Origin of the sequence: Variovorax glacialis (assembly GCF_051216375.1) — a bacterium.
In the GTDB taxonomy this organism is placed as follows: Bacteria; Pseudomonadota; Gammaproteobacteria; order Burkholderiales; family Burkholderiaceae_C; genus Variovorax.
The window spans coordinates 1-56,896 of record NZ_JBPJZT010000023.1 but is presented as its reverse complement, the minus strand read 5'-3'; the positions used below and the strand labels follow the sequence as shown (position 1 = coordinate 56,896).

At 66.5% G+C, this 56,896-nt stretch carries 53 protein-coding genes (1 of these 53 cut by a window edge); 33 read left to right on the top strand and 20 right to left on the bottom strand.

All coding sequences use genetic code 11. The features are described from left to right. Nucleotides 1-170 carry the beginning of a serine/threonine protein kinase gene (locus tag ACSFBL_RS32295; protein WP_435519902.1) on the bottom strand. It extends 247 nt beyond the left edge of the window, so only the first 170 of its 417 coding nucleotides appear in the window; the start codon lies at nt 168-170; its stop codon lies beyond the left edge, outside the window. Between the two features lie 272 nt (nt 171-442). Between ACSFBL_RS32295 and ACSFBL_RS32290 the strand changes: the two genes are divergently transcribed. The 6 genes from ACSFBL_RS32290 (at nt 443) to ACSFBL_RS32265 (ending at nt 7,987) form a co-directional block, all read left to right on the top strand. Beyond that, nucleotides 443-1,420 carry a ferritin-like domain-containing protein gene (locus ACSFBL_RS32290; protein WP_435519901.1) on the top strand — a complete coding sequence of 326 codons (978 nt, stop codon included), beginning with the start codon at nt 443-445 and terminating at the stop codon, nt 1,418-1,420. 169 nt (nt 1,421-1,589) lie between these two features. After that, the gene (locus ACSFBL_RS32285) at nt 1,590-1,985 is read left to right on the top strand and encodes a PXPV repeat protein (RefSeq protein WP_435519900.1); all 396 of its coding nucleotides are present in this window, start codon (nt 1,590-1,592) and stop codon (nt 1,983-1,985) included. Between the two features lie 202 nt (nt 1,986-2,187). Continuing rightward, nucleotides 2,188-4,656 carry an AI-2E family transporter gene (locus ACSFBL_RS32280; protein WP_435519899.1) on the top strand — a complete coding sequence of 823 codons (2,469 nt, stop codon included), beginning with the start codon at nt 2,188-2,190 and terminating at the stop codon, nt 4,654-4,656. A 100-nt stretch (nt 4,657-4,756) separates the two neighbouring features. Beyond that, a complete protein-coding gene (locus tag ACSFBL_RS32275) occupies nt 4,757-6,079 on the top strand; it encodes a C4-dicarboxylate transporter DctA (RefSeq protein WP_435519898.1) in 1,323 nt (440 codons plus the stop codon). Nucleotides 6,080-6,090: 11 nt separating this feature from the next. After that, nucleotides 6,091-6,789, top strand: a complete 699-nt coding sequence (locus tag ACSFBL_RS32270; protein WP_435519897.1) for a GntR family transcriptional regulator — start codon at nt 6,091-6,093, stop codon at nt 6,787-6,789. Nucleotides 6,790-6,913: 124 nt separating this feature from the next. Beyond that, the gene (locus tag ACSFBL_RS32265) at nt 6,914-7,987 is read left to right on the top strand and encodes an AI-2E family transporter (RefSeq protein WP_435519896.1); all 1,074 of its coding nucleotides are present in this window, start codon (nt 6,914-6,916) and stop codon (nt 7,985-7,987) included. On the opposite strand, the gene ACSFBL_RS32260 is transcribed toward ACSFBL_RS32265, so the two are convergent. Continuing rightward, nucleotides 7,979-8,890 (bottom strand): LysR family transcriptional regulator, encoded by a 912-nt coding sequence (locus tag ACSFBL_RS32260; RefSeq protein ID WP_435519895.1) that lies wholly within the window; start codon nt 8,888-8,890, stop codon nt 7,979-7,981. The genes ACSFBL_RS32265 and ACSFBL_RS32260 overlap by 9 nt on opposite strands. A 110-nt stretch (nt 8,891-9,000) precedes the next feature. Between ACSFBL_RS32260 and gcl the strand changes: the two genes are divergently transcribed. The 8 genes from gcl to ACSFBL_RS32220 all read left to right on the top strand — a co-directional run bounded on the left by gcl (nt 9,001) and on the right by ACSFBL_RS32220 (nt 18,296). Next, nucleotides 9,001-10,794 carry a glyoxylate carboligase gene (gene gcl, locus ACSFBL_RS32255; protein ID WP_435519894.1) on the top strand — a complete coding sequence of 598 codons (1,794 nt, stop codon included), beginning with the start codon at nt 9,001-9,003 and terminating at the stop codon, nt 10,792-10,794. A gap of 127 nt (nt 10,795-10,921) precedes the next feature. Further along, on the top strand, nt 10,922-11,701 hold the full coding sequence (gene hyi, locus ACSFBL_RS32250) for a hydroxypyruvate isomerase (protein ID WP_435519893.1): 780 nt from the start codon (nt 10,922-10,924) through the stop codon (nt 11,699-11,701). 31 nt (nt 11,702-11,732) lie between these two features. Then, nucleotides 11,733-12,635 carry a 2-hydroxy-3-oxopropionate reductase gene (locus ACSFBL_RS32245; RefSeq protein WP_435519892.1) on the top strand — a complete coding sequence of 301 codons (903 nt, stop codon included), beginning with the start codon at nt 11,733-11,735 and terminating at the stop codon, nt 12,633-12,635. 132 nt (nt 12,636-12,767) lie between these two features. Further along, complete coding sequence (locus tag ACSFBL_RS32240; protein ID WP_435519891.1) at nt 12,768-15,068, top strand: NADP-dependent malic enzyme; 2,301 nt, start codon at nt 12,768-12,770, stop codon at nt 15,066-15,068. Between the two features lie 191 nt (nt 15,069-15,259). Beyond that, nucleotides 15,260-16,288 (top strand): ABC transporter substrate-binding protein, encoded by a 1,029-nt coding sequence (locus ACSFBL_RS32235; protein ID WP_435519890.1) that lies wholly within the window; start codon nt 15,260-15,262, stop codon nt 16,286-16,288. Next, a complete protein-coding gene (locus ACSFBL_RS32230) occupies nt 16,288-17,133 on the top strand; it encodes an ABC transporter ATP-binding protein (RefSeq protein ID WP_435519889.1) in 846 nt (281 codons plus the stop codon). The genes ACSFBL_RS32235 and ACSFBL_RS32230 overlap by 1 nt, the downstream gene beginning before the upstream one ends. 6 nt (nt 17,134-17,139) lie before the next feature. After that, a complete protein-coding gene (locus tag ACSFBL_RS32225) occupies nt 17,140-17,910 on the top strand; it encodes an ABC transporter permease (protein ID WP_435519888.1) in 771 nt (256 codons plus the stop codon). A 71-nt stretch (nt 17,911-17,981) separates the two neighbouring features. Beyond that, a complete protein-coding gene (locus tag ACSFBL_RS32220; RefSeq protein WP_435519887.1) occupies nt 17,982-18,296 on the top strand; it encodes an EthD family reductase in 315 nt (104 codons plus the stop codon). Between the two features lie 16 nt (nt 18,297-18,312). On the opposite strand, the gene ACSFBL_RS32215 is transcribed toward ACSFBL_RS32220, so the two are convergent. After that, complete coding sequence (locus ACSFBL_RS32215) at nt 18,313-18,711, bottom strand: OsmC family protein (RefSeq protein ID WP_435519886.1); 399 nt, start codon at nt 18,709-18,711, stop codon at nt 18,313-18,315. A 140-nt stretch (nt 18,712-18,851) separates the two neighbouring features. Next, nucleotides 18,852-19,895: an aromatic ring-hydroxylating dioxygenase subunit alpha gene (locus tag ACSFBL_RS32210; protein WP_435519885.1), complete on the bottom strand. Its 1,044-nt coding sequence runs from the start codon at nt 19,893-19,895 to the stop codon at nt 18,852-18,854. A gap of 325 nt (nt 19,896-20,220) precedes the next feature. Here ACSFBL_RS32210 and ACSFBL_RS32205 point away from each other — a divergent pair, with 325 nt between their 5' ends. The 7 genes from ACSFBL_RS32205 to ACSFBL_RS32175 all read left to right on the top strand — a co-directional run bounded on the left by ACSFBL_RS32205 (nt 20,221) and on the right by ACSFBL_RS32175 (nt 24,995). Beyond that, on the top strand, nt 20,221-21,249 hold the full coding sequence (locus ACSFBL_RS32205; RefSeq protein WP_435519884.1) for an ABC transporter substrate-binding protein: 1,029 nt from the start codon (nt 20,221-20,223) through the stop codon (nt 21,247-21,249). Continuing rightward, nucleotides 21,246-21,767 (top strand): nucleoside deaminase, encoded by a 522-nt coding sequence (locus tag ACSFBL_RS32200; RefSeq protein ID WP_435519883.1) that lies wholly within the window; start codon nt 21,246-21,248, stop codon nt 21,765-21,767. The genes ACSFBL_RS32205 and ACSFBL_RS32200 overlap by 4 nt, the downstream gene beginning before the upstream one ends. A 72-nt stretch (nt 21,768-21,839) precedes the next feature. Beyond that, entirely contained in the window at nt 21,840-22,187 is a 348-nt protein-coding gene (locus tag ACSFBL_RS32195; RefSeq protein ID WP_435519882.1) for a winged helix-turn-helix domain-containing protein, read from the top strand. Beyond that, nucleotides 22,184-22,663 (top strand): tRNA (N6-threonylcarbamoyladenosine(37)-N6)-methyltransferase TrmO, encoded by a 480-nt coding sequence (gene tsaA / locus ACSFBL_RS32190; RefSeq protein ID WP_435519881.1) that lies wholly within the window; start codon nt 22,184-22,186, stop codon nt 22,661-22,663. The genes ACSFBL_RS32195 and tsaA overlap by 4 nt, the downstream gene beginning before the upstream one ends. A 104-nt stretch (nt 22,664-22,767) precedes the next feature. After that, nucleotides 22,768-23,451, top strand: a complete 684-nt coding sequence (modB, locus tag ACSFBL_RS32185; RefSeq protein WP_435519880.1) for a molybdate ABC transporter permease subunit — start codon at nt 22,768-22,770, stop codon at nt 23,449-23,451. 18 nt (nt 23,452-23,469) lie between these two features. Beyond that, the gene (gene modA, locus ACSFBL_RS32180) at nt 23,470-24,219 is read left to right on the top strand and encodes a molybdate ABC transporter substrate-binding protein (RefSeq protein ID WP_435519879.1); all 750 of its coding nucleotides are present in this window, start codon (nt 23,470-23,472) and stop codon (nt 24,217-24,219) included. Next, complete coding sequence (locus tag ACSFBL_RS32175; protein WP_435519878.1) at nt 24,216-24,995, top strand: ABC transporter ATP-binding protein; 780 nt, start codon at nt 24,216-24,218, stop codon at nt 24,993-24,995. The genes modA and ACSFBL_RS32175 overlap by 4 nt, the downstream gene beginning before the upstream one ends. 26 nt (nt 24,996-25,021) lie before the next feature. On the opposite strand, the gene ACSFBL_RS32170 is transcribed toward ACSFBL_RS32175, so the two are convergent. After that, entirely contained in the window at nt 25,022-25,231 is a 210-nt protein-coding gene (locus ACSFBL_RS32170) for a TOBE domain-containing protein (RefSeq protein WP_435519877.1), read from the bottom strand. Between the two features lie 54 nt (nt 25,232-25,285). Here ACSFBL_RS32170 and ACSFBL_RS32165 point away from each other — a divergent pair, with 54 nt between their 5' ends. After that, nucleotides 25,286-26,116: an urease accessory protein UreD gene (locus ACSFBL_RS32165; RefSeq protein WP_435519876.1), complete on the top strand. Its 831-nt coding sequence runs from the start codon at nt 25,286-25,288 to the stop codon at nt 26,114-26,116. A gap of 21 nt (nt 26,117-26,137) precedes the next feature. Continuing rightward, a complete protein-coding gene (locus ACSFBL_RS32160) occupies nt 26,138-27,583 on the top strand; it encodes an MFS transporter (RefSeq protein ID WP_435519875.1) in 1,446 nt (481 codons plus the stop codon). A gap of 4 nt (nt 27,584-27,587) precedes the next feature. Here the strand turns inward: ACSFBL_RS32160 and ACSFBL_RS32155 are convergent, their stop codons facing one another. Further along, nucleotides 27,588-28,532 carry a VTT domain-containing protein gene (locus ACSFBL_RS32155; RefSeq protein ID WP_435519874.1) on the bottom strand — a complete coding sequence of 315 codons (945 nt, stop codon included), beginning with the start codon at nt 28,530-28,532 and terminating at the stop codon, nt 27,588-27,590. 114 nt (nt 28,533-28,646) lie between these two features. After that, nucleotides 28,647-29,867, bottom strand: a complete 1,221-nt coding sequence (locus ACSFBL_RS32150) for a YVTN family beta-propeller repeat protein (protein WP_435519873.1) — start codon at nt 29,865-29,867, stop codon at nt 28,647-28,649. Nucleotides 29,868-30,013: 146 nt separating this feature from the next. On the opposite strand from ACSFBL_RS32150, the gene ACSFBL_RS32145 reads away from it, so the two are divergent. Together ACSFBL_RS32145 and ACSFBL_RS32140 are read left to right on the top strand one after the other, a co-directional pair. Further along, complete coding sequence (locus ACSFBL_RS32145; RefSeq protein WP_435519872.1) at nt 30,014-30,589, top strand: sigma-70 family RNA polymerase sigma factor; 576 nt, start codon at nt 30,014-30,016, stop codon at nt 30,587-30,589. After that, nucleotides 30,576-31,256 carry an anti-sigma factor family protein gene (locus ACSFBL_RS32140; RefSeq protein ID WP_435519871.1) on the top strand — a complete coding sequence of 227 codons (681 nt, stop codon included), beginning with the start codon at nt 30,576-30,578 and terminating at the stop codon, nt 31,254-31,256. The genes ACSFBL_RS32145 and ACSFBL_RS32140 overlap by 14 nt, the downstream gene beginning before the upstream one ends. A gap of 99 nt (nt 31,257-31,355) precedes the next feature. On the opposite strand, the gene urtE is transcribed toward ACSFBL_RS32140, so the two are convergent. The 8 genes from urtE to ppk2 form a co-directional block, all read right to left on the bottom strand. Further along, complete coding sequence (gene urtE, locus ACSFBL_RS32135; RefSeq protein ID WP_435519870.1) at nt 31,356-32,048, bottom strand: urea ABC transporter ATP-binding subunit UrtE; 693 nt, start codon at nt 32,046-32,048, stop codon at nt 31,356-31,358. A 453-nt stretch (nt 32,049-32,501) separates the two neighbouring features. Next, nucleotides 32,502-33,377, bottom strand: coding sequence for an urea ABC transporter ATP-binding protein UrtD (gene urtD, locus ACSFBL_RS32130; protein WP_435519869.1), 876 nt, complete (start codon nt 33,375-33,377; stop codon nt 32,502-32,504). Beyond that, nucleotides 33,374-34,591 (bottom strand): urea ABC transporter permease subunit UrtC, encoded by a 1,218-nt coding sequence (urtC, locus tag ACSFBL_RS32125; protein WP_435519868.1) that lies wholly within the window; start codon nt 34,589-34,591, stop codon nt 33,374-33,376. The genes urtD and urtC overlap by 4 nt, the downstream gene beginning before the upstream one ends. Next, on the bottom strand, nt 34,588-36,135 hold the full coding sequence (gene urtB / locus ACSFBL_RS32120; protein WP_435519867.1) for an urea ABC transporter permease subunit UrtB: 1,548 nt from the start codon (nt 36,133-36,135) through the stop codon (nt 34,588-34,590). Before urtB ends, urtC begins: the two co-directional genes overlap by 4 nt. Before the next feature lie 151 nt (nt 36,136-36,286). Continuing rightward, complete coding sequence (gene urtA, locus ACSFBL_RS32115; RefSeq protein ID WP_435519866.1) at nt 36,287-37,555, bottom strand: urea ABC transporter substrate-binding protein; 1,269 nt, start codon at nt 37,553-37,555, stop codon at nt 36,287-36,289. Nucleotides 37,556-37,797: 242 nt separating this feature from the next. Continuing rightward, a complete protein-coding gene (locus ACSFBL_RS32110; protein WP_435519865.1) occupies nt 37,798-38,649 on the bottom strand; it encodes a lipase family protein in 852 nt (283 codons plus the stop codon). Nucleotides 38,650-38,675: 26 nt separating this feature from the next. Beyond that, nucleotides 38,676-39,719, bottom strand: a complete 1,044-nt coding sequence (locus ACSFBL_RS32105; protein ID WP_435519864.1) for an extracellular catalytic domain type 1 short-chain-length polyhydroxyalkanoate depolymerase — start codon at nt 39,717-39,719, stop codon at nt 38,676-38,678. A gap of 92 nt (nt 39,720-39,811) precedes the next feature. Beyond that, nucleotides 39,812-40,729 carry a polyphosphate kinase 2 gene (ppk2, locus tag ACSFBL_RS32100; protein WP_435519863.1) on the bottom strand — a complete coding sequence of 306 codons (918 nt, stop codon included), beginning with the start codon at nt 40,727-40,729 and terminating at the stop codon, nt 39,812-39,814. Between the two features lie 148 nt (nt 40,730-40,877). Here ppk2 and ACSFBL_RS32095 point away from each other — a divergent pair, with 148 nt between their 5' ends. From ACSFBL_RS32095 to ACSFBL_RS32060, 8 genes are all read left to right on the top strand, one after another. After that, nucleotides 40,878-42,509 (top strand): inorganic phosphate transporter, encoded by a 1,632-nt coding sequence (locus ACSFBL_RS32095; protein ID WP_435519862.1) that lies wholly within the window; start codon nt 40,878-40,880, stop codon nt 42,507-42,509. A gap of 12 nt (nt 42,510-42,521) precedes the next feature. Beyond that, a complete protein-coding gene (locus tag ACSFBL_RS32090) occupies nt 42,522-43,562 on the top strand; it encodes a transporter (RefSeq protein ID WP_435519861.1) in 1,041 nt (346 codons plus the stop codon). Between the two features lie 114 nt (nt 43,563-43,676). Beyond that, nucleotides 43,677-44,531: a 3',5'-nucleoside bisphosphate phosphatase gene (locus ACSFBL_RS32085; protein ID WP_435519860.1), complete on the top strand. Its 855-nt coding sequence runs from the start codon at nt 43,677-43,679 to the stop codon at nt 44,529-44,531. Between the two features lie 5 nt (nt 44,532-44,536). Next, a complete protein-coding gene (locus tag ACSFBL_RS32080; RefSeq protein WP_435519915.1) occupies nt 44,537-45,469 on the top strand; it encodes a DMT family transporter in 933 nt (310 codons plus the stop codon). A gap of 36 nt (nt 45,470-45,505) precedes the next feature. Beyond that, nucleotides 45,506-46,141 carry an L-threonylcarbamoyladenylate synthase gene (locus ACSFBL_RS32075; RefSeq protein WP_435519859.1) on the top strand — a complete coding sequence of 212 codons (636 nt, stop codon included), beginning with the start codon at nt 45,506-45,508 and terminating at the stop codon, nt 46,139-46,141. A gap of 40 nt (nt 46,142-46,181) precedes the next feature. Next, nucleotides 46,182-46,853: a site-2 protease family protein gene (locus tag ACSFBL_RS32070; RefSeq protein ID WP_435519858.1), complete on the top strand. Its 672-nt coding sequence runs from the start codon at nt 46,182-46,184 to the stop codon at nt 46,851-46,853. Nucleotides 46,854-46,860: 7 nt separating this feature from the next. Next, entirely contained in the window at nt 46,861-48,180 is a 1,320-nt protein-coding gene (locus ACSFBL_RS32065) for a tryptophan--tRNA ligase (protein WP_435519857.1), read from the top strand. A gap of 64 nt (nt 48,181-48,244) precedes the next feature. Then, nucleotides 48,245-48,841: a response regulator transcription factor gene (locus ACSFBL_RS32060; protein ID WP_435519856.1), complete on the top strand. Its 597-nt coding sequence runs from the start codon at nt 48,245-48,247 to the stop codon at nt 48,839-48,841. Between the two features lie 123 nt (nt 48,842-48,964). On the opposite strand, the gene shkS is transcribed toward ACSFBL_RS32060, so the two are convergent. The 5 genes from shkS to ACSFBL_RS32035 all read right to left on the bottom strand — a co-directional run. Further along, nucleotides 48,965-50,401 (bottom strand): surface-behavior sensor histidine kinase ShkS, encoded by a 1,437-nt coding sequence (gene shkS, locus ACSFBL_RS32055; protein ID WP_435519855.1) that lies wholly within the window; start codon nt 50,399-50,401, stop codon nt 48,965-48,967. A gap of 285 nt (nt 50,402-50,686) precedes the next feature. After that, nucleotides 50,687-52,120 (bottom strand): S1C family serine protease, encoded by a 1,434-nt coding sequence (locus tag ACSFBL_RS32050; RefSeq protein ID WP_435519854.1) that lies wholly within the window; start codon nt 52,118-52,120, stop codon nt 50,687-50,689. A gap of 133 nt (nt 52,121-52,253) precedes the next feature. After that, the gene (locus tag ACSFBL_RS32045; RefSeq protein ID WP_435519853.1) at nt 52,254-54,620 is read right to left on the bottom strand and encodes an arylsulfatase; all 2,367 of its coding nucleotides are present in this window, start codon (nt 54,618-54,620) and stop codon (nt 52,254-52,256) included. A gap of 8 nt (nt 54,621-54,628) precedes the next feature. Next, complete coding sequence (locus ACSFBL_RS32040; protein WP_435519852.1) at nt 54,629-56,269, bottom strand: 3-(methylthio)propionyl-CoA ligase; 1,641 nt, start codon at nt 56,267-56,269, stop codon at nt 54,629-54,631. 14 nt (nt 56,270-56,283) lie between these two features. Then, nucleotides 56,284-56,896: MMPL family transporter (locus ACSFBL_RS32035; RefSeq protein ID WP_435519851.1), on the bottom strand; the 613-nt coding region annotated here is incomplete at its 5' end.

Sequence of the window (56,896 nt, the reverse complement as noted above, 5' to 3'; positions counted from 1 at the left end):
GGTTTGCTTCCGTCCGGACGCTGCGTGGGATTGGCGACGCCGGCGGGCGTCTTCGTGGTGGCCTGGCCGCCGACCGCAGGATCGGGTGCTGCCGGGACGGCGGTCGTTTGCGCAAGCGCTGCGCCGCTGATCATTGCGGCAACCGAAAGGGCGATGAGTCTGTATTTCACGGAGGGTCTCCTTGTGGATGAAGCCCTCGTGGATGAGGACTGAGCGATGAAGCTAGCCCTTCGATGCCACCGGCCTTGTGCGGTGTGGCGCGGACTCCGCGTAGGCGCGTCTCCCACCTGTCGAAGTTGATTTCACGAGCGGTGGGACATTGCCCTACACGGGCTGAACGATGCCGATGACTCCGCCGGGCTGTCTGGCTACCTACGCTGGCAGCGGTCCTCTTCCACGAAGAGATTTCAATCGCCCCGTTGGTGGGCACCAAGGAGACAGCATGGCAACAGACGATGGCCAACTCGGCAATGGCGTACCGAATCGAGACCCGATCACGGGTGCGCCGGGGGCTCATCCCGTCGGCACGGGATTGGGCGCAACCGGCGGAGCGCTTGCGGGCGCTGCAGCGGGATCCCTCGCCGGGCCCATCGGAACGGTCGTGGGCCTGGTCGCAGGTGCAGTGGCGGGCGGACTGGGCGGCAAGGCAGCGGCCGAGAGCGTGAACCCGACGGCCGAAGAGACTTATTGGCGCGAGAACTTCAGCAAGGAAACGTACTACGACGCGGGGCGCCCCTACGAAGACTACGCGCCGGCCTACGAAGCGGGTTGGTCGGCGCGCGGCACGCGCGACACCGATTTCGAAACGGCGGAGCCGGTGCTCGCATCCGAATGGGAGAGCCGTCGCGGTGCGTCGAGTCTCGCGTGGTCCGATGCGCGTCCGGCAGCCCAGGCGGCATGGGATCGCGCAGACGAAACCTACTACGCGACGCAAGCGAACGGCAGCGACATCGTGAGCCACGAGGATCTGTCGAACGACGATGTGGTGGACGTGCTCAATGACTTGCTGGAAAACACGCGGGATGGCGAATATGGATTCCGCACGTGCGCCGAGCAGGTGGAAACCGCCGCTGCCAAGCAGCTCTTTGCAAGTCGAGCAGAGGGATGCCGTCAGGCCGGGGAAGAACTGATCCGGCTCATCGAGGCCTACGGCGGCGAGCCGGCTTCAGGCGGCACCGCCGCTGGCGCGATGCATCGCGGATGGGTCCAGGTCAAGGGCACCGTGGGTGCCGACAGCGAACTGTCCATGCTGGAATCGTGCGAACGGGGCGAGGACTCGGCGATCGCCCGTTATCGGAAGGCGCTGAAGCAGAGCCTGCCGTCGGATGTCCGTGCGGTGGTCCAAAGCCAGGCCGACGGCGCGCAGCGGAATCACGACCAGATTCGCGACCTGCGGAATGCCGCTCGCGCGCGTTCCTAGGCGCGCAATTGCCGAACAGCGGGCGCTCAGGCGCCCGCTCTTCTTTGCGCGGATGCTCGACCTTCCGGTGCTCCTGTTTACCTCATCTTTGCATTGCTTCCGTGCACGCGGAGCGCCGCAGCGACGTTGGATTGAAACGGGGCAACAGTTGCCTCGCAGGAGATCCCGAATGAATGCAAGCCGCTCGAAGTTGATCAAGTTGGCAGCCGCCGGAGCCGTGGCAGTCGCAGCACTTTCCGGTGCTGCTTCGGCAAGCGCTGGCACGAACTGGTCCCTCGGTATCTCGGTGCCAGGCGTGGTCGTAGGCGTTGCGCAGCCTGAACCCGTCTACTACGAGCCGGCCCCCGTCTATTCACGCCCGGCGCCCGTGTACTACCAACCGGCACCGGTGTACCGCGCGCCGCCGCCTGCCTACGCTCCAGCGCCTGTGTACTACGAGCAGGGGTATCGCGGAGAAGGACGCCGGTCGTATCGCACGGAGTGGGACGGTGGTCGCCACTGGGATCGGCGTGACTGGGGACGCGAGCACCACGAGCACCGTCGCGATTGGGGCGACCGGGACTGATCGACACAGACGCCTCAACGGTTGAGGGCTTCTGTTCCCGCTGCTCTCCTACGCATTGGCGGCTTTGCCACGTACGGGCAGCTCGAACCATGAGCGCAGCATATCGGGCGGGTCGGCCGCGTCCATAGAGCGTCTCGGACTGAGGTCTGGAACGCTCTCATCGCGCTGTTCATGCATCGAAGCTTTGCTGGAGGGATCAGGTTTGAACAAGGAACTGCTTCGCGACGCTGTCGAGACGCGGTCGCCCCTGCTGCGGGGTTCATCGGATCCGGTGTCACCGCTTGCAAGCCTGGTGCCCGAACTCAAACTGATGGTCGGGCTTGTCACGGCGGCCCTGATCGTTACTGCGCTCTATTTCGGCCGCGACATCCTCATGCCGCTGGCGCTGGCCTTCTTCCTCGGCTTCGTGCTCGATCCGCTGGTCATGCGGCTCAAGCGCTGGGGGCTGCCGCGCGCGCCTGCCGTGTTGATCGTCGTCGTCTTCGCGCTCGCGATGATCGGATTGGCAGGTTTCTTTCTCGCCAACCAGGTCAGCAGCCTCAGCGCTGAGTTGCCCACTTACCAGAGCAACATCAGGAACAAGCTGCGCAATCTTCGCGAGGACACGGGCAAGCCCGGCATGTTCGATGGCGCGTTGAAGACTTTCGACCTGTTCAAGACAGAGGTGGACAAGGCGCCATCTGAAGCCCACCAGGGACCGAGGGGCACCGTCGCGCCGCCCATCCAGCGCGTCGAGTTGCAGGAGCAGCCGCCGTCGGCATTCCAGCAGGCGGTCGGCTGGCTCGAGGCCGCCAGTGGCCCGCTCGCGAAGGCCGGCATCGTGCTGGTCTTCGTGGTGCTGATCCTGCTCGACACCCTCGATCTCCGCGATCGACTGCTGCGCTTGTGGGGCGGCACGCTTCACCGCTCCACCGACGCGATGGACGAAGCCGGCCGACGCATCGGGAAATACCTGACGATGCAGCTGGTGGTCAACCTGAGCTACGGCGTGCCGATGGCCGCGGGCCTGTGGCTCATCGGCGTGCCGGGCGCCATTCTCTGGGGCGCCGTGGCCGCCGTGATGCGTTTCGTCCCCTACGTGGGGCCGCTGATCTCGGCGGTCTTTCCGATCGCGCTGGCATTCGCCGTCGATCCTGGCTGGAGCATGGTGCTCTGGACCGTCAGCGTGATCGTCGCGCTCGAGATGCTCGTCAACAACGTGGTCGAGCCTTGGCTCTATGGGGCGAGCACCGGCTTGTCGGCCATGTCGTTGATGGTGGCGGCAACCTTCTGGACGGCCTTGTGGGGCCCCGTCGGTCTCGTCATGTCGACACCGCTCACCGTCTGCCTTCTGGTCATCGGACGCCACCTTCCGCGACTCAGGTTCCTCGACGTGCTCCTGGGCAGCCAACCCGCGCTCGACGCTCCCACACGCATCTATCAACGCCTGCTCGCCGACAACGTCGAGGAGGCGATCGAGATTGCATCCGAGCAGACCGAAAGCGGCAACCTGACCGGTTTCTACAACGAAGTCGGACTGCCCGTCTTGCGAATGGCCAGCAGCGACCACGCATTGGTGGCCACGGCCGAGCACCGTCATCGGGTGGTGAACGGGATGGATGCGCTGATCGACGACCTGCTCGATCAGCATCCCGCCCTTGCGCAAGACACGCGGATCGGCACCGTCTGCATCGGCGGCAAATGGGAAGTCGACACCCTTGCCGCGAAGATGCTGGCGCATGCCTTGTCCCATGAGGGCTATGGCGCCGACCACAGGGCGGCCAACGTCGTGAGCGCGGATTACATTGCCGGGCTCGACCTCGGCAGCGCGCGGATCGTGTGCCTCTCGTATTTCAGTCCCGAGCCGCAGGCCCAGGCAAAGCACTTCTGTCGCCGTCTCCGGCGCCGCTGGCCCGAAGTCCGGATCGTCCTGGCGCTCTGGAACGCGCCGCCCGAACTGCTCGAGGAAGATGCCTTCAAGGCGCTCGGCGCGGACGCCGTCGTGACGTCGATCAGCGAGGCCGTCGTCCGCGTGGCAGAGCTCGCGGGCGTGGACTTGAGCGAAGGTTTCATGCCTGCTGCCATTCCGGAGGCCGATGCCGAACGGCTCGACGCGTTGCATGCCAGCGGTGCCCTCGATCCTCGCGCGCGCCTGCTTTTCGATGCTGCGGCAAAACGGGCGGCGGACATCTTCGACGTGGCATTGGCGATGGTTTCGCTGATCGACGAACACGAGCAGGACGTCCGCGGCGCCTTCGGCGCGTTGCCCGCCGCGCCGGGCGAGTCCTCCGGCGATGCGCGGCCGGTGCTCGCCGAAGAGCTGAACATCCCGCGCTCCCTGTCGCTCTGCGGACACGTCGTGGCGAACGCAAACACCCTCGTGATTCCGGACATCGAGCGTGACCTGCGCTTTGCCAGCAATCCCGTGCTTCGGGAGAAGGGCCTTCGCTTCTACGCCGGCGCACCGATGCGGGACGCTGCCGGCCACGTCTTGGGCACCCTGTGCCTGCTGGACGTGGTGCCGCACTCGTTGAACCAGCGCGAGGTACGGCTGCTCGAGGTGATGGCGAACGAGCTGATGGACGCCCTGCGCGACGCGGTGGCTCAGTGGGCCGAAGCGACGGCGACGCCACTGGCCGAGAGCGCATCGCCTTCGGCCATCGTCGGGCAGCTGCTGCCAACCGCCAACTAGAGCCTCGGGAAAACCCTCGCGGAGAAATCCCAAGTCTTGCCTACATTGCTTGTATGCAAGAACCAAGTTGACTTGCATGCAACTCAACACGGAGATCTCCATGCCCCGTTTCGCCAAATCGCTCTTCGGTCAGGTGGTCATCGCGCTGGTGCTCGGCGTGTTGGCAGGACTCTTCATCCCTGACTTCGCCGTCAAGCTCAAGCCGCTGGGTGACGGCTTCATCAAGCTGATCAAGATGATCATCCCGGTGCTGGTGTTCTGCGTCGTGGTGCACGGCATCGCGGGCGCCGGGGACCTCAAGCGCGTGGGACGCGTCGGCGTGAAGGCGCTGATCTACTTCGAGGTGCTGACGACCGTCGCGCTGGCACTGGGCTTGGTCCTGGCCTTCGTGTTCAAGCCCGGCGTCGGCATGAACGTGGACCCGTCGAAGCTCGACCCCGCGGCGATGAGCGCCTACACATCGACCGCGGACAAGCTCACGAGCGGCGGCACGGTCGAATTCCTGATGAAGCTGATCCCGACGACGGTGGTCAACGCCTTCGCGACCGGCGACGTGCTGCAGGTGCTGCTGTTCGCCGTGCTCTTCGGCTGCGCGCTCTCGCTGCTCGGCGATCGCGGCCGGCCGGTCGGGCTGGTCGTCGACGCGCTTTCCCTGGTGCTGTTCAAGATCATGGGCATCATCATCAAGCTGGCGCCGCTGGGCGTGCTGGGCGCCATCGCCTTCACCGTGGGGCAGTACGGCATCGGCTCGCTCAAGCAGCTCGGCATGCTGGTGGCGCTGTTCTATGTGGCGGTGCTGCTCTTCGTCTTCGTGGTCCTCGGCCTGGTGATGCGGATCTCGGGCTTCAGCCTCGTCAAGCTGCTTCGCTACCTGCGCGAAGAACTCACCATCGTCTTTGCCACCACGTCGTCCGACAGCGTGCTGCCGCAGATCATGGCCAAGCTGCGCCATATGGGCATCCGCGACTCGACCGTCGGCCTGGTAATCCCGACCGGCTACTCGTTCAACCTCGACGCCTTCTCGATCTACATCACGCTGGCCGCGGTGTTCATCGCGCAGGCCACCAACACGCCGATCTCGATGGCCGACCTGCTGACCATCCTCGCGATCGCGCTGGTCACCTCGAAGGGTGCGCACGGTGTGCCAGGCTCCGCCATCGTGGTGCTGGCCGCGACCCTGCATGCCATCCCCGCGATCCCGGCGATCGGCCTGGTGCTGGTGCTTTCGGTCGACTGGTTCATGGGCATCGCCCGCGCGCTGGGCAACCTGATCGGCAATTGCGTCGCCACCGTCGCCATCGCCGCCTGGGAAGGTGACATCGACCGCGAGCGCGCCCATGCGGTGCTCAACGGCACGCATTCGCCCGAAGACGAACCGCTGGCCGAGCCCGACTCGCCCGTCGTCCCGCAGCCGGCCCACTGAGCACCGCGACCATGACCGAAGTCTCGCCCACCACCATCGCCGAGCGCGTCGTCGAAGCCATCCTGGCGCAGAAGCTCGCACCCGGCGAGCGCCTCGGCGAGCAGGCCCTGGCCGAGAACTTCGGCGTCAGCCGCACGATGGTGCGCGAGGCGCTGATGCAACTGCAGGCGCGCGGCTTCGTGGAAGTGCAGTCGCGCCGCGGCTGGTACGTGGTGGAGCCCTCCGCCGAAGAAGCACGCGACGCCTTCGCCGCCCGCCGCATCGTCGAGTCCGGCATCCTGGCCGAAGCCGGCCGGCCGCTCTCCAAGGTGATCCGCAAGCTGCGCGAACACATCGCCGACGAGAAGCGCGCCATCGCCGGCGCCGATGCGGCGACACGCGCCTTCCTGCTCGCCGACTTCCACGTCTGCCTCGCCGACCAGATGGGCCATCGCCTGCTCTGCGACGTGCTGCGCGACCTCACCGCCCGCACCACCCTCGCGGCCACGCTCTTCCAGTCGAAGCACGAAGCCGCCCAGTCCTGCGCCGAACACGCCGCCATCGTCGCCGCCCTCGAAGCCGGCGACACGCCCCGCGCCCGCCAGCTCATGCTCGACCACATCGGCAACGTCGAAGAGGCCCTGCAGGTCGACGTCACCGCGGACCCCACCGCCGACGAACGCCTCCGCGCCACCCTCTCTCCCGTCGCCCTCCCCCGCGCCCTGCGGTAGCAAGAGCGCACCCGAATTCGGGAAACACCACGGATCCGGCTCCGCCGGTCGGCCGTGTCGCCCCCGGCAGGGGGTGGAGAGCGACACGAAGTGCGCGAGCCTGGGCGCGAGCTAACATGTTTTTATGAACACACCGGCCCTACAGCGCGGCACCTTCCTCCTGCTGCTCGCGCTCGTCACCATCGCCTTCGGCTGGATCCTCCTCCCCTTCTCCGGCGCCGTCATGTGGAGCATCGCGCTCGCGATCCTCTTCACGCCGATCTATCGCAGGCTGGTCAAGAAGATGAAGGGCCGGCGCAACCTCGCCGCCTTCACGACGCTGCTGCTCGCCACGATCATCGTGGTCATTCCACTCGTGGCCATTACCGTGTCGCTGGTCGAGGAGGTGTCCGTCGTGCAGCAGTTGGTCCGCTCGGGCGACATCAGCTTCACCAAGTACTTCCAGCAGATCGTGAATGCCTTGCCGAAATGGGCGCTCGACCTGTTGAACCGATTTGGCCTCGGCAACGTCGAGGGCTTCGTCGGCCGCGTCTCCGAATCGGCCCTGAAGAGCAGCCAGCTGATCGCGACGCACGCCGTGTCCATCGGCCAGAACACCTTCGAGTTCCTGATCAGCTTCGGCATCATGCTGTACCTGCTCTTCTTCCTGTTGCGTGATGGCGGCGACCTGTCGAAGACCGTCCGGGAAGCGCTGCCGCTCGCGAGGCCGCACACGCACTACCTCCTGAACAAGTTCACGACCGTCATTCGCGCCACCATCAAGGGGAACATTGCCGTCGCGGCGGCGCAGGGCATCATCGGTGGCGTCACCTTTTCCTTCCTCGGCGTGCAGGGCGCGCTGCTCTGGGGCGTGCTGATGGCCTTCCTGTCGCTCCTGCCCGCCGTCGGCGCCGCCTTGATCTGGGGACCGGTGGCCATCTACTTCCTGGCGGTCGGCGCCATCGGCAAGGCGCTGACGCTGATCTTCATCGGCGTCTTCGTGGTCGGGCTGGTCGACAACATCCTCCGCCCATTGCTGGTGGGCAAGGACACGCAGATGCCGGACTACATCGTGCTGATGTCGACCATCGGCGGCATCGCGCTCTTCGGCATCAACGGCTTCGTGATCGGACCGGTGATCGCCGCACTCTTTATGGCGGCCTGGGACCTGTTCGCCTCGTCGGGCGAGGGCGAGCAGAACGTGCCGCCCCTACCCTGAGCGGGCGCTCCACCAGTTCTCGCCGAAGCGTCCCTGCAGGAAGGCGACGAAGCTCGACACCTTGCCGGGCACCAGCTTGGGCGAGGGGAACACGGCATGGATCTCCTGTTCCGCGAGTCCGTGGTCGGCCAGGACTTCCACCACCTGCCCTGACGCGAGCGAATCGCTGGCCACGTAGCGCGGCATCAACGCGACCCCCAGGCCGGCACGCGCCGCGGCGAGCACCGCCGATACGTTGTTCGAGCGAAGCCGCCCCGACACCGGTACGGTGACCGGCTCCCCTTTAGGCGTGTGGAGATGCCAGACATCGTCGCCGACGACGCTGCTGTAGATCAGCGCCACGTGCGCGCTCAGGTCCTGCGCCTTCTTCGGCGTGCCGTGACTCTTCAGGTAGGCGGGCGCGGCCACCATCATCCAGGGGTTCATGCCGAGAAAGCGTGCCCCCAGCGAAGAGTCCGCAAGCTTCCCCATGCGGATCGCCACGTCGATCCCCTGCGCCACGAGGTCGACGTAGCGGTCCTCGAAGCTGAGGTCGACCTGCACCTGCGGATGGCGCGCCATGAACTCGAGCGCCAGCGGCACCATGACACGGCGGCCGAATGCGGTGGACGTGCCGATGCGCAGCAGGCCCTGCGCCTGCGACTGCCGCAGCTTGACGATGCTCTCTGCCTCCTCCGCATCGCGGACGATGGCCTTGCACTTGTCGTAGTAGAGCGCGCCCGATTCCGTCAGGCTCACACCGCGCGTGTTGCGGTTGAGCAGCCGCACCTTCAGGCGCGCCTCGGTCGCCGCGACCTGCTTGGTCACGGTCGGCTGGGTGGTGTTGAATTCGCGCGCCGCCTTGGAGAAGCTGCCGGTCTCCACCACGCGCACGAACATCTCCATCGCTTGCAGTCTGTCCATCGCGACATCCTAGCCACTTATTCCGCCACGGAATAGGCTTTATGGCGGTTCGCCGTCTTCTGCCCGCTGCCGCTAATTCCTACAGTCGAGCCATCCCAAGGAGACTCAACATGGCAAAGATGACCGCGGCCCAGGCCGCCGTGCTCGTGATGGAAAAAGAAGGCGTGACGCAGGCCTTCGGCGTGCCGGGCGCCGCCATCAATCCGCTCTATTCCGCGTTGCGCAAGCAAGGCAGCATCGCCCACATCCTGGCGCGCCACGTCGAGGGCGCCTCGCACATGGCCGAGGGCTACACGCGCGCTGTCGCGGGCAACATCGGCGTGTGCATCGGCACCTCCGGGCCGGCGGGCACCGACATGATCACCGGCCTCTACTCGGCCTGGGCCGATTCGATCCCGATCCTGTGCATCACCGGCCAGGCGCCGCGTGCGCGGCTCTACAAGGAAGACTTTCAGGCGGTCGACATCGAATCGATCTCCAAGCCGGTCACGAAGTGGTCCGTCACCGTGCGCGAGCCGGGCCAGGTGCCCCAGGTGTTCCAGCAGGCCTTCCACCTGATGCGCTCGGGCCGCCCGGGCCCGGTGCTCATCGACCTGCCCTTCGACGTGCAGATGGCGCAAATCGAGTTCGACATCGACACCTACACCCCGCTCACGCCCTATCGGCCTGCCGCGACGCACGCGCAGATCGAGAAGGCCCTCACCATGCTCAACGCGGCGGAGCGCCCGTTGATCGTGGCCGGCGGCGGCATCATCAACGCCGATGCCAGCGACCTGCTCGTGCGCTTCGCGGAAGCCACGGGCGTGCCGGTGATCCCCACGCTGATGGCCTGGGGCGCGATTCCCGACGATCACCCGCTCATGGCCGGCATGTGCGGCCTGCAGACCAGCCACCGCTACGGCAATGCGACGATGCTCGCGAGCGACTTCGTGCTCGGCATCGGCAACCGCTGGGCCAACCGCCACACCGGCTCGGTCGACGTCTACACCAAGGGCCGCACCTTCGTGCACGTGGACATCGAGCCGACGCAGATCGGCCGCGTTTTCACGCCCGACCTGGGCATCGTTTCCGACGCCAAGGCCGCGCTCGAACTCTTCGTGCAGGTCGCCGAGGAGATGAAGGCCAAGGGCCAGCTGCCCGACCGCCGCGACTGGGCGGGCGAGTGCCGCGATCGCAAGAAGACCATGCTGCGCAAGACGAACTTCAGCGACGTTCCGATGAAGCCGCAGCGCGTGTACCAGTGCATGAACAACAACTTCAGCCATGACACCTGCTACGTGAGCACCATCGGGCTCTCGCAGATCGCGGCGGCGCAGTTCCTGCACGTCTACAACCCGCGCCACTGGATCAACTGCGGCCAGGCCGGTCCGCTGGGCTGGACCATCCCGGCCGCACTCGGCGTGCGCGCGGCCGACCCCGGCCGCAAGATCGTCGCGCTCTCGGGTGACTACGACTTCCAGTTCATGATCGAGGAACTCGCGGTGGGCGCGCAGTTCAAGCTGCCCTACATCCACATCGTGGTCAACAACTCCTACCTCGGGCTGATCCGCCAGGCGCAGCGCGGCTTCGAGATGGACTACTGCGTGCAGCTCGGCTTCGACAACATCAATGCCGCCGAAGACAGCGGTGTCGAGCGCAGCTATGGCGTGGATCACGTCAAGGTGGTCGAAGGGCTCGGCTGCAAGGCGATCCGGGTGCGCAAGCAGGAGGAGATGACGCCGGCGATCCAGCGCGCCGAGCAGCTCATGGCCGAGTTCGGTGTGCCGGTGGTGATCGAGGTGATGCTCGAACGCGTGACCAACATCGCGATGGGTACCGAGATCGACGCCATCAACGAATTCGAGGCGCTCGCGGAGAGCCCCGAAGATGCTCCGACCGCCATAGCGGCCTCGATGCTCGACTGAACTGAGCACACCCACAGGCTGCGCGCACTTCGTGTCGCTTCGCCTACCCCCTTGCAAGGGGGCAACACCTGCGGACCGGCGGAGCCGGGTCCGCGGTGTTTCTGGATTTCTTGAGGAGACAAACAACATGCCCAAATTCGCAGCGAATCTGACGATGCTGTTCAACGAGCTGCCGTTCATGCAGCGATTCGAAGCCGCCGCCAAGGCGGGCTTCAAGGCGGTCGAGTACCTGTTCCCGTATGCCTACGACAAGAAGGAACTGGCCGCCGCCCTGCGGGCCAACGGACTCGAACAGGTGCTGCACAACCTGCCGGCCGGCAACTGGGACGGCGGTGAACGCGGCATCGGCTGCCATCCGGACCGCGTGGGCGAGTTCCGCGAAGGCGTGGCCCGCGCGATCGACTACGCGACGGCGCTGGGCTGCCCGCAGGTCAACTGCCTGCTCGGCAAGCTGCCGGACGGCATCACCGGCGGCGATGCGCGCAAGGTCGTGGTCGACAACCTGCGCTTTGCAGCGAAGGAGTTGCAGGCGGCAGGCATTCGCTTGCTGATCGAGCCGATCAACACATTCGATATCCCCGGCTTCTATCTCACGCGCACGGACCAGGCGCTCTCGCTGATCGATGAAGTCGGTTCGCCCAACCTGCTGGTGCAGTACGACATCTACCACGCGCAACGCATGGAAGGTGAACTCGGCAACACGCTGACGAAGAACATCACGCGCATCGGCCACATCCAGCTCGCGGACAACCCGGGCCGCGGCGAACCCGGCACGGGCGAGATCAACTACCCGTGGCTCTTCAGGCACATCGATTCACTGGGCTATGCCGGCTGGATCGGCTGCGAGTACAAGCCCCGCGCCACGACCCTCGACGGCCTGCAGTGGCGCACCACGCTCACCCAATAACAGAACGCGAAACAAGGAACGCTAGCTACTCATGTCACACACCGCACAAAAGATCGGCTTCATCGGCCTCGGCATCATGGGCGCACCGATGGCGGGCCACCTGCTCGACGCAGGGCACCATCTCTTCGTCAACACGCATGGCAAGGCGCCCGAGCCTTTCGCATCCAGGGCGATGGTCTGCGCTTCGGCCACCGAGGTGGCGAAGCAGGCCGACATCATCTTCATCATGGTGCCGGACACGCCGGACGTGGAGAAGGTGCTCTTCGGCGAAGGCGGCGTCGGGGCAGGCCTGACCAAGGGCAAGACAGTGGTCGACTGCAGTTCGATCGACCCGATCGCGACCAAGGCCTTCGCGAAGCGGATCGCCGACCTCGGCTGCGGCTACGTCGACGCGCCGGTCTCGGGCGGCGAAGTGGGCGCCAAGGCGGCGAGCCTGACGATCATGTGCGGCGGCGACGAAGGAACCTTCGGCCGGGTCCGGCCGCTGCTCGAGAAGATGGGGAAGAACATCACGCTGGTCGGGGGCGCGGGCGACGGGCAGGTCTGCAAGGTCGCCAACCAGATCATCGTGGCGCTCAACATCGCGGCGGTCGGCGAGGCCCTCGTGTTCGCCTCGAAGGCGGGTGCCGATCCGGCCAAGGTGCGGCAGGCATTGATGGGCGGCTTTGCATCGTCGCGCATCCTCGAAGTGCATGGCGAACGCATGATCAAGCGCACCTTCGCGCCGGGCTTCCGCATCGCGCTGCACCAGAAGGACCTCAACCTGGCGTTGCAGGGCGCCAGGGCGCTCGGCGTGGCGCTTCCGCAGACTGCGAGCGCGGCGCAACTGATGAATGCGTGCGCGGCCCTGGGATACGGCCAGGAGGACCATTCGGCGCTCGTGCGTGCGCTGGAGGCGATGGCGCAGCATCCGGTCGCGCCGGGTGGTGCCTGATCTTCGTCGCCTGCGCCCGGTAGAGAACAAACCCGGCCCCCACGTTCCACGTATGAAGCGTCCGAGAAAAGCGGATGCCACGTGGAACTTTGGGTTAGCCTCTCTCCTGAGCCAAGAAGCAAGGAGACACTGATGGCAAATACCCTTTCCCCCGCAGAAGAGGCCCTGCGCGACGCAGCGCGTGAATACCACCGCTCGCCGGTGAAGGGCAAGATCTCAATCTCGCCGACCAAGCCCCTGCTCAACCAGCGCGACCTGTCGCTGGCCTACTCGCCCGGCGTCGCCTACCCTTGCCTCGACATCGAGGCCGACCCCTCGATGGCGGCCGAGTACACCTCGCGCGGCAACCTCGTCGGCGTGGTCACCAATGGCACCGCGGTGCTGGGTCTGGGCAACATCGGCCCGCTGGCGAGCAAGCCGGTGATGGAAGGCAAGGGCTGCCTGTTCAAGAAGTTCGCGGGCATCGACGTGTTCGACATCGAACTCGCCGAGAACGACCCCGACAAGCTCGTCGAGATCATCGCGGCGCTCGAACCCACGCTGGGCGGCATCAACCTCGAGGACATCAAGGCGCCCGAGTGCTTCTACATCGAGAGGAAGCTGCGCGAGCGCATGAACATTCCCGTCTTCCATGACGACCAGCACGGCACGGCCATCATCTCGGCGGCCGCGCTCATCAACGGGCTCGAACTCGTCGGCAAGAAGATCGAGGACGTGAAGATCGCCGTCTCCGGCGCGGGCGCCGCCGCCATCGCCTGCCTCGACGTGATGGTCGGGCTCGGCGCCAAGCAGTCGAACATCTACGCGGTCGACTCCAAGGGTCTCATCTACATCGGCCGCGCAGGTGGCTTCGACGACTCGAAGACGCGCTACGCGCAGAAGGACACCGGCGCCCGCACGCTCGCCGACGTCATGAAGGACGCCGACGTCTTCCTCGGCTGCTCCGCGCCCGGTGTGGTCACGCAGGACATGGTCAAGAGCATGGCGAGCCAGCCGATCATCCTGGCGCTCGCGAACCCGGAGCCGGAGATTCGCCCGGAACTCGCCAAGGCCGTGCGGCCCGACTGCATCATCGCGACCGGCCGCTCGGACTATCCGAACCAGGTCAACAACGTGCTGTGCTTCCCGTACATCTTCCGCGGCGCGCTCGACTGCGGCGCGAGCAAGATCACGGAAGAGATGAAGCTGGCCTGCGTGCGCGAGATCGCCGAGCTCACCAAGGCCGACATCAGCGAGGAAGTTGCGACCGCCTACGCAGGGCAGGAGCTTTCCTTCGGGCCCGACTACATCATCCCCAAGCCCTTCGATTCGCGGCTGATCCTGCGCATCGCGCCGGCGGTCGCCAAGGCGGCGCAGGCCTCGGGCGTGGCGTCGCGACCCATCGAGGACCTCGAAAGCTATCGCCAGCACCTGACGCGCTTCGTCTACCAGACCGGCATGTTCATGCGCCCGGTGTTCACCGCGGCCAAGCTGGCGACCGCCAAGCGCGTGGCGTACGCGGAGGGCGAGGACGATCGCGTGCTGCGCGCCGCCCAGTTGGCCGTCGACGAAGGGCTTGCCAAGCCGATCCTCGTCGGTCGCCCGGACGTGATCGAGGCACGCATCAAGAAGGCCGGGCTGCACATCCGCCTGGGCACCGATGTCGAGTGCGTGGACCCCGAGGACGATCCGCGCTTTCGGACCTACTGGGAGACGTACCACAAGCTCATGGGACGCCGGGGGATTTCGCCCGAGGCCTCCAAGGCGATGGTCCGCCGCTCCAACACGACCATCGCCGCGTTGATGGTGGAACTGGGCGATGCCGACGCGATGCTGTGCGGCCTGGTCGGGCGCTTCGACAGCCACCTCAAGATCCTCGACAACGTGCTGGGCCTCAAGCGCGGCGCGCCGGGCTTCGCGACGCTCAACGCGCTGACGCTCGAGAAGTACACGCTCTTCATCGCGGACACCAACGTACACGAAGATCCGAGCGCCGAGACGCTGGCCAACATCGCGATGATGGCCGCCGACGAAGTGCGGCGCTTCGGCCTGCCGCCGAAGGTCGCCTTCCTGTCGCATTCCAACTTCGGCTCGTCGGAGCGGGGCTCGGCGAAGAAGATGCGTCTCGCGCGCGACCTGTTCGCCAAGATGGCACCCGACATCGAGTGCGACGGCGAGATGCACGGCGACGCGGCCCTGTCCGAGGAAGTACGGCGCAAGGCCCTGCCCGACACCCAACTGACCGGTGAGGCCAACCTGCTGATCTGCCCGAACCTCGACGCGGCCAACATCCTCTTCAACGTCTTGAAGATGACCGGCGGCAACGGCGTGACGGTGGGCCCGATCCTGATGGGAGCCAAGGGCTCGGCGCACATCCTCACCCCCTCGGCGACCGTGCGCCGCGTCGTCAACATGACTGCGCTGGCCGTGGCCAACGCGACCTCGGCTCGCTAGCCTCGCACCACGAACGACGCCCCGCCGCGGTGCACGCGGCGGGGCGTCTTCACGTCACCGCTCCTCCTGCGAAGGGCGTCGGTTTGTGCGTCACGATGCACCGCATTGGCTCGACCGGAAGGGTTCGCACCAATCGCGTGCCGGCACCGTTTTTGCTTGAATCCCGTGCATTCATCTTCACGGAACCCTGCATGAACAAGCGTCACCTGATCCAGACTTTCCTCGCCGTATCGGCTCTCAGCTTCGGCCTGGGCACCGCCCACGCCCAGACGACGCCGATCAAGTTCCAGCTCGACTGGCGCTTCGAGGGGCCCGGCGCTTTCTTCACGCATCCGGCCGCCAAGGGCTACTTCAAGGCCAGCGGCCTCGACGTCACGGTCGACGCCGGCAACGGCTCCGGCGGGGCGGTCACGCGCGTCGCATCGGGCGCCTACGACATGGGCTTTGCCGACCTGGCGGCGCTGATGGAATTCCACGCCAACAACCCCGACAGTCCGAACAAGCCGGTCGCGGTGATGATGGTCTACAACAACACGCCGGCATCGGTAATGGCGCTCAAGAAGAGCGGCATCACCAAGCCGACCGACCTCACGGGCAAGAAGCTGGGCGCGCCGGTGTTCGATGCGGGCCGGCGCTCGTTCCCGATCTTCGCGAAGGCCAACAACGTCGGCGCGGTCAACTGGACCGCGATGGACCCGACCCTGCGCGAAACCATGCTGATGCGCGGCGACATCGACGCCATCACCGGCTTCACCTTCACTTCGCTGCTCAACCTCGAGGCGCGCGGCGCCAAGACGGCGGATGTGGTCATCCTGCCCTACCCGGACTACGGGGTGAAGCTCTACGGCAACGCGATCATCGCCTCGCCCAAGCTGATCAAGGAGAACCCGGCGGCGGTGAAGGCCTTCCTCCAGGCCTTCACCAAGGGCGCGAAGGAAGTGATCGCCAGCCCGGCGGTCGCCATCGAATCGATCAAGGCGCGCGACGGCATCGTGAACAGCGAACTGGAAACCCGCCGCCTCAAGCTCGCGATCGACACGGTGGTCAACACGCCCGATGCGCGTGCCGAGGGCTTCGGCCAGGTCAACGCCGGGCGGCTGTCGCTGATGGCCTCGCAGGTGTCGGACGCCTTCGCGACCAAGACCCGCGTGAACCCCGAGGCGGTGTGGAACGGTTCGCTGTTGCCCACCTCGGCCGAACTGAACATCCTCCGCAAGTGATGGGGGAAACGCAGACAGCCCCCTTCGTCGATTTCCAGGACGTCTGGCTCGCCTACAACGAGGAACTGCTTCGCGCCAATCACTTCGCGGTCGAGGCCATCGACCTGAAGGTGAAGCAAGGCGAATTCATCGCCATCGTCGGGCCTTCGGGCTGCGGCAAGTCGACCTTCATGAAGCTCACGACGGGTCTCAAGATGCCGTCGATGGGCAAGATCCGGATCGACGGCCAGCCCGTCACGGGGCCGCTGAAGATCTCGGGGATGGCCTTCCAGGCGCCGTCGCTGCTGCCCTGGCGCACGACGGTCGACAACGTGCTGCTGCCCCTGGAGATCGTCGAGCCGTACCGCTCCACCTTCAAGGCGAAGCGCAAGGAATACGTCGAGCGCGCGCGCCGGCTGCTGCAGAAGGTCGGGCTCGGCGGCTACGAGGACAAGTTCCCGTGGCAGCTCTCCGGCGGCATGCAGCAGCGCGCGAGCATCTGCCGGGCCCTCATCCACGAGCCGAAGATGCTGCTGCTCGACGAGCCCTTCGGCGCGCTCGACGCGTTCACCCGCGAGGAGCTGTGGTGCATCCTGCGCGACCTCTGGACCGAGCAGCGGTTCAACGTGATCCTGGTCACGCACGACCTGCGCGAGTCGGTGTTCCTGGCGGACACGGTCTACGTGATGAGCAGGAGCCCCGGCCGCTTCGTCGTGAAGCGCGAGATCGAGCTGCCGCGTCCGCGCGAGCTGGAACTGACCTACACCAAGGAATTCACCGACATCGTGCTCGAACTGCGCAGCCACATCGGCGCCATCCGCAGCAACGCGAGCGCGGCGCAAGCGCCCGCCGTGATCCCGCAGTAAGCCCCCATGAAGAACAACAAGCAATTCGAACGCTGGTCGCCGTGGCTGCTGCTGGTGGCGGTCATCGTCTTCTGGCAGATCATCTGCTCGGCCTTCGGTGTGTCGGAGTTCATCTTTCCGAGCCCGTGGCGCATCTGGACGCAGTTCTGGGAGTTCAAGGAAATCATCGCAGGTCATGCCTGGCGTACTTTCTGGGTGACGATGGCGGGCTTCGGCATCGCGATCGTGGTCGGCGTGCTGCTGGGCTTCGTGATCGGCAGTTCGCGGCTCGCGTATGCGGCGGTCTACCCGCTGATGACGGCTTTCAACGCGCTGCCCAAGGCGGCCTTCGTGCCGATCCTGGTGGTGTGGTTCGGCATCGGCATCGGGCCGGCGATCCTGACGGCATTCCTCATCAGCTTCTTCCCGATCATGGTCAACATCGCGACCGGCCTCGCGACGTTGGAGCCTGAACTGGAAGACGTGCTGCGCGTGCTCGGCGCCAAGCGATGGGACGTGCTGATCAAGATCGGCCTGCCGCGCTCGATGCCCTACTTCTACGGCTCGCTCAAGGTGGCGATCACGCTCGCCTTCGTCGGCACCACGGTGTCGGAGATGACGGCCTCCAACGAGGGCATCGGCTACCTGCTCATCTCGGCCGGTTCCTCGATGCAGATGGGCCTGGCCTTCGCAGGCCTGATGGTGGTGGGCGCGATGGCGATGGGCATGTACGAACTCTTCAGCGCCGTCGAGAAGCACACGACCGGCTGGGCCCACCGCGGTTCGCAGAACGAGTAACAGCCGGTCGCGCGCCCTTGTCTCCCGCGGCGGGTTCTCCTATGCTCGCGATCCCGCCAAGGAGACAAGACATGATCAAGGTCAGTGTGATGTACCCCAACACGCCCGGAGCGCGCTTCGATCACGTGTACTACCGCGACAAGCACATGCCGCTGCTGAAAGCCAGGATGGGCGACGCGTGCAAGTCCTACACGGTCGACAAGGGACTTGCCGGCGGAGAGCCCGGCTCACCGGCGACCTACGTCGGCATGTGCCACATCTACTGCGACTCGGTGGAATCCTTCCAGGCCGGCTTCGGGCCGCACGCGAAGGAGATCCTGGGCGATATCCCGAACTACACCGACCTCCAGCCGGTGATCCAGATCAGCGAAGTGGTGGTCGGCTGAGCGTTACGTCGGCGACTCAGACCAGCACGGTCTCGATCTCCGTCTTCACTTCCGTCATCAAGCGGTGCAGCGGGCACTTGCCCGCCACCCGCAGCAACTCGGCGCGCTGCTCGTCGCTGAGCGGCCCCGTCACGCGCAATGAGGTATTGAGGCGGTAGGTGCCCTTGCGCTCCTCGCTGTCGTCGCGATTCACGACGACTTCGATCTCCTCGACCGGAATGCCCTTGCGCTGCGCATAGACCAGCACGGTCAGCGCCTTGCACGCACCCAGCGACGAATCGTAGAGATCGTGCGGCGACGGTCCCGCGTCCTTGCCGCCCGCCTCCGGCGAGGCATCGACCGGGATCTCGTGTGCGCGGACCTTGACGGTGTGTCGCGTGCCGGTGATGCCGTCGCGCCGTACGGAAATGCTCATGGAAGTCTCCTGATGATCATCCCGGATGGTAGCCCCGCCAGATAGCAGAAACCCCGCGGAACCGGCTCCGCCGGTCCGCCGGGGTTGCCCCCGGAAGGGGGTGCCCGAGCCACACGAAGTGGGCGAGGCTGGGGGCGATCTCAATGATGCACTTCAGCCTCACCATGCTTCGCGAGCAATTGCATCAGATGCTTGCGAATCAGCATGCCCGGCCGGTCGGACTCCATCGAATACTCGACGCCGCGCCGGCGCGTGTCGACCAGCGCATCCGGGTCGGTGGATTCGAGGATGTCCTTGTCCTCGCGCGTGATCTCCTCGTCGAAGTCGATCAGCATCTGCGCCGCGCAGTCGGCCTCGGTGTCGTTGCGGAACAGCCATTGGCACAACTGCATGCGGCCGTCGTCGATGGGCGTGAAGCAGTTGATGATGATGTGGCGGATGCCCGAGGGGTATTCGATGTCGAGCCGGCGCGAGAACGGCAGGAAGTAGGCGTTGCGCATGTGGCGCGTGGTGATCGGGTCGGTCACGCCGCTGATTGCATGGAACTTCACCGGGTTGACCGCTTCGATCACGGTTTCGGCGTAGAAGCCGGTCTCGTTCTCGACCAGTTCGTACTTGCTGGGCTTGGGGCTTGCCGCGACGCCGAAGGTCGCGCGGTGCACGAAGCTGAAGTGCGAGTTGTCGAAGGAGTTCTCCAGCGCGCGCATCGGGCTGGTCTGCCACTCCTCGTAGAACTGGTGGATGGTGCGATAGGCCGGATCGGCGAACTCGGGGATCTCCGGGATATCGACGATGGGTTCGTCGAGCGCCACCCACGCATAGCCGTAGCGTGCGGTGCAGTGATAGGCGGTGGTCTTGTAGTCGGGCGAGATCTTGCGGTCAGGCTCGTACTGCGGGATGCGGATCACCTGGCCGCTGCGGTCGTAGGTCCAGCCGTGGTAGCCGCACTGGATTGCGCCCTGACCACAGGCCTTGCCCTCGCCGTCGACGCACCAGCCCTTCGAGAGCCGGGCGGTGCGATGGCAGCAGCGATCGCGCAACGCGGCAGGCTGGCCGTCGGCATCGAGGAACAGAACGATGTTCTCGCCGAGCAGCGTGAAAGGCTTGGGGCCCTGCTGCAGATCGGCCAGGGGCATGACGGCATGCCAGAACTTGCGGAAGATGGGCTGTTGCGTGACGAGCATGAAAAAGACTCCTTCGGTTGTGCGTGGGGACGACCATGAAAGAGCAATTTCCCGTCGACGGACGCCGACTGAACGCTTCTACTCTGCGCAAGTGGGGATGCAAGTTGCGCGCCTGGATTGTCCCGCCATGCCGACGCGCGAGGCAAGCAGCGTCCGCGCATCTCCGAGCAATTCACCTTGGCATGCGTCGTGCATGAACGATGGCAAGAGTAGAAGCGTTCAGCAGCGCACGCACCGCATCAGTGCGCCGCCCGGAAATTGCTCTTGAAGTGCCCGGCCTTGGTGGCGGGCTTCAAGACCCACGACATTCCGGAGATCACTTTCCATGCAACGCCGTACCTTCCTCGCTGCTGGCGCCGCCTGCGCCGCCGCCCTCGCCGCCCCCAGCGTCTTCGCGCAGGGTAGCAAGCTCATCCCGCTCAAGTTCACGCTCGACTTCCGCGTCAACGGACAGACCGCGCCCTTCTTCCTTGCCGAGAGCAAGGGCTACTACAAGGATGAGGGGCTGGATGTCACGATCGACACCGGCGCAGGCTCCGTGGCCTCGATCACGCGCATCGCCAGCGGCGTCTACCAACTCGGCCTGGGCGACATCAGCTCGCTGGTCGAATTCAACGCGCAGAACCCGGGCACCCCGGTGGTGCAGGCGGTCTACCAGTACTACAACCGCGCGCCTTTCGTGATCATCGGCCGCAAGGACCGCGGCGTCACCGGCGACTTCAGGAGCCTGCAGGGCAAGAAGGTTGCCGCTGCCGCTGTGGAGTCGACGCGCCGCGCCTGGCCCATGGTGGCGCGCAAGCAGGGCATGAAGCCCGACGCCCTCCAGTGGCAGACCACCGACTTCAGCGCGCGCGACAACGTGATGGTGCGCGGCGACGTCGATGCCGCCACCTACTTCCACGACTCGGCGGTGTCGCTCTTCGCGCGCATGAAGGCGGACGAACTCTCGGTACTCAAGTACGCGGACGCGGGCGTCAACCTCTATGGCAACGCGATCCTCGCGAGCAGCAACCTGATCGCGCAGAACCCCAAGGCCGTGGCCGCCTTCCTGCGCGCGACCAATCGCGCCATCGTCGAGACCTTTGCCAATCCGGCGCCCAGCATTGCCGCGATGCGGCAACGCGAACCCATCCTGGACCCCAAGGTCGAACTCGACCGCTGGGCCATCACCGCGCAGTACGTGGGTGCCGCCGACACGAAGGCGCACGGACTGGGCGACATCCGCAAGCTCACGCTCGAACAGCAGGTCGACGAGGTGGCCGAAGTCTTCGGCCTGAAGACGAAGCCGTCGGCGGACGCGATTTTCAACAGCTCGCTGCTGCCCGCGCGCAGCGAACGTAGCATCAAGGCATGAGCGCACTTCCCCAAGACACCTTTCCCCCGGAAACCCGACTCGACGAGCGCGACGGCCGCTATCTCCGCAAGGCGATCGTCTGGTCGCATGCCGGGCGACGCCGCGGCAACCGTCCCTTCGGCGCCGTGATCGTCTCGGCCACCGGCGAGGTCCTGGCGGAGGCCTACTGCAACACGGCGGAAACCGGCGACGTCACCGGCCACGCCGAGACCAACGCGGTGCGCATGCTGGCCGACCGCAAGGTGTCGCGCGAGGCGCTGGCGGGCGCGACCCTCTATTCATCGGGCGAGCCCTGCGTGATGTGCGCGGGCGCCATCTTCTGGTCGAACATCGGCCGCGTGGTGTTCGGCATCGATGCCGAGCGGCTGCGCGTCTTCCGCGGCGAGCGCGGCGACCAGCGGGACGCCGAGCTGTCGTGTCGCGACGTGTTCCGCGCATCGCCGCATCCGATCGAATGCATCGGCCCCGCGCTGATCGACGAGGCCGGCGCGGCACACGTGGGGGCGTGGAAGACCTGAGGCGCTCGCACGCGGGATTCCCGGCGGGATCGTTTAACCTCCCTGCGTTGAACACCTGAACACTTGCCCGGCATGAAATCCAAAGTGCAGTTCCGCCTTCGCATCTACCGCGACGAGAGCATTGCCATCGGCCCCGGCAAGATCGCGCTGCTCGAAGCCATCGCGGAGACCGGCTCGATCTCCGCGGCCGGCCGCCAACTCGGGATGTCGTACCGGCGGGCCTGGATGCTCGTCGACGAGATGAACAAGGCGCTGAGTTCGCCCGCGGTGAGCACGGCCGCCGGCGGCTCGCACGGCGGCGGCACCGCGCTCACGCAGGTGGGCGAGCAGATCGTCATGCACTACCGGGCGATCGAGAGCACCGCCCGGGTCACCGCTGCGGCGGACATCACGGCGCTGACGCGCCTGCTGGCCCAATGACCATCGCCTGCCGCCCCATCGGCGTGGTGCACAGCCGCTTCACCGACACCGTCGGCATGCCGATCCAGACGGCGGGCGCCCCCGACGAGCCCGGTCGGGTCGAGGTCTTCGCCGAGTTCGCGGCCGGCCTCCGGGACATCGAGGGTTTCGACTACCTGATCCTGCTGACCCACATGCACCGCTGCGGGAAGGAACTGCTGGAAGTGGTCCCTTTCCTCGACACCGAATCGCACGGCGTCTTCGCCACCCGGGCACCCGCGCGGCCCAACCGGATCGGCCTGTCGATCGTGCGGCTCGAATCCGTCGAGGGCCGCATGCTTCATTTCACCGGCAACGACATGATCGACCAGACGCCGGTGCTGGACATCAAGCCCTACGTGCCGCGCTTCGACGTGCGGAGCACCGAGCGCGTGGGCTGGTTCGCATCCCGCCTCGATCAGTTGCCGCAGGTTCGATCCGACGACCGGATGGGCTGAACGGGCGTCTTGGCTCGATGGACGGACCGCTGTATTCGCGCTGGCATGGGTCGGAGGAGGCCCTCTCCGTGCGAGACCGTGTGTAACAATTGCGTCATTCCCAAATGAACACGACGATGTCGCTTCTTTCCTCGATGGACTGGTCGCCCCTCGTCCTGTCGATCAAGGTCGCCGCCTTCGCCACCGTGCTGGCGCTGGTGACCGGCGTGATGCTGGGCTGGCTGTTTGCTCGCAGGCAGTTCCCCGGCTCGACGGTGCTGGAGTCGCTGTTCATGCTGCCGCTGGTGCTGCCGCCGACGGTCATCGGCTACGCCATCCTCGTGGCCGCCGGGCGCCGCAGCCCGCTGGGCGGCTGGCTGCGCGAGCACTTCGACTACACCATCATCTTCAGCTGGCACGGCGCGGTCGTGGCATCGGCCGTGGTCGCGTTGCCGCTGGTCCTGAAGTCCGCGAGTGCGGCCTTCCAGGGTGTCGACCGCTCGCTGGAGGCGGCGGCCAGCACCTTGCGCCAGTCGCCCTTTTCGGTCTTCCTCCGCGTGACCTTGCCACTGGCGTGGCCGGGCATCCTGGCCGGCACCCTGCTGGCATTTGCGCGCGCGATGGGCGAATTCGGTGCTTCCCTGATGGTGGCGGGCTCGATTCCCAAGCAGACCCAGACCCTGTCCATGGCGATCTACGACGCCGCCCAGGCCGGCAACGACGACCTGGCGCTGGTCCTGGTGATCGTGACCTCGCTGCTTTCCATGACCGTGCTGGTTCTGTCGAACCGGTTCTTCTCTCTTCGTTGATCTCCAAGGAGCCGCATCATGCGCATGTCCCGTCTCGCTGCCATCGTCCTCGCACTCGCTCTTCCCTTGGGCGCCGCGGCGCAGCAGCTCACCGTGTCCGCCGCCGCGAGCCTGACCGATGCGTTCAAGGAACTGGGCACGAAGTTCGAGGCGAGCAAGCCCGGCGCGACGGTGCGCTTCAACTTCGCCGCATCCGGCGTGCTGCTGCAGCAGATCAGCCAGGGCGCACCGGTCGATGTCTTCGCCAGCGCCGACCAGGAAACGATGAACCGCGCCGCGGAGCAGAAGCTCATCGACACGGCCACGCGCAAGGACTTCGTCACCAACAGCCTCGTGCTGGTCGAGCCCGCCAAGGACGGCCCGGGCCTGAAGAGCCTGCAGGACCTGACGGGACCCGCGGTCAAGAAGATCGCTGTCGGCAAGACGGCGACGGTGCCCGTGGGTCGATACACCAAGGAAGTGCTCGAAAGCGCCAATCTCTGGACCGTGCTCGAACCCAAGTTCGTCCAGGCCGACAGCGTGCGCCAGGTGCTCGACTACGTCAGCCGCGGCGAGGCCGAGGCCGGCTTCGTGTACCGCACGGACGCGGCCATCGTGGGCGACAAGGTGAAAGTGGTGCTCACGCCTTCGGGCCACACGCCCGTGACCTATCCGATCGCCGTCGTCGCCGAAAGCAAGGAAAAGGCGCTGGCCCGCGACTTCATCGCCTTCCTCTCCACCGACGCGGCACAGCAGACGCTGGCCCGCTTCGGCTTTGGCAAGCCGTGATCGATGTCGACATCGAGCTGACGGTCATCGACGGTGCGCGTCGCTTCGACCTCGCGACGCGATTTGCGAGCGATGTGCCTTTCGCGGCACTCTACGGCCCGTCCGGCTCAGGCAAGTCGCTGACTTTCCAGGCGATCGCGGGCCTTCTTCATCCCAACCGGGGCCGCGTTCAGCTCGACGGCCGCACGCTGTTCGATTCCGCGCAGCGCATCGACGTGCCGGCGGCCGGGCGCCGCATCGGCTATCTGTTCCAGAACTACGCACTGTTTCCGCATCTCTCGGTCCGCGAGAACGTCGCGTTCGGGCTGACGTCGTGGCGTCATCGGCGCCTGTCCAGCGAGGACAGCGAGCGGGTCGATGCCCTGCTCGACGGCTTCGACCTCGTCGCCATGGCCGACAGCCGGCCGCGCAACCTCTCCGGCGGCCAGCAACAGCGCGTGGCGCTCGCCCGCGCCCTCGCCTGCCGTCCGCAAGTGCTGCTGCTGGACGAGCCCTTTGCAGCGCTCAATCCGATGTTGCGCAGCAGCGTGCGCGAAGACCTCGCCCGGATGCGCCGCGAATGGAACATCCCCGTGCTCATGATCACGCACGACATCGACGACGTCCTCGAACTGGCCGACATCGCCTTCGTCTACCAGAACGGGCAGGTCGTCCGGGAAGTGAACCTGCACGATGGGACCAGCCGGGAACTCATGGCGCAAAAACTCGGGGTGTCGTCCTTGAAGGAAGACACCCCGCTGCGCGGCAAATTGCGCCGCCTGCTCAAGGGCGAATAGAAGCGCCCCGTCAAAGACCGGCTGCGCTAGTCCGTACCGACCATCACGCTCGAAGCCTTGATGACCGCGAAGGCCTTGCCGCCTTCGGTCAGGTTGAGCGATTGCGCGGAGCTGCTCGTGATGGTCGACACCACCTGGACGCCGGGTGCGATCTCCAGCGTCACCTCCGTGGTGACAGGGCCCCGGACGATCGAGACAACCTTGCCGGGGAGAACGTTGCGCGCGCTGATCTTCATGTCGAACCTCGGTTGAAAAACGCGCAGTGTAGTCCGAGTGCCTACACTCGCGCCATGCCATGGCACGCGCGACTCGACCTCGATTACCAGCTTGAACAACAACGCAGCGTGGCGCGCTTTCGCCACGACGGCCCGCTTCGCATCCTGCAAAGCCTCTACCCGGAAGGCGATGGGGTGTGCCACAACGTACTGGTCCATCCGCCGGGCGGGCTGGTCGGTGGCGACACGCTGGACATCCGCGTGCATGCCAAGGGCGGCAGCCACGGACTGATCACCACCCCGGGCGCAAGCCGCTTCTACCGCTCCGACGGCGAACTGGCGCTGCAACGCACCGAGCTGACCGTCGAAGCAGGCGCTCGCCTCGAATGGCTGCCGCTCGAAGCGATCTGCTTCAGCGGCTGCCGCGCGGAGAACCGACTGACCCTGCGCGTCGCCGAAGGCGCGGAGCTGATCGGCTGGGACGTGACGGCGCTCGGCCTGCCCAACGCCGGCAAACCTTTCGAAAGCGGCACGCTGCAGCAGCATATCGAGGCACCTGGCGTGTGGCTGGAGCGCGGGCGGATCGATGCCGCGGACCGACGCCTCCTGCAAAGCCCCATCGGTTTCGGCGGCCATCGTTGCATCGCGTCGCTCTTCTTCGTCGCGGGCACGCCGGTCGCGCGCGCACGCCGCGATGCCGCGCTCGAGATCGCGCGCTCGCTGGTCGACGGACATGCCTTGCAGGAGAGCGCCGGCGTGACCAGCCCGCATGCCGAGATCGTCGTCCTGCGTGCACTGGCACCGCTGGTCGAGCCCGCCATGCAGTTGCTGCGCCAGGTGTGGATGGCGTGGCGCTCCGAGTTGTGGAGGCTGCCGGCGCAGGCGCCGCGGATCTGGTCGATGTAGACCGCCTGAACGGGCCCTCCAGTGAGCTTCACGCACACCGACATTCCGGCCCGCCTCGACCGCCTGCCGTGGTCGCGATGGCACTGGCGCGTGGTGATCGCCCTCGGCGTGGCTTGGGTGCTCGACGGGCTGGAGGTGACGCTGGTCGGCTCCATCGGCGGCGTGCTCGAACGGCCCGACACGCTGGGGCTCAGTGCGGCGCAGATCGGCTGGTCGGGTTCGCTCTACATCGGCGGCGCGGTCGTCGGCGCCCTGGTCTTCGGCCGCCTCGCGGACCGGCTCGGGCGGAAGAAGCTCTTTCTCGTCACGCTGGCCGTCTATGCGATGGCCACGCTGGCCACGGCCTTCTCGCCCAATTTCGCCTTCTTCGCGCTGTGCCGCTTCGCGACGGGGCTCGGCATCGGCGGGGAGTACGCGGCCATCAACTCCGCCATCGACGAACTGATTCCCGCACGGGTGCGAGGCCGGGTGAACCTCGCCATCAACGGCAGCTTCTGGATCGGCGCCGCCCTCGGCGCGGGAATGAGCCTCTGGCTGCTTGATCCCCGCGTGCTGGGGCCGGTCTGGGGCTGGCGCGCGGGCTTTGGCCTCGGGGCGATGCTGGCGGTGGCGATCCTGCTCGTGCGGCGCGATGTGCCCGAAAGCCCCCGCTGGTTGATCGCGCACGGCCGCGCGGACGAGGCGGAGCGCATCGTGCAGCGCATCGAAGCGAAGGTGAGCGCGCAGCACGGCACGCTGCCGGTTGCCGTCGGCCGTGTCGGCTTCGGCGGCCGCGCCAGCCCCGGCTGGCGCGAGGTGGCGCAGGTGCTTTTCCGTCGCTACCCGCAGCGCAGCATGGTCGCGCTCGCGCTCATGATCTCGCAGGCCTTCTTCTACAACGCGATCTTCTTCACCTACGCGCTGGTGCTGACGCGTTTCCACGGCGTGCCCGAAGGCAGGGTCGCGCTCTACATCTTTCCGTTCGCGCTCGGCAACGTGCTGGGGCCGCTGTTGCTGGGTCCGCTCTTCGACCGTGTCGGCCGGCGCCGGATGATCGCGCTGACCTATGTGCTGTCGGGCGTGGGCCTCGCATTGACCGGATGGGCCTTCATGGAGGGCTGGCTCGATGCGCGCAGCCAGGCGCTGTGCTGGTCGGCCGTGTTCTTCCTCGCGTCGGCGGCGGCGAGTTCGGCCTACCTCACCGTCAGCGAGGTGTTTCCGCTCGAGATGCGCGCGATCGCGATCTCGATCTTCTATGCGGTGGGCACCGGCGCGGGCGGCTTCGTGGCCCCGGTGCTGTTCGGCGCATTGATCGAGACCGGCAGCCGTGGCGCGGTCGCCGCCGGCTATGCGATCGGCGCGGCGCTGGTCATCGTGGCGGGCTTGCTTGCGTTGCGCTATGCGGTGAATGCCGAGCGCAAGCCGCTGGAAGAAGTGGCCCCGCCGCTCGGCTCCGAGGCGGACGAAGCGCCGGCCGGGCTTCGCTGAACGCTCAATGCTGCGTGGTCGGGTGCCCCGCCTCGACCCACGCTTCGAGCCCGCCCAGCAGCGGCCGCGCGCGGGTCAGGCCCCTTGCCGCGAGCGCTTGCGCAGCCAGCGCGGCCGAGACTTCATTGGGGCAACTGCAGTACAGGACGATCTCGCGGTCCGCGCCGTCGAAGGGCAGTTCGCCTCGCCGCTGCTGGATCTCCTTGAGCGTCACCGGCAATGCGCCGGGAATACGTCGCGGGTCGACCTGCACGCCCGCGTCGCCGCGCACGTCGATGACGATGGGCGGCGGCTTGCCACCCATCAGCGTGCGAAGCTCGCCGACCGTGACGCGCGGCATGCCTGTGAGCCGCAAGAAAGCCCTCCGCCGCAGGTAGCGCACGATCAGCATCACGGCCAGCACCAGCACCAGCACCACGGTCGCCAGCGTGCCTGCGTCCGCGATGACTTCCAGCACGGCCTGGATCTCGTCGCGGAACAGCCAGCCCAGCCCCAGGAACACGATCACCCACAACAAGGCGCCCGCCACCTCGAAGGCCAGGAAGCGCAGCGACGACATGCCGAGCGCACCCGCCATCGGCGGCGCCACCACCGACACCCCCGGCACGAACTTGGCCGCCACGAGCGACAGGCCGCCCCAGCGGCCGATCAGCGTCTCGCTGCTCCGCACGCAGGAATCGGGCGAGATCGAGATCTTGCACAGCAGCCGCATGAACCGGTAGCCATAGGTACGTCCGGCGTAGAACCAGACGGCGTCGCCCAGCACGTTCGCCAGCACGGCCGCGGCCACCAGCGAGAGCAGCAGCGCAGGATCCGCGATGGCGGCCAGGCCACCGGCGACCACCAGCACCGGGGATGCCGGCACTGGCAAGCCGACGCGTGCCGCGAAGGTCACGAGGAACACCACGAGGATCGCGTGGCTGACCATGAGCAGCATCAGTTGCTGCACGCTGCGCTCCCGGTCGGAGTTGGACGGCGAAGAGTCGGGCGCTGCGGCATGGAATCTCTCGGGCGATGGAAACCTCCGAGCGTAGCGCTTGCCGCCGCGCCCTGCAGCGAAAGCTCAATGCACGGCGCCGACCGTGACCTTGGCAGTCATGTAGGAATGCACCGCGCAGACGTAGTCGTACACGCCCGGCTTTGAAAAAGTGCGCCTGAACGACTGGCCCGGCAGCATCAGGTCCATGCCCGGTGCGCCATCCGCGAAGGCGATGCCGTGCGGCGCGCCGTCGTTGTTGGTCCAGGTCACGCTCTGGCCGGCGGCGATCGCGAGGTCGACCGGCGCGAAGGCGAAGTTGTCGATCGACACCTTCGCCTCGGCGCCCGTCCCCGGACGATGCTGGACGGCCACCTTGCGCGGCGCGTTGCCCACCGGAATCGTCACGGCCGGCCCGCCCGCCAGGTCGACCACGGTGACGTCGTTCGAGCCTTCGTTCGTCACCAGCACCTTCTTGTGGTCCGGCAGGACGTCCACCCAGTGCGGCTGCTTGCCCACCGCGACGCTGCCGGATGCGGCACGCGTCGCCGGGTCGAACATCATGAGTTCTCCCGGCCCCTGCACCACGACCACGCCCGCGTTCGTGCCGGTGAAGTGATGCGCGACGTGGGGCGAGACACCGGTGGGAATTTGGCCAACCAGCTGGTTCGACGCGGGGTCGAACACCTGCACCGCGCTCACGCCGGCCAGCGTCACGTAGAGCGCCTTGCCATCGGGGCCGAATTCGAGGTCGCGCGGCGTCTTCTCGACCGGCACGCTGGCGGCCACCGCCCGGCTCGGAAGGTCGATCACCACCAGGGCGAAGTTGCCCGGCGCCTGCGAGGAAACGTAGGCCTGCCTGCCGTCCGGCCGGATCGCGATGGTGTGCGGCTTCGGCACCGGTACCGTCGCCTGCACCGTGCGGGTGGCCGTGTCGACGATGGCCACGCGGTCGTCGCCGTTCACGGCCACCAGCAGCCAGCGGCCGTCGGGCGTGATCGCCAGGCCCTGCGGCCCCTTGCCGACCTCGACGGTGGCCGTGACCTTGTCGGTCGCCGTGTCGATCACGCTGAGGCTCGATGCGCTCGCCCCGCTGACGAAGACCTGGGCATCGTCGCGCGAGACGGCGATGCCGTCCGGCCCCGCGGCCACCGGCACCGTGGCGACCACGCGCGCGGCGGCCGTGTCGATCACGCTGACCGTGTTGTCCTTGAAATTCCCGACATAGGCTTTGGGACCGGCGGCCCAGGCCGGCGAGGCGAGGCAAAGCGCCGCCAGAGCGGGCGCAAGAATCGAATGCAGCTTCATGGGCAGACTCCCGGATGGATGGAGAAGGAACAGAATCGCCATCACGCATGACGCGACGTGCGGTCCGCGTATTCCCGATCGAACGAAAAAAATCGATTCACGGAATAAACGAGGCCGGCCGCCCGTCATGCAGGGAAGGGAATCCGTTGACCGACCGCACCCGTCGATTCGAGGCCGTCGCCTTGCCGCACCTGCCCGCCGCGTACAACCTCGCGCGCTGGCTGCTGCGCGACGACCAGCAGGCCGAGGACGCCGTGCAGGAAGCCTGTCTGCGCGCGTTTCGCTTCTTCGACGACCTGCGCGGCGAGGACGCCCGCCCCTGGCTGCTGGGCATCGTGCGCAACGCCTGCTACGACTGGATGCGCCAGCACCGCCACCTGGCGGACCAGGTGGAATTCGACGAATTGCGCGACAGCGGCACCGTCGAGCCCGGCATCGGATCGACCCCTCCGGACGGCGGCGACCCTGCCGCGCTATGGGAACAACGTGCCCGCGGCCAGCGCATCGACGCGGCGATCGACGCGCTGGCACCGGCTTTTCGGGAGGTGATCGTCTTGCGTGAACTCGAAGACATGTCGTACGAGGACATCGCGCGCATTGCCGGCGTTCCCATCGGGACGGTCATGTCGCGCCTCTCGCGCGCCCGCGCACTGCTGCGTGCCGCGCTGCGTGCGGAGGCGCCGCGCGGGCAGGCGGAAGGAAAGCGTGATGCAGGCACCTGACGACGACGAACTCGGTCTCCTGATCCGGCGCGAAGCCACGCGGCACGCGCCGCCGCCCGCGCTGGCCGAGCGCATCCTCGCCGACCTGCGCAACGCCGACGTGCGCGAACCAGTTCGCCCGCCGAGGCGCGCCCCGCCATGGCGCTGGCTGCAGGCGATCGCGCTGTTCGGCGCCGGCGCAGCCACGGCCTGGGGTCTCGCGCTGACCCTGCTGGTGCTGCCCGCGCAGGATCTCCTGAGCGAGTCCGTGACCGACAGCCACGTCCGCTCGTTGATGGGATCTCACCTCACCGACGTGCTGTCAACCGACAGGCACACGGTCAAGCCCTGGTTCGCCGGCAAGCTGGATTTCTCGCCCCCCGTGGTCGACCTCGCCGCGGAGGGCCTGCCGCTGGTCGGCGCGCGGCTCGACTACATCGACGGCCGGCCGGTGGCCGCGCTGGTCTACCAGGCGGGCCAGCACGTCATCAACCTGTTCGTGTGGCCGGCAACGACGGAGAAGGCGTTGGCGCCGCGAGCGCTGACCAGGCGCGGCTACAACATCGTGCACTGGACCGGCGGCGGCATGCAGGCCTGGGCCGTGTCGGACCTGAACCCGGCGGAGTTGCAGGCCTTCGCCACACTGGCGCGCGAGCGGATGACCGCAACAGACCCCCCATCACGCTGATTCGACCAGGAATACCGCGGAACCGGCTCTGCCGGGCCGCTGGTATTGCCCCCGGCAGGGGGTAGGCGGCCACACGAAGTGGGCAAGCCTGGGGGCGAGCTAGATCGCCACGAGCTGGCGCACGCCCTGGGCTTCCATGTCCTTGCCGAGGCCGCGCGCGATCACTTCGCCGCGCTCCATCACCAGATAGTCGTCCGCGAGCTCCTGCGCGAAGTCGTAGTACTGCTCGCAAAGCACGATCGCCATGTCCCCGCGATCGGCCAGCATTCGGATCACTCGGCCGATGTCCTTGATGATGCTGGGCTGGATGCCTTCGGTCGGCTCGTCCAGGATCAGCAGCTTGGGCTTGGGCGCCAACGCGCGTGCGATGGCCAGTTGCTGCTGCTGGCCGCCGGACAGGTCGCCTCCGCGGCGGTTGAGCATCTGCTTGAGCACCGGGAACAACTCGTAGAGCTCGGGCGGGATCGGGGTGCTGCCGGACTTGTAGGCGAGGCCCATGCGCAGGTTTTCCTCGACCGTGAGGCGCGCGAAGATCTCGCGGCCTTGCGGGACGAAGCCCATGCCGGAGCGGGCTCTTTCGTAGGGCGTCTTCTTCTGGATCGAGGCGCCGTCGAACTCGATGGTGCCGCTCTTGATGGGGACCAGGCCCATGAGGGACTTGAGCAAGGTGGTCTTGCCGACGCCGTTGCGGCCCAACAGGACGGTGACCTTGCCCAGGCGGGCTTCGAAGCTGACGTCTCGGAGGATGTGGGAGCCGCCGTAGTACTGGTGGATGTTTTTTACGGTGAGCATTTGGAGCTCCCTTCTTTTTTGAGGGTGGGGGCCGGGTCTCGCCCCGGCGGGCGACTCACTTTCTTTTGCTTCGCCAAAAGAAAGTAAGCAAAGAAAAGGCGACCCTGCTGTGGGCGTCCCTCCGCTTCGCTACGGGCAACCTGCGGTGCTCGCTTTTCGCGGGGTACGCGACATGGCGCGTACTTGTGGTTTTCGGTATCCGTTTTGGGGTCCCCTCTGTGCGTGCCGAGGAGCGCAGCTTCAGGCGGAAAAAGGGCCGCGCGTGTTTGAGCGCAGCGAGTTTGCGCGGACCCCGCCTGAAGCGAGCACCGCAGGTTGCCCGTAGCGAAGCGAAGGGACACGCACAGCGGGGTCGCCTTTTCTTTGCTTACTTTTCTTTGGCGAGACAAAGAAAAGTAAGTCGCCCGCCGGGGCGAGTCCCGGCCAGCAACCTCCCCTTCAACCAGACAGTTGCTACCGCCCAAGATAAACCTCGATCACCCGCTCGTCAGCCTGCACTTCGTCGAGCGTGCCCTGCGCCAGCACAGACCCATCACAAAGCACAGTAACGATCTCCGAGATAGTCCGAATGAAGCTCATGTCATGCTCCACCACCATCAGCGAATGCTTCCCCTTCAACGTCAGAAACAACTCCGCAGTCCGCGCCGTCTCTTCATCCGTCATCCCCGCCACAGGCTCGTCCAGCAGCAGCAGCTTCGGATCCTGCATCAGCAACATCCCGATCTCCAGCCACTGCTTCTGCCCATGGCTGAGATTGCCCGCCAGCCGCAGCACGCTGCCTTCCAGATGAATCGTGTGCAGCACCTCCGCCAGCCGATCGCACTGCGCCGAATCGAGCTTGAAGAGCATCGACGCCTTCACGCCCTTGTCGGTCTTGAGCGCCAGTTCGAGGTTCTCGAACACGGTGAGATGCTCGAACACCGTCGGCTTCTGGAACTTGCGCCCGATGCCGAGCTGGGCGATCTCGGCTTCCTTGTGGCGCAGCAGATCGATGGTGCTGCCGAAGAACACGGTGCCTTCGTCGGGACGGGTCTTTCCGGTGATGATGTCCATCATCGTGGTCTTGCCCGCGCCGTTGGGGCCGATGATGCAGCGCAGCTCGCCCGGCGCGATGTCGAGCGAGAGCTTGTTGATGGCCTTGAAGCCGTCGAAGCTCACGCTCACGTCTTCGAGGTACAGGATGCGGCCATGCGTGATGTCGACCTCGCCGGAGGTCATGGGGCGGCCATAGCCCGCCGCGCGGCCGCCCGATTCGGTCTGCAGCGCGTGGTCGAAGGCAATGTGCCTGGCGACGCGCTCGACGCCGGCATCCATCAGGTCGGGGGTCATGCGCGTGCTCCCTTCGGTTCGACCGCCAGTGGCGGTGTCAGCGCGGCAGGCTCGACGCCCTGCTCCGCCGCCATCGCGCGCTGCGCCTCGCGGCGGCCTTCGCTCGGCGCCGCCTTTTCCCTTGATGCCCACTTCTTCACCAGCCCGACGATCCCGTTCGGCAGGAACAGCGTGACGGCAATGAACAACGCGCCCAGGAAGTACAGCCAGTATTCGGGATAGGCCACGGTGAGCCAGCTTTTCGCGCCATTGACGATGAAGGCGCCGATGATCGGCCCGATCAGCGTCGCGCGGCCGCCGACGGCCGCCCAGATCGCAATCTCGATCGAGTTGGCCGCGCTCATCTCGCCGGGGTTGATGATGCCGACCTGCGGCACGTAGAGCGCACCGGCCACGCCGCACATGATGGCCGAGATGACCCAGATCGTGAGCTTGTAGCCGAGCGGGTTGTAGCCCGAGAACATCACGCGCGACTCGGCGTCGCGGATGGCCTGGAGCACGCGGCCGAACTTGCTGCCGATCAGCCACTTCGAGAACAGGAAGAAGCCGAGCAGCGTCAGGCCGGTGAGCACGAAGAGCGTCATCCGCATCTCCTGCGTCGCGACCGGAATGCCCAGGATGCGCTTGAAGTCGGTGAAGCCGTTGTTGCCGCCAAAGCCGGTCTCGTTGCGGAAGAAGAGCAGCATCGCGGCGAAGGTCATCGCCTGCGTGATGATCGAGAAGTACACGCCCTTGATGCGCGAGCGGAAGGCGAAGAAGCCGAACACGAAGGCGATCAGGCCCGGCACCGCGACGATCAGGATCAGCGTGGCGATGAAGCTGTCGCTGAGCGACCAGTGCCAGGGCAGCGTCTTCCAGTCGAGGAACACCATGAAGTCCGGCAGGTCGCTCTTGTAGTTGCCGTCGCGGCCGATCTGGCGCATGAGGTACATGCCCATCATGTAGCCGCCCAGCGCGAAGAACAGGCCGTGTCCCAGCGAGAGGATGCCGGTGTAGCCCCAGATCAGGTCCATCGCCAGCGCGCAGATCGCGTAGCACATGATCTTGCCGACCAGCGCGACGGCGTAGTCGCTCATGTGCAGCGCGCTGCCCGTGGGCACCACCATGTTGAGTACCGGCGCCAATGCGCACACGACGATCAGCGCGACGAAGAAAACGGTCCAGCCCTTGCCGCTGAGCAGCGGGCCTTTGGAAGGAAGTTGGACTTTGCTCATGCCTCTGCACTCCGGCCCTTCATGGCAAATATCCCTTGTGGCCGCTTCTGGATGAAGATGATGATGAAGACCAGCACCGCGATCTTCGCGAGCACCGCGCCGGCCCAGCCTTCGATGAACTTGTTCAGGATGCCCAGGCCCATGGCCGCGTACACCGTGCCGGCGAGCTGGCCGACGCCGCCCATCACGACCACCATGAACGAGTCGACGATGTAGCTCTGCCCGAGGTCGGGTCCGACGTTGCCGATCTGCGAGAGCGCGCAGCCCGCAAGCCCCGCGATGCCGGAGCCGAGCGCGAAGGCATAGGTATCGATGCGGGCAGTATTGACGCCCATGCACGAGGCGATCGGCCTGTTCTGCGTGACGCCGCGCACGAAGAGCCCGAGCCGCGTCCGACCGATCAGCCATCCCATCGCGAGCAGCACCAGCCCCGCGAAGATGATGATGCAGATGCGGTTCCACGGCAGCGTCACGTTGCTCAGCATGGTGAAGCCGCCGCTCATCCACGCCGGGTTCTCGACCCCGACGTTCTGCGCACCGAAGAGCGAACGAACCAGTTGCTGCAGCATGAGGCTGATACCCCAGGTGGCGAGCAAAGTCTCGAGCGGACGCCCGTAGAGGAAGCGGATCACCCCGCGTTCGAGCACCGCCCCGACCAGCGCCGAGGTCAGGAAAGCCACCGGAATTGCAGCGACCAGGTACCAGCCGAAGGCAGACTCCGGAAAGTAGCGCTGGAAGATGCCCTGCATCACGTAGGTCGCATAGGCGCCGATCATCATCAGCTCGCCATGCGCCATGTTGATCACGCCCATCAGCCCGTAGGTGATCGCGAGGCCCAGCGCGGCAAGAAGCAGCACCGAGCCAAGGCTGATGCCGCTGAAGATCGCATTGATGCGATCGCCCCAGACCAGCGAGCCGTCGATGCTGCTGATCGAAGAGACGATCGCCGCCTTGACATCCGCCTCGGTCTCGTCGGCAAGCCGCTGGTTGAGCAGCAGCTTCGTCTCCGGGCTCCGGCTCTCGCCCAGTTCCTTGGCCGCCACGAGCCGCTTGCCCTTGTCCTGACTGCTCAGCATGCTCGCCGCACGCACCAGTTCGAGCTGCGCCTTGATCTTCGGATTCGTCTCGGCAGCCAGCGCCTTCTCGACCAGCGGCAGCCGCGATTCGTCGGGCTCCTTGAACAGTGCCAGCGCCGCTTCGGAGCGCGCCGCATCGTCCTTGCTGGTGAGCTTGAGCGCAGCCTGCGCCGCATCGAGCGCACCGCGCATCATGTTGTTGTTGACCACGTCCTGCGCGTCGTCCGGCAGCTTCTGCTCAGTACCGGTGACCGGATCGAACGCCTTGTCATCCTTGATGACAAACACCTTGTCCTCGGTGAACTTGACCGCGTCATCCGACATCGCCTGGATGAATGCCGCCGTCTTCTCGTCAGCCGTCGCAACGGCCTTGTTCAGCGCCGCAATGCGCTCCTCCGACTCGCCCGAAGCGATAGCCTTCGCCTCCTCAGCGGTCAGCGCATGGGCAGAAACGCCCATCAACACCATGACCGCAACAACCGCCGATAAAGAGATAAGGCGCATAAAACAATCACCACGTTCCAGTTTCCAGAAACACCGCGGGCCGGCTCAGCCGGCCCGCAGGTGTTGCCCCCTGAAAGGGGGTGCCCGAGCCACACGAAGTGGGCGAGGCTGGGGGTTAGAGCGACTTTCCGGCAGGCTGGTCAGGCTTCTTGTCGTTGCCCTCGATATACGGGCTCCACGGCTTGGCCTTGACCGGACCCGGCGTCTTCCACACCACGTTGAACTGGCCGTCGGCCTTGATCTCGCCGATGAACACGCTCTTGTGCAGGTGGTGGTTCTTCTCGTCCATCTTCGAGACGATGCCCGAAGGTGCGTTGAAGGTCTGGCCGGCCATCGCCGCGATCACCTTGTCGGTGTCCGTGCTCTTGGCCTTCTCGACTGCCTGCTTCCACATGTGGATGCCGATCCAGGTGGCTTCCATCGGGTCGTTGGTCAGCGGCTTGTCCTTGTGGCCGGCGATGTTCTTCGCCTTGGCGTAGTCGCTCCATTGCTTGATGAACGCCGTGTTGGTCGGGTTCTTGATGCTCATGAAGTAGTTCCACGCGGCCAGGTGGCCGACCAGCGGCTTGGTGTCCACGCCGCGCAGCTCTTCCTCACCCACCGAGAAGGCCACCACCGGCACATCCTTGGCCTTCAGGCCGGCGTTGCCGAGTTCCTTGTAGAAGGGCACGTTGGAGTCGCCGTTGATGGTCGACACCACCGCCGTCTTGCCGCCGGCCGAGAACTTCTTGATGTCGGCGACGATGGTCTGGTAGTCGCTGTGGCCGAAGGGGGTGTACTTCTCGTCGATGTCCTTGTCCGCCACGCCCTTGCTCTTCAAGTAGGCGCGCAGGATCTTATTGGTGGTGCGCGGATAGACGTAGTCGGTGCCCAGCAGCACCCAGCGCTTCGCGCCGCCGCCTTCCTTGCTCATCAGGTAGTCGACCGCGGGGATGGCTTGCTGGTTGGGCGCGGCACCCGTGTAGAAGACGTTCTTGCTGAGTTCCTCACCCTCGTACTGCACGGGGTAGAACAGCAGGCCGTTCATTTCCTCGACCACCGGCAGCACCGACTTGCGCGACACCGAGGTCCAGCAGCCGAAGATCACGGCGACCTTGTCCTGGCCGAGCAACTGCTTGGTCTTCTCGGCGAAGAGCGGCCAGTTGGAAGCCGGGTCGACCACCACGGGCTCGAGCTTCTTGCCGAGCACGCCGCCTTTGGCGTTGATGTCGTCGATGGCCATGAGCACCGTGTCCTTCAACACGGTCTCCGAGATCGCCATCGTGCCGGACAGCGAGTGCAGCACGCCGACCTTGATGGTGTCCTGCGCGAACGCGGGTGCGGCGGAGAGGCCCGCCAGGGCGACGGCGGCGGTGAGCGCCTTGAGGGTGAAACGACGTTGCATGATGCGACCTTCTCCTGTTTGTGAACGATGGAGAGGAGTCTGCGGAAGAGGTCCGGGAGCGGAAATACGCCGGGTGGCGTACGAGCTTGGCGCGCCACGACCATCCTGGGTTTCACAGCCAATGCGCCCTGCATCCGCCTTGCACGCGGCTCGAACCGTGCGTCGGCGAGACCGGTCGTGTTCTCAAAATTGCTTCAAATGCAGCAAAACTGAGAACAACTTGAACGTCGATCCAGGGCGGTTCACCCAAAAAACGCCCGCGCATAGTTGATCGGCGCATGGTCCGCCAACTCGCGCAGCAATACCGCACCCGGCTTCCACGCATGCTCGGTCGCGTATCTGGCGCGCCCCTGGATGCGGTCGGCCTCGATCATCGGCGGCGCCGGATCGTCGACACACGCGCCATCCAGGCAGGTGATGTAGGTCACCGCCCCCGCATGCGCGTAGAACGACAAGGCTGGCGGCAATTGCGTCACCACGTCGCACCCGTCCACGAGGCGAACGATGTTCGTATCGGCCAGCACGGTGACGAATTCGGCATCGCCGACGCGTGGTGATCCGAGCGTGACGAGCAGGTCCGGCCGCAACACGGTTGCCGTCAGCGTGGCCAGCGCCGCGCCCAGGCTGTGGCCGGCGAGGATGAGCCGGCTTCGCTGGATGCCTACGCCCGCCAGCCAGTCGTGCAACTGGGGCATGACGTCGCGTGCGGCCTTGGCGAAGCCGGCGTGCGCGCGGCCACCGCTTTCGCTCCACACGCACTGTTGCGCCTGGAGACTGGTCGCCAGGTGGCGTATCTCGTCGGGTTGCGTGCCGCGAAAGGCAATCAACGCGCTGTGATCGCCCGCATGCACGGTGCCGAATGCAAAGATGGCGCCGTCCACGAACAGCGTAGGAGGTCCGAAGCCGGCGTTGGCCAGCGCTCCTGTCAGTCGCTGCTTCTCCGCCTCGGAACCCTCGGCGCGGTAGTACGCCAGCCGGGCCGCCTCGATGGCCCATTGCGTGGGTGTGTGGTTGCGCCCCTGCTCGAACAGCGTGTCGTGCCGCTCGGGCGAATAGAGCGCGGTCCGGCTGGCGTCGTAGGAGATGGTGGGCATGGGCTGGCGCGCCTCGCGCATCCGATCTACTGCTGCGCCTCGGCCAGCCGGAACTGGCGCGCCGCGAACGACCACACGATCCGCGTCGCGTCCGGGCCCGCCGCGTCGGTGAAGAGCATGCTGGCCACGCCCCCGCTCCACGCGTGCCCAAGGCCTGCGATCTCGCATAGCGTGACCAAGGTGCTCCCACGACGGGTGTAGTCGGTGATGCGCATGGGATGGCGCTTGCCGCGTTGCCGCAGCCGGGGTTCTCCGACCCTTGCGCCGGTGGCCACGGCCCAGACCTCGGCGGTGCTGACGGCATTGCTGGCCGAGACCACCGTATCGGCGTCACCATGAAGGATCAGCAGCGGCGGCAACGTCGTGAACGCCGCTGCCGCGCCGATGGCCTTGCCGACTGCCGTCGCCGGCATCGGCGGCACGTGCTGCCCGCGCATGGCACCCAGCGCCGTGGCCGGCGATTTGGCGGCCCCGGGCGCCACGCCGGAGTGCATGGCCAGCGCCTTGAAGCGCTGCGGATAGCGCGTGGCCAGCAAGGCCGCCATGCTGGCGCCGGCCGAAAGACCGGCGAGCGCGACCCGTTCGCGGTCCACGGGGTAGAGCGCCTGGGCCTGGTCGATGGCCACCATCAGCGTCGCGGCTTCGGCGTCGGCCTTGCCCGAGCGGCGGTCGTACCAGTTCCAGCAACCCTGCGCATTGGCGAGACGGTCCTGCTCGGGATAGAGCACCAGGAAGCGCTCGCGCGCCGCAAGGCGGTTCATGCGGGTGCTGACGGCAAAATCCCGCCCCGTCTGGCCGCAGCCGTGGAGCATGACCATCAGTGGCAGCTTTTCGCCGGGCTGGAGGTGGAGCTCGGGCGGACGGTACAGGTGATAGCGCCGTGCGCCGGCCGGGCCCAGCGCCACGCCCGGCAGCCAGTCGCCCTTGCCCGGCGGCGGCTTGAGTTGCTTGGCCGCCGCGCGCCGGACCTGAATGGCAATGCGCTTGCTGCTGCTCAGCGTGGCCTTGGTGAGCGCCTTGAGGTTGCGCTGGTAGGCAAGCGTGATCGGGGAAATGAGACGTCGGGGCATCGAGGAGCAGGGGTCGGTCGACGCACGGTAGCAGCTTCGACCGCGTCTTTCCACCCGGTCGAACGGCCGGCCGGGCAGCCCCCGCTCGCGCGTCAGTACACCTCGGGCACGTACATCTCGGCGGGAACCGGGTGGCGCAGGTAGTCCGAGTTGCGCACGCGGGCCGGGAGCGTGATCGGCGCGTGTTCGATCTCGTTGTAGGGCAGCTGGCCGAGCAGGTGCGTGATGCAGTTCAGGCGCGCCTTCTTCTTGTCGACCGCCTGCACGACCCACCACGGCGCCTCGGGGATGTGCGTGCGGTCGAGCATGGTCTCCTTCGCCTTGGTGTATTCCTCCCAGCGGCGGCGCGATTCCAGGTCCATCGGGCTCAGTTTCCACTGCTTCAGCGGGTCGTGAATACGGCCCAGGAAGCGCATGTGCTGCTCCTCGTCGGTGATGGAGAACCAGTACTTGATGAGCTTGATGCCCGAGCGCACGAGCATCCGCTCGAAGTCCGGCACCGTCCTGAAGAACTCCTCGTATTCGTCGTCCGTGCAGAAGCCCATCACGTGCTCGACACCCGCGCGGTTGTACCAGCTGCGGTCGAACAGCACGATCTCGCCGGCGGCCGGCAGGTGCGCCACATAGCGCTGGAAGTACCACTGGGTGCGTTCGCGATCATTGGGCGCCGGGAGGGCTGCGACCCGGGCCACGCGCGGGTTGAGCCGCTGGGTGATGCGCTTGATCACCCCGCCCTTGCCCGCCGCATCGCGGCCCTCGAACAGGATCACGACCTTCTGCTTGCTGTGCTGCACCCAGTCCTGCAGCTTGACCAGCTCGCCCTGCAGGCGGAACAGCTCCTTGAAATAGGCCTGTCGACCGGCCTTGTCGGCGATCTTTCCCGATTCGAGTTCCTCCAGGTTGCGGTCCTCGAGTTCGAGTTCGATTTCCTCGTCATAGCTGTCGACGAGGTCGCGCGCGATGCGCTCCATCAGGTCGTCGTGGTCGCCGAAGGTGCTGGGCAGCGTCATGGTCGTCTCTGAAGGCAAGGGAAAACCGCATCCTGGGGCCCTGGCGTGACCGTTATGTGACAAAAAGTGCGCCGATCGCGTGTCGTCACATGGCTGACATACACCGGGAACAGCATGGCGCGACTCATCACAACGCCTCGAAAACACCATGAGTTCGATCGCCAGCGCTTCCCCCCTCGGGACCCATTCCGCGCCGTCCGGCAGACCGCAACTCGACGGGAAAGTAGGGCCGGTCACCCTCATCGTCTTCGTCGGCCTGCTGGCCGCGGGCCTGCTCTACACGGCGTGGAGCCTGGTGGAGGACGTCAGCGCGGCGCATGCGCCCGTGACCACCTATGTGCCGTTCATCCTGCTCGGCGTGGCGCTGCTGATCGCGCTCGGCTTCGAATTCGTCAACGGCTTCCACGACACCGCCAACGCGGTCGCCACGGTGATCTACACGCACTCGCTGCCGCCCAATTTCGCGGTGGTGTGGTCGGGGCTCTTCAACTTCCTCGGCGTGCTGGTGTCCAGCGGCGCCGTTGCATTCGGCATCATCTCGCTGCTGCCGGTCGAGCTGATCCTGCAGGTGGGCTCGGGCGCCGGCTTCGCGATGGTCTTCGCGCTGCTGATCGCCGCCATCCTGTGGAACCTCGGCACGTGGTGGCTGGGGCTGCCGGCGTCCTCGTCGCACACGCTGATCGGGTCGATCATCGGTGTCGGTGTGGCCAACGCGCTGATGCATGGCCGCGACGGGACCAGTGGCGTGGACTGGTCCCAGGCGACCAAGGTCGGCTATTCGCTTTTGCTGTCACCGGTGATCGGCTTCGTCTGCGCGGCGCTGCTGCTGCTGGCGCTGCGCGCCCTGGTCAAGAACAAGGCGCTCTACGAGGAACCCAAGGGCAACAAGCCGCCGCCCTTCTGGATCCGGGGCCTGCTGGTGCTGACCTGCACCGGCGTGTCCTTTGCGCACGGCTCGAACGACGGCCAGAAAGGCATGGGCCTGATCATGCTGATCCTGGTCGGCACGGTGCCGATGGCCTATGCGTTGAACCGCTCCATGCCTGCCGACCAGACGGTGCAGTTCGTCGCCGTGGCCGAAGTCGCGCAGAACGCGCTCGTGCGCAGCATGCCGGCACCGGTTGCGGCACCACAGCCCGCGCAGGCGCGCGAGACCGTTTCGAGCTTCGTGCGCACACGCGAATTCAACGACGGCGTCGTGCCGGCCATCGCGGCGCTCGCAGGCAGCATCGGCGCGCAGGTCCGGCAGCACGGCTCGCTGGCCGGCGTGCCGGCCGAGGCGGTCGCCAACGTGCGCAACGACATGTACCTGGCCTCCGAGGCCATCCGCCTGCTCGACAAGGGCAATGCGGCGCGCCTGGACGACGACGCCAAGGCCAAGGTCAATGCATTCCGCAAGGAGATCGACGATGCGACCAAGTTCATCCCGCTGTGGGTCAAGGTGGTGGTGGCGATTGCGCTGGGGCTCGGCACGATGGTCGGCTGGAAGCGCATCGTCATCACGGTCGGCGAAAAGATCGGCAAGACGCACCTGACGTACGCGCAGGGCGCATCCGCCGAACTGGTTGCGATGGTCACCATCGGCGCGGCGGACATGTACGGGTTGCCGGTATCGACCACCCACGTGCTCTCGTCGGGCGTGGCCGGCACCATGGCCGCCAACCGGTCGGGGCTGCAGTGGAGCACGCTGCGCAACCTGGCACTCGCCTGGGTGCTCACGATGCCGGCCGCGATCTTGCTGTCGGGCTCGCTGTACTGGCTGTTCAGCCACGTGCTCTGACGTATCGCCGCCTTGTCAGTTCTCGAGGAAAGGGCCGTCGGCACCTACGGCAGCGATGAAGCAGGCCTGATCTGCGGCTATCTGTTCGACGCCGGCGCGCCGGTGCGGGCGCGTTCCGTCGATTCGTCGCAGGCCGCCGAATGGCTCGCCCGGCACGGCGACGCGCGCCAGGAGGCCGGCGGCGCCTACATGTGGCTGCATTTCAACCTGAGCCACGCCCAGGCGGAGCGCTGGCTGGAGCGCCACGCGGGGCTGTCCGATCTCTTCTTCGAGACGCTCAGGGAAGGCCTTCACTCCACCCGCATCGAACGCGCGGACGACCTGCTGATCGCCGTCATCAACGACGTGCACTTCGACTTCGGCTTCGAGCCCTCCGATATCTCGACCCTCTGGATCAGCGTCGGCCCGCGCCTGGTGGTGACGGCGCGCACGCAGCCGCTGCGCTCGGTCGATGCGCTGCGCACGGCGGTGAAGGCCGGCGATGCGCCGCGCTCCAGCACCGAACTGCTGGAGCACCTCCTGCGGGTGCAGGCCGACGTGCTGGTGAACATCGTCCGGGGCGTCACCACGCGCATCGACAAGATCGAGGACGAACTGCTCGCCGGCCGCCTCGACCACAAGCGGGCGCGGCTCGGCGTGCTGCGCCGGGTGCTCGTGCGTCTGCAGCGGCTGCTGGCGCCGGAGCCGGCTGCTCTCTTCCGCCTGCTGCAGAACCCGCCCGCATGGATGGCCGAACCCGACGCGCAACAGCTGCGCGGCTCGACCGAGGAGTTCTCCGTGGTGCTGCGCGACATGGGTGCGCTGCAGGAACGCATCAAGCTCCTGCAGGAAGAGATCGCCGACAACGTGAACGAGGACAACAACCGCAGCCTCTTCGTGCTGACCGTGGTGACGGTGCTTGCGCTGCCCATCAACATCCTCGCCGGCCTGTTCGGCATGAACGTGGGCGGCATCCCGCTGGCCGAGCACAAGCACGGGTTCTGGATCGTCGTGGCCATCGTGCTGAGCTTCACCGCCGTTGCGGCGTGGGTGGCGTTCCGCAAGAAGCGCTAGGCACCATCGCGGCATCCGCAGCGCGGGTGCGGCTCGATCGCTATTCAATTGATAGCGCCTCACACAGACGCCATGCGCCCTGCAGGCAATCTCGAGAAAGAATAAGATCAAGGCGTGTCTTCCATCCTCAACGCCGACCTTCACTGCCACTCCGTGGTTTCCGACGGCACGCTGACGCCCGAGGCGCTCGCGGCCCGCGCTGCGGCCAACGGCGTCGAGCTCTGGGCCCTGACCGATCACGACGAAATCGGCGGCCAGCACCGCGCAGCCGCGGCGGCGCGCGTGCAAGGCATGAAGTACCTCACCGGTACCGAAATCTCGGTGACATTCGCCGGAGAAACCGTGCACATCGTGGGCCTGGGCTTCGACCCTGACGACGCGGCCATCAGCGAAGGCCTCTACGACACGCGCGGTGGCCGCGGGAAGCGCGCCCAGGAGATGTCGGAGGGGTTGGCCAAGGTGGGCATCCACGGCGCGTACGAAGGCGCTCTCAAGTTCGTCGGCAACCCGGAACTCATCTCGCGCACGCATTTCGCCCGTTTCCTGGTGGAAATGGGCCATTGCCGCGACACGTCGGAGGTGTTCCGCAAGTACCTCACCGAAGGCAAGCCCGGCTACGTGCCCCACCGCTGGGCGACGCTGAAGGATGCGGTGCAGTGGATCACCGCCGCCGGCGGACTCGCCGTGATCGCCCATCCTGGCCGCTACAAGTTCACCGCCAACGAGGAATACGCGCTCTTCGTGGAGTTCAAGGCGCACGGCGGCAAGGCGATCGAGGTCGTCACCGGCAGCCATACGCCGGCCGAATACGTCGAATACGCCGACAAGGCCCTGGAATTCGGCTTCGCCGCCTCGCGCGGCAGCGATTTCCACAGCCCCGACGAAAGCCACTGTGACCTAGGCAAGCTGCCCTGGCTCCCGGGCAAGCTCACCCCCGTGTGGGAACTGCTGGAGCACCGCATCCAGTGACTGCGTTGGACAGCGGCTTCGGCGCCGCGAGAAAGAGCACGCGCGATCTCGAATCGGAGCGCATCCTCGCCGGCATCGGCCTGGTGCTGCTCGCGGTAGCGTGCTTTGCCACCCTCGACACCGCCACCAAGCTCTCGACCGCCGCCGTGCCGATCCTGATGGGCGTGTGGATGCGCTACGCCTTCCAGGCCGTCGCGACGACGCTGGTGCTGCTGCCGAAGTACGGACCCCGGCTGCTGCGCACCCAGCATCCCAAGTACCAGTTGCTGCGTGGCGCCCTGCTGCTCGCGTCGAGCACGCTGGCCTTCCTGAGCCTGCGCTACATGCCGCTGGCGGAGTTCACCTCGATCGTGCTCATTGCGCCGCTGGTCATCACGCTGCTGGCCGCGACGACGCTCAAGGAACAGGTCTCTCCCCTGCGATGGGCGCTCGTGGCGGGCGGATTCGCAGGCACGCTCGTGATCCTGCGGCCCGGTGGCGACGCCTTCAGCTGGGCGATGCTGCTGCCGATCGGCCTGGTGCTCACCAACGCCTGGTTCCAGGTGCTGACCAGCAAGCTGGCGCGGACGGAGAACCCGCTCACGATGCACTTCTACACCGGCTGGGTGGGCGCGCTGCTGGCGTCGATCGCCGTGCCCTTCGTATGGTCGGCCCTGCCCTCGTGGCACTGGTGGGCGCTGCTGTGCCTCATGGGGTTCATGGGGACGGTGGGCCACTTCATCCTCATCCTCGCCTACCAGCGGGCGCCCGCATCGACGCTCACGCCCTACCTCTACGCCCAGATCGCCTTTGCCATGGTGGGCGGCTGGCTCATCTTCTCGCAGGTGCCGGACACGATTTCGCTGACCGGCATGGCGCTGATCGCCGTCTGCGGCGCCGCCGGCGCATGGCTCACGGTACGGGAGCGTCGCGTACCGATCGAACCGGCGGAATCCTGAGCCCCGATACTTTGCATCCCCTGATCAAGTGACGCCATGGCCCAGTTCTTCGAAGTCCACCCCGACAATCCGCAGCCGCGCCTTCTGAAGCAGGCCGTGTCCCTGCTCGCACGCGGCGAGATCGTCGCCGTGCCGACCGATTCGAGCTACGCGCTCGCCTGCCATTTGGACGACAAGGATGCGGTCGACCAGTTGCGCCGCATCCGCCAGGTCGACGACAAGCACCATCTGACGCTGATCTGCCGCGACCTGAGCGAGCTTTCCAACTATGCGCGGGTCGACAACAAGCAATACCGGCTGCTGAAGGCGGCCACGCCAGGGCCCTATACCTTCCTGCTCGAAGCCACCAAGGAAGTGCCGCGGCGCGTGAGCCACCCCCAGCGCAAGACCATCGGCCTGCGCGTGCCCGACCACAAGGTCCTGCTGGAGCTCCTCATGCTGCACGGCGAGCCCCTGCTGGCGACGACCCTCATCCCGCCCGGCGAGAGCGAGGCCCTGAACGACGCGACCGAGATCCGCGAGCGCTTCGAGAAGCAGATCGGCGCCGTGATCGACTCCGGCGCCTGCCCCTCGGAGCCGACCACCGTGGTGGACCTCACGCCCATGGGCACGGGCGGCGATCCCGTGCTGGTGCGGCAAGGACGGGGCCCGCTCGCGGTGCTCGGTCTCTGAGTCCCGCGAGGGACAGGCAAGCGTCTGAGACAATCCAGCGGTGGATTTCTCAAACCTCGTTCAAACCGTCCTCATTTATGCCCTGCCCGTGATCTTCGCGATCACGGTGCACGAAGCCGCTCACGGCTACGTGGCCCGCTACCTGGGGGACAACACCGCGTACGTGCTCGGCCGCGTCACGCTCAACCCGGTCAAGCACATCGACCCGATCGGCACCATCCTGATGCCGCTGATGCTGTATTTCGCGACCTCCGGGGCTTTCCTGTTCGGCTATGCCAAGCCGGTGCCCGTCAATTTCGGGCACCTGCGCAATCCGAAGCGCGACATGATCTGGGTGGCCCTGGCCGGCCCGGCCTCGAATTTCATCCAGGCGATCATCTGGGCCCTGTTCTTCTACTGCCTCGTCGGCGCGGGCGTCCAGGAGCCTTTCTTCATCAAGATGGCGCAGGGCGGCGTGCTGGTGAACCTCGTGATGTGGGCCTTCAACCTGTTTCCGCTGCCCCCGCTCGACGGCGGCCGCGTGCTCGCCGGCCTGCTGCCGCGCGGCGGCGCGCAGAACTTCCTGGCCCGCATCGAGCCCTATGGCTTCTTCATCGTGATGGGCCTGGTCCTTGCAGGCGTCGTCAGCAACTACTGGCTGCGCCCCCTGATGGGCTTCGGCTACGGCGCCATCGACCTGCTGCTGTCGCCCATCGCCGCACTGATCCGCTGAGTCATCCATGGCCTCGACCTCTCCCGATACCGTCCGCTTCCTCACCGGCATCACGACCAGCGGCACGCCGCACCTCGGCAACTATGTGGGCTCGGTGCGACATTCGGTGCGCTTCAGCCGCCGCGCCGATGTGCAGAGCTTCTATTTCCTGGCCGACTACCACGCGCTCATCAAGGTCGACGAGCCCGCGCGCATCCAGCGCTCGACGCTCGAGATCGCGGCCACATGGCTGGCCTGCGGGCTCGACCCCGAGCGCGTCACCTTCTACCGGCAGTCCGACATCCCCGAGATCCCGGAACTGACCTGGTTCCTCACCTGCGTCACGGGCAAGGGCCTGCTCAACCGTGCCCATGCCTACAAGGCGTCGGTCGACAAGAACGTGGCCAAGGGCGAGGACGCCGATGCCGACGTGAGCGCCGGTCTCTTCATGTACCCGGTGCTGATGGGCGCGGACATCCTGATGTTCAACGCGCACAAGGTGCCGGTGGGCCGCGACCAGGTCCAGCACATCGAGATGGCGCGCGACATGGCGCAGCACTTCAACCATCTCTACGGCGAGCACTTCACCCTGCCCGAGGCCGAGATCGACGACGCGGTGGCGACGCTGCCCGGGCTCGATGGCCGGAAGATGAGCAAGAGCTACGACAACACCATCCCGCTCTTCACGCCGCGCGCCCAGTTGCAGAAGCTCATCGCCGGTATCGTGACCGACTCGCGCGCGCCCGGCGAGCCCAAGGACACCGAAGGCTCGGCGCTGTTCCAGATCTACCAGGCTTTCGCGGACAGCGAGGAAACCGAGACCCTGCGCAAGGCCTTCGACGACGGCATCGGCTGGGGCGACGCCAAGCAGATCCTGTTCGAGCGCATCGACCGCGAAGTCGCGCCGATGCGCAAGCATTACGAGGCCCTGATGAACGACCCGGCGGAGATCGAGAAGGTCCTGCGCGCCGGCGCCGACAAGGCACGCGAGATTTCGCGCCCGTTCATGGCCGAGCTGCGCCAGGCGGTCGGACTGCGCGATCTCGCGAGCAGCGCGGACAAGACCGCGAAGCAGAAGGCGGCCAAGGTGGCGCGCCCGAGCTTCAAGCAGTACCGCGAAAGCGATGGCCTTTTCTACTTCAAGCTGCTCGACGCGAGCGGCGTGCAACTGGTACAAAGCCGGGGGTTCGCGTCGCCGCAGGAGGCAGGCCGGGCGATCGGCACGCTGCGCGCGCAAGGGGGGGCGGCACTTGCCCTACTCGCCGCGCAGCTCGAGCCCGTTGACAATGCGGGCGCGGTATCTGCCGCGCTGGAGGCGCTGGCTGCAGATGCAGCCAGCGGGAGCTGATTCGTAGTGACGGCCAACACGCGGCGATGGGAAGACCCCGACCCGCGGACAAAGTGAGTAAACCATGAGTATCTATGTCATCGACGACCACCCCCTGATGCGCGACGCCATCGTGATGGTGCTGCGGCGCCTGCGCCCGGCCGAGAACATCGTCGAGCTCGAGCGGCTGGACAAGCTCGCCGCCGCGGTCAAGCAGCACGGTGCGCCGGGCCTTTTCTGCCTGGACCTGAAGCTGCCGGACACCACCGGCGTTTCCGGCGTGGTCGAGGTGAAGCGCGCCTACCCGGACGTCCCCATCGCGGTCTATTCGGCCTCGCCGTCGGCCGACATGGAAGAAGCCTGCATCGAGGCCGGTGCCGACACCTACATCGAGAAATCGGCCAGCTCGGCCGAACTTACCGCGGCGCTGCGCGGCCTGCTGATGGCCGACACCGAGGCAGAAGAGCCGGTCGCCGCCGCCAACAGCAAGCTGTCGAAGCGCCAGACCCAGCTGATCGCGATGCTCGACCAGGGCATGAGCAACCGCGACATCGCCACCGAACTCGACATCAGCGAGCACACCGTCAAGGTGCACCTCTGGCGCCTGTTCCGTCGCTTGGGCGTCAAGAGCCGCACCCAGGCCCTGCACCACGCCCGCACCAACGGATTGCTTTCGGGCTGACTCCTGACCCCCAGGCTTGCCCACTTCGTGTGGCCGCCTCCCCCCTTCCAGGGGGCGCCGCGCTGCGGCCCGGCGAAGCCGGTTCCGCTGCGGCTCACGAAGGGGCGCGCTACGCGCGCCCCGCTAGCCCACTGCTCCTGAAATGCGGGTTTGGGCCTGGGATTCGTCGGCGTCGTGCAATGCGACGCGGAAGACGCTGCCTCGGCCAAGGCGCGATCGCACGCTGACGGGGTGCCCCAACGCGTGCGACAGGCGCGCCACGATCGCGAGACCCAGGCCGAAGCCGTCCGATGTGCCGGCATGGTCGGCGACCTTGTAGAACTCCAGGAACACGTCGCGCAGGTGCTCGCGCGCGATGCCGATGCCCGTATCCCACACCTCCACGCGCAAGCCCTCCCGCGTCTGCCTTGATGCGAGGAGGATCCCGCCTTCGGCCGTGTACTTGATGGCGTTCGCGAGCAGGTTGCCGATCATGCGGCGCACGCGGATCGGGTCGGTCAGCACCGTGCCGGGGGTCACGTGCATGCGGAAGGCCAGGCCCTTGGCCTCGGCGACGGGGCGGTACTGCAGTTCGAGATCGTGCAGCAACTGGGCGACATCGACCCGCTCGATGTGCAGGCGCACCTGCCCCGAATCGATGCGCGCCAGGTCGAAGAGCGAATCGAACAGCGCATTGACGGCGTGCGTCGCGCGCACGATCTTCGGCGCGATCTCGGCCACCAGTTCGGGCTCGTTGCGCAGCCAGTCGGCATAGAGCGAGAGCGCCAGCACCGGCTGGCGCATGTCGTGGGCCGCGCTGGCGAGAAAGCGGTTCTTCATCGCCACAGCGGACACGGCCGCCTGACGCTGCTGCGTGAGCGAGTTGATCAGGATGTGGTTGTGGAAGAGCAGCTCGAAGCTGTTGCGCGCCGTCTCGTGGATGCGCCGACCCGCGCGCAACAGGAGCCACCAGTGCAGCCCCGGCAGCATCAGGAAGCCGTAGTGGAAATGCGGACGCTCGAAGTTGAGCTCGATCATCCGAAGGAGGATCGCCGCCAGCATCGTGAAGAACAGTGTGTTGACGTAGCGCTTTAGCAGCGGCGGATGCAGCGCAAGCCCGTTCAGCGGGAAGGTCGCCACGCCGGCGACGATCAGCCAGCTCATGAACTGGTTCACGAGCGGCGTGCGCTCGAAGAAGATCAGGATCGACAGGCCCCAGGCGAACGCGCTGGTGCTCCAGAGCCATCGATAGCGCTCGACGAAGTACTGTTGCGCGGCCGAGTCCCGATCGGCGTAGTGCCGCGCATAGAGCTGCTCGCCCCAGATCCGGCACCCGGTCGCGACGATGCCGATGCAGAACCACACGAACAGCTGCCACGGCGGCACGTGCCCCCAGCTGAGGCCCACCATGGCCGGCATCAATGCCGCGGCCAGCAGGTACGAACCGCGCGATGCCCGCATCAGGCTGCGGATCAGTTCGCCGCGCACCCACGGTTCGGCCTCGTCGGCGGAAGCCGGTGCCGGCGTGAGGCTTGCGAAGGACGAGTTGCCCAGTCCCGCGAACGACGAATTTCCAATCATGGCTTACCGCCCCCTGTCAGCCCGGCCACAAAAAAAGGCCCCTCGCGAGGGGCCCTGCATGTGCGGCGCTGTGGCTCGCAAATATGAATCGCTGGACGGCATCTCGTGCCACCGCGGACCGCCACCCTTTCGATGGCTGCACATCCGCCTGATCTTAATTGCCCGCGAGGGGAGGCTTGCCCAAAACGTTGCCGATTGCGTCGCGCGGGCACAACGAAACGCGAAGATGCAGCCTCCTTGCGGAAGAAGTCCCGCCCAAGGTCGACGTCCCGGGAGCGCCGGACTTCAGCGGATCGCCGTGAGTTCGAGTTCCTCGTCGATGTAGAACGCCGCGCCGCTGGCGCCTCCGCGCGTATTGGCCGTGAACCGCACCACGCGGGAAAGCTCGGGCGACCACCATGCGCTGGCGCGGTAGGCACCCGTTGCAAGAATGCTGACGCCCGCGAGCGTCTTGCGAATGACGTAGCCTCGATAGTCGATGCGAACCAGGCGCCGTTCCGTGCCGGCGACGAGCCTGGATTCCGCGCCTGCAACCTGTGCGTCCAACCGGAGTTCGGCGGAGCCGGACCCATCTGTCTTCCCCATGTACTGCAGGTGCCACTGGTCCCCTTCACGCATCCGGCTGGGGCGAATCCAGCCGCCGGGCGGCATGGCCGAATCGAACTCGCCGGCGATCGGCGATGCGATTTCGAGCACCTCGCCGTCGCGCCGCTCCACCCACGCGCCGTTGTTATAGCTGAGCGAGTCCTCGGCAGCCGCATCCGCGCGGTAGACGACCTTTCGCGAGATTCCGGTCAGGCGATCGGTCAGGAGATAGTCGATCTGCGACCAGCGCGCGGCGGCGACGGATGGACCACGATCGTCAGGCGTGACGATCGGCAGATCGACCGGCGCCGGACTTGGTCGGGATGCGATTGCCGGAGCCGGCAGGACTGGGGCCCTGGGTGCGGCTTCGATCCTGCTGCCCGGGCGTGGCTCTGGCGCAACTGGAGCCGGAACATTGCGAACGACCGCCAGCGGCTCCGATGGCGCAACGCGCGCCTGCCATTCGATGCGACCCGCGCGGCGGCTGAGTGCATCCACCCAGCGGGAAGGAACCGCGAAGTTCAGGTTCTGGGATTCCTTCAGGCCGGAAGTCGTGATGCCGATCAGGCGGCCGTGCGCATCGAAGAGCCCGCCCCCGCTGGAGCCGGGCGAGATCGGGGCACTGGTCTGCACCATGGTCAGGCTGCCGTCCTGCGCGCGCCGCAAACCGGACAGCAAGCCGTCGCTGATCGTCTGTTCGAGGCGGCGTGGCGCGCCGACCGCATAGACGCGCATCCCGGGTCGCAGGCTGGGTTCGGGTGCCAGCAGCACGGCCGGCGCCTGGAGCTTGGCGACCCGCAGGAGACAGAGATCGTGCTCGGAATCCGCCTCTGCCTGCTGCGCGGTCAGCTGGATGTCGCCGCGGCGGATGGCAACGCGAGCCGCATCCTTCAGCACATGGCAATTGGTGACCAGGGTGTCCGCAGCAATGACGACCGCGCTGCCGGAGGCGACAGGCCGCCCCTGCGCATCCCCCGCATACACCACCCAGATGCTTGGCGTGACGCGGTCGAACAGTTCCGCGGCATCGAGCGGCGCGTCCGACATTTCGATCAACTGCTGCGCAGCGCCCAGGCTGCAACCCAGCGCCAACAGGGCCGCGCCGACCCCACGTTTCCAATGGCCTTGTGACATTCCCGCTCGCACCCCTCGTGATCTCCTCCCGGGAATGTTACGGCTGCGCCTTCCAGACGCGCAGCCGCGAGCTTGGGAAGTGCTTCGGACGTCAGCGAAATACCACAGTCGGGCGCTGATGTGCCGGCCGGCTTCAGGGCTTGTAGGCGACATGCACCTTGTCGATGCTTCCGTTGAACCTGAAGGGCGCGCGGCTGTAGTAGTCGAGCGCAACCGGTGACCCCAGGTCCATCCCGACATCGAAGGTCTCGGTCGCGGTGAACGCGAGCGGCAACGTGTACGGCACGGTGGTACGGCCGACCTCGGCGCCATCGACCCGCATGACGACCTGCGCGGCGGCCCCCGGCTTGGGCGATGCCACGACCGTCTCGACTTCGATGCGCACCTTGCCCGCCGGCAATGCGGTCGCCGAGCGGGCCACGCTTCGCTTGAGGGCCAGCGCGTTGTATTCGTAGACCAGTTGCCCGTGATCGAGGTAGAGGGTCACGCCCCCGGCCACGCCGCCCAGGGCGTAGAGCACGCCCTGGGCGTCTGCCGGAAGCACGGCGTCGACCGTGACGAGGCTGTTGCGCGAGCGCAGGTTCGGCGCGGCGAACTCGGGCAGGCGGGTCACACGATCGGTGAAGTCCCACGTCGAGTACGGCACTTCGACGTGCGCCTCGGGATCAAGGAACGGATACAGCCCGGCCCCCAATGGATAGACCTTGTTGGCCCTGGCCTGCGTGTCGAACTCACGCTTCATCTCCTCCAGCCGCGACGGATTCGCCGCCGATACGTCCACTGCCTGCGAATAGTCGCCGTCGAGCTTGTACAGCGTCCAGGTGTCGTTGTTCGGGTTCCAGCCCATGAACTGGGCGAAGCCCGCGATCCACGGCGTGCGCGGACCCCACACCGAAGCCATCCACCCGTCCTTGTAGAGGCCGCGACTGCCGAAGTTCTCGAAGTACTGTGCAGGCTTGCGCGCGGGTGCCTTCGCATCGGCAAAGGTGGTGGCCATGCTCACGCCGTCGATCGGGTCTTGCGCCACGCCGTTCACCGAATTCGGCGGCGCGATGCCGGCGATCTCGTAGATCGTCGGGGCGATGTCGTTCACGTGATGGAACTGGTTGCGCACCGCGGTGTCCGGCTTGATCCGCTTCGGCCAGGACACGGCAAGCGGCACGCGCGTGCCGCCGAAGTAGCCGGCCACCAGCTTCGTGCCCTGGAACGGCGTCATGCCTGCCCAGGCCCAGGCTGCGTGGTACATGCTGTCGAGCTTGGGGCCGCCCAGTGCATCGAGCCCCCCGTAGTCGCGTTCCAGCACGGCCATGTGCTGCTGGGCGCCGGCCGGGATGCCGTTCTGCGCATTGAGCTCCGCGATCGAGCCCTGCATGCCTTCGGCCGATGCGCCGTTGTCGGAGAACACGTAGAAGATCAGCGTGTTGTCGCGCAGCCCCTCGCGCTCCAGCTCGTCGACCAGCTTGCCCACCTGCGTGTCGGTGTGTTCCAGGAATCCCGCATACACCTCCATCAGGCGCGCCTGGAATTTCTTCTCCTTCGGGTCGAGGCTGTCCCATGCCGGCAGCGAGGCCGGGCGCGGCGTGAGCTGCGCATCCTTCGGGATCCAGCCGAGCTGCTTCTGCCGCTCGAAGGCAAGCTCGCGGTAGACGTCCCAGCCGCCGTCGAACTGCCCCTTGTACTTGTCCGACCATTCCTTGAAGACGTGGTGCGGACCATGCACCGCACCCGGCGCCCAGTACATGAAGAACGGACGGTCCGGCGCGCTGGCACGGCGTTGCTGCAGCCATCCGATCGCCTGCTGCGCCAGGTCCTCGGTCAGGTGGTACTTCGGATCGTGCGGCGGCTCGATCGGCGTGGTGTTGCGGTAGAGGCGCGGCTCGTACTGCGAGGTCTCGCCCCCGATGAACCCGTAGAAGGTGTCGAAGCCATGGCCCGTGGGCCAGCGGTCGAAGGGACCCATCGCCGTGGTCTGGGTAGGTGGCGTGTTGTGCCATTTGCCGAAGGCAGCGGTCGCGTAGCCATAGTCGCGGAGCACTTCAGCGATGGTGGCGGAGCTCTCCGGGATCTCTCCGGTGTAGCCGTCCCAGTCCGTGGCGAGTTCGGCGATCACGCCGTTGCCGACGCGATGCTGGTTTCGCCCGGTGAGCAGTGACGCGCGCGAAGCCGAGCAGATCGCCGCGGTATGGAAGGCGTTGTAGGTCACGCCCGTCTGCGCGATACGGGAGAAAGTCGGCGTATGGATCGGGCCGCCGACCGTGTCGGCCTGCGCGAAGCCCGCATCGTCGAGCATCACGATCAGCACGTTGGGCGCGTCGGCAGCGAGACGCGCCGGCGCCGTGCGCCACGCATGTTTGGACTCGGCCAGCGAGGGGCCGGCCACGCTGGCGCTCGGCGGACGCGGAAACGGCAGCGACGTCTGGGCCTGGGCGTACGACAGGCCCTCGAACAGCACAGCGGTCGCCACGACCGCCTTCAACGACAAGACAAGAAGAGACTTCATTCTGGAACTCAGGCAGTGGGCAAGGCGTGCGCCTTGAAGGTCTCGCGCAGACGGTTCTTGAGCATCTTCCCGGTCGCGCCGAGCGGGATCGCGTCGACGAAGACGACATCGTCCGGCGTCCACCACTTGGCGATCTTTCCCTCGTAGAAGGCGAGCAACTCCTCGCGCGTGAGTTCCTGATTCGGCTTCCTCACGACCACCAGCAGCGGTCGCTCATCCCACTTGGGGTGATAGGCCGCGATGCAGGCCGCCATCGCCACCTGCGGATGCGCCATCGCGATGTTCTCGAGGTCGATGGACCCGATCCACTCGCCGCCGGACTTGATGACGTCCTTGCTGCGGTCGGTGATCTGCATGTAGCCGTCGGTGTCAATGGTCGCGACGTCGCCGGTCGGGAACCAGTCCTTGCCGTCCGAGTTCACCAGCGGCGAGTCGCCTTCGCCTCTGAAATACCGGGAAACGATCCATGGCCCGCGCACCAGCAGGTCTCCGCTGGTCTTTCCATCCCACGGCAGTTCGCTGCCGTCCTCGCCGACGATCTTCATGTCGACGCCGAAGATCGCGTGGCCCTGCTTGGCCTGGACGGCGTAGCGCTCTTCCTGCGAGAGCGCCCTGTGCGCGGGCTTGAAGCTGCACACCGTTCCGAGCGGGCTCAGTTCGGTCATGCCCCATGCGTGCAGGACATCGACCCCGTAGCACTCCTGGAAGGTCCGGATCATCGCCGGCGGACAGGCGGAGCCGCCAATGATGGTGCGATGCATGGTGCGGAAGCCGAGGCCCTTGTCCTCCATGTAGGCCAGCAGGCCCTGCCACACCGTGGGCACACCCGCGGACACCGTGACGCCCTCGGTCTCGAACAACGCGTGCAGCGACTTGCCATCCAGGCCCGGTCCTGGGAACACCAGCTTGGCGCCGACCATGCAAGCGACATAGGGCAGGCCCCACGCGTTGACATGGAACATCGGCACGACAGGCAGGATCACGTCGCGCGCCGAACAGTTCAGCGCATCGGGCAGGGCTGCCGCGAAGGTGTGCAGCATCGTCGAGCGGTGGCTGTAGAGAACGCCCTTGGGATTGCCCGTGGTGCCGGAGGTGTAGCAGAGCGACGAGGCCGCGTTCTCGTCCAGATCGGGCCATTCGAAGCGCTCGCTGCCGCCTTCGATCAGGTCCTCGTAGCACAACAGGCCCGGCACCGCGCTCTGCGCCGGCATGTGCGCGCGATCGGTCATCGCGACGAAGTGGCGGATGGTCGTCGTGCGCGGCGCGATGGCCTCGACGAGCGGCAGGAAGGTGAGGTCGAAGAACAGCACCTGGTCCTCGGCATGGTCCGCGATCCACACCACTTGGTCGGCATGTAGGCGCGGATTGAGCGTGTGCAGCACGGCGCCTGAACCCGACACCGCGTAGTACAGCTCCATGTGGCGGTAGCCGTTCCACGCCAGGGTTGCCACGCGCTGGGATTCGGTCACGCCCAGCGAGGCGAGCGCGTTGGCCATGCGACGCGAGCGCGCCGCCAGGTCGCGGAAGGTGTAGCGGTGGATGTCGCCTTCGACCCGGCGAGACACGATCTCCTGGTCGCCGTGGTGACGCTCTGCATGTACGAGCAGCGACGAGATCAGCAGCGGCTGCTGCATCATGAGTCCGTTCATTTGTTCTTTCCTTGTCAGGCCGGCACGACGGCCAACGCCGGTACCGGCTTCCTGAAATGCCTGTCGTTCAACAGGAAGTGCGACAGCGCCGGGATGAGCACGAGTGCACCGACCATGTTCCAGACGAACATGAAGGTCAGCAGGATGCCCATGTCGGCCTGGAACTTGATGGGGGAGAAGGCCCAGGTGATGACGCCTGCGGCGAGCGTGACGCCCACGAGCGCGACGACGCGGCCGGTGAACATCACGGCGTCGCCGTAGGCGCGGGCGAGGCTCAGGCCTCGCCGCTGCCCTGCGAGCTGTACCGAGAGCAGGTACAGCGCGTAGTCCACGCCGATGCCCACGCCGAGCGCGATCACCGGCAGCGTGGCGACCTTCACCCCGATCCCGAGCCACACCATCAATGCCTCGCACAGGATGGAGGTCACCACGAGCGGGATGACAGCCACCAGCACCGCCCGCCATGAGCGGAAGGTCAGGAAGCACAGCGCAATCACCGCCGCATAGACATAGAGCAGCATCGTGCGATTGGCCTCATGCACCACGATGTTGGTCGCCGCCTCGATGCCCGCGGAACCCGCCGCCGGCAGGATCTGCACCACGGCCGGGTCGGTCGGATGGTCCTTC

Coding starts and splice junctions, on each gene's coding strand:
- ACSFBL_RS32290 (WP_435519901.1), top strand. CDS start 443: ATGGCAACAGACGATGGCCAACTCGGCAATGGCGTACCGAATCGAGAC.
- ACSFBL_RS32285 (WP_435519900.1), top strand. CDS start 1,590: ATGAATGCAAGCCGCTCGAAGTTGATCAAGTTGGCAGCCGCCGGAGCC.
- ACSFBL_RS32275 (WP_435519898.1), top strand. CDS start 4,757: ATGCCCCGTTTCGCCAAATCGCTCTTCGGTCAGGTGGTCATCGCGCTG.
- ACSFBL_RS32270 (WP_435519897.1), top strand. CDS start 6,091: ATGACCGAAGTCTCGCCCACCACCATCGCCGAGCGCGTCGTCGAAGCC.
- ACSFBL_RS32265 (WP_435519896.1), top strand. CDS start 6,914: ATGAACACACCGGCCCTACAGCGCGGCACCTTCCTCCTGCTGCTCGCG.
- ACSFBL_RS32260 (WP_435519895.1), bottom strand. CDS start 8,890: ATGGACAGACTGCAAGCGATGGAGATGTTCGTGCGCGTGGTGGAGACC.
- gcl (WP_435519894.1), top strand. CDS start 9,001: ATGGCAAAGATGACCGCGGCCCAGGCCGCCGTGCTCGTGATGGAAAAA.
- hyi (WP_435519893.1), top strand. CDS start 10,922: ATGCCCAAATTCGCAGCGAATCTGACGATGCTGTTCAACGAGCTGCCG.
- ACSFBL_RS32245 (WP_435519892.1), top strand. CDS start 11,733: ATGTCACACACCGCACAAAAGATCGGCTTCATCGGCCTCGGCATCATG.
- ACSFBL_RS32240 (WP_435519891.1), top strand. CDS start 12,768: ATGGCAAATACCCTTTCCCCCGCAGAAGAGGCCCTGCGCGACGCAGCG.
- ACSFBL_RS32235 (WP_435519890.1), top strand. CDS start 15,260: ATGAACAAGCGTCACCTGATCCAGACTTTCCTCGCCGTATCGGCTCTC.
- ACSFBL_RS32230 (WP_435519889.1), top strand. CDS start 16,288: ATGGGGGAAACGCAGACAGCCCCCTTCGTCGATTTCCAGGACGTCTGG.
- ACSFBL_RS32225 (WP_435519888.1), top strand. CDS start 17,140: ATGAAGAACAACAAGCAATTCGAACGCTGGTCGCCGTGGCTGCTGCTG.
- ACSFBL_RS32220 (WP_435519887.1), top strand. CDS start 17,982: ATGATCAAGGTCAGTGTGATGTACCCCAACACGCCCGGAGCGCGCTTC.
- ACSFBL_RS32215 (WP_435519886.1), bottom strand. CDS start 18,711: ATGAGCATTTCCGTACGGCGCGACGGCATCACCGGCACGCGACACACC.
- ACSFBL_RS32210 (WP_435519885.1), bottom strand. CDS start 19,895: ATGCTCGTCACGCAACAGCCCATCTTCCGCAAGTTCTGGCATGCCGTC.
- ACSFBL_RS32205 (WP_435519884.1), top strand. CDS start 20,221: ATGCAACGCCGTACCTTCCTCGCTGCTGGCGCCGCCTGCGCCGCCGCC.
- ACSFBL_RS32200 (WP_435519883.1), top strand. CDS start 21,246: ATGAGCGCACTTCCCCAAGACACCTTTCCCCCGGAAACCCGACTCGAC.
- ACSFBL_RS32195 (WP_435519882.1), top strand. CDS start 21,840: ATGAAATCCAAAGTGCAGTTCCGCCTTCGCATCTACCGCGACGAGAGC.
- tsaA (WP_435519881.1), top strand. CDS start 22,184: ATGACCATCGCCTGCCGCCCCATCGGCGTGGTGCACAGCCGCTTCACC.
- modB (WP_435519880.1), top strand. CDS start 22,768: ATGAACACGACGATGTCGCTTCTTTCCTCGATGGACTGGTCGCCCCTC.
- modA (WP_435519879.1), top strand. CDS start 23,470: ATGCGCATGTCCCGTCTCGCTGCCATCGTCCTCGCACTCGCTCTTCCC.
- ACSFBL_RS32170 (WP_435519877.1), bottom strand. CDS start 25,231: ATGAAGATCAGCGCGCGCAACGTTCTCCCCGGCAAGGTTGTCTCGATC.
- ACSFBL_RS32165 (WP_435519876.1), top strand. CDS start 25,286: ATGCCATGGCACGCGCGACTCGACCTCGATTACCAGCTTGAACAACAA.
- ACSFBL_RS32150 (WP_435519873.1), bottom strand. CDS start 29,867: ATGAAGCTGCATTCGATTCTTGCGCCCGCTCTGGCGGCGCTTTGCCTC.
- ACSFBL_RS32140 (WP_435519871.1), top strand. CDS start 30,576: ATGCAGGCACCTGACGACGACGAACTCGGTCTCCTGATCCGGCGCGAA.
- urtE (WP_435519870.1), bottom strand. CDS start 32,048: ATGCTCACCGTAAAAAACATCCACCAGTACTACGGCGGCTCCCACATC.
- urtD (WP_435519869.1), bottom strand. CDS start 33,377: ATGACCCCCGACCTGATGGATGCCGGCGTCGAGCGCGTCGCCAGGCAC.
- urtC (WP_435519868.1), bottom strand. CDS start 34,591: ATGAGCAAAGTCCAACTTCCTTCCAAAGGCCCGCTGCTCAGCGGCAAG.
- urtB (WP_435519867.1), bottom strand. CDS start 36,135: ATGGTGTTGATGGGCGTTTCTGCCCATGCGCTGACCGCTGAGGAGGCG.
- urtA (WP_435519866.1), bottom strand. CDS start 37,555: ATGCAACGTCGTTTCACCCTCAAGGCGCTCACCGCCGCCGTCGCCCTG.
- ACSFBL_RS32110 (WP_435519865.1), bottom strand. CDS start 38,649: ATGCCCACCATCTCCTACGACGCCAGCCGGACCGCGCTCTATTCGCCC.
- ACSFBL_RS32105 (WP_435519864.1), bottom strand. CDS start 39,719: ATGCCCCGACGTCTCATTTCCCCGATCACGCTTGCCTACCAGCGCAAC.
- ppk2 (WP_435519863.1), bottom strand. CDS start 40,729: ATGACGCTGCCCAGCACCTTCGGCGACCACGACGACCTGATGGAGCGC.
- ACSFBL_RS32095 (WP_435519862.1), top strand. CDS start 40,878: ATGAGTTCGATCGCCAGCGCTTCCCCCCTCGGGACCCATTCCGCGCCG.
- ACSFBL_RS32075 (WP_435519859.1), top strand. CDS start 45,506: ATGGCCCAGTTCTTCGAAGTCCACCCCGACAATCCGCAGCCGCGCCTT.
- ACSFBL_RS32065 (WP_435519857.1), top strand. CDS start 46,861: ATGGCCTCGACCTCTCCCGATACCGTCCGCTTCCTCACCGGCATCACG.
- ACSFBL_RS32060 (WP_435519856.1), top strand. CDS start 48,245: ATGAGTATCTATGTCATCGACGACCACCCCCTGATGCGCGACGCCATC.
- shkS (WP_435519855.1), bottom strand. CDS start 50,401: ATGATTGGAAATTCGTCGTTCGCGGGACTGGGCAACTCGTCCTTCGCA.
- ACSFBL_RS32050 (WP_435519854.1), bottom strand. CDS start 52,120: ATGTCACAAGGCCATTGGAAACGTGGGGTCGGCGCGGCCCTGTTGGCG.
- ACSFBL_RS32045 (WP_435519853.1), bottom strand. CDS start 54,620: ATGAAGTCTCTTCTTGTCTTGTCGTTGAAGGCGGTCGTGGCGACCGCT.
- ACSFBL_RS32040 (WP_435519852.1), bottom strand. CDS start 56,269: ATGAACGGACTCATGATGCAGCAGCCGCTGCTGATCTCGTCGCTGCTC.